General features: G+C 56.2%; 48 protein-coding genes (1 of these 48 running past the window's edge). 8 read left to right on the top strand and 40 right to left on the bottom strand.

From position 1 onward, the window contains the following. From ACESLM_RS04995 to ACESLM_RS04940, 12 genes are all read right to left on the bottom strand, one after another. Positions 1-1390, bottom strand: partial view of a cache domain-containing sensor histidine kinase gene (locus ACESLM_RS04995; RefSeq protein WP_372630277.1) — the 5' portion only. Its footprint begins 407 nt before the window's first position; 1390 of the gene's 1797 nt are visible here — the first part of the coding sequence; its start codon is at positions 1388-1390; the stop codon falls past the left edge of the window. An 88-nt stretch (positions 1391-1478) separates the two neighbouring features. Further along, a complete protein-coding gene (locus ACESLM_RS04990) occupies positions 1479-2327 on the bottom strand; it encodes a carbohydrate ABC transporter permease (protein WP_372630276.1) in 849 nt (282 codons plus the stop codon). After that, a complete protein-coding gene (locus ACESLM_RS04985) occupies positions 2324-3289 on the bottom strand; it encodes a carbohydrate ABC transporter permease (protein ID WP_372630275.1) in 966 nt (321 codons plus the stop codon). The genes ACESLM_RS04990 and ACESLM_RS04985 overlap by 4 nt, the downstream gene beginning before the upstream one ends. 478 nt (positions 3290-3767) lie before the next feature. Then, positions 3768-4649, bottom strand: a complete 882-nt coding sequence (locus ACESLM_RS04980; protein WP_372630274.1) for a fumarylacetoacetate hydrolase family protein — start codon at positions 4647-4649, stop codon at positions 3768-3770. Positions 4650-4710: 61 nt separating this feature from the next. Next, positions 4711-7425 carry an alpha-L-rhamnosidase gene (locus ACESLM_RS04975; protein WP_372630273.1) on the bottom strand — a complete coding sequence of 905 codons (2715 nt, stop codon included), beginning with the start codon at positions 7423-7425 and terminating at the stop codon, positions 4711-4713. Positions 7426-7461: 36 nt separating this feature from the next. Next, positions 7462-8289, bottom strand: coding sequence for a carbohydrate ABC transporter permease (locus tag ACESLM_RS04970; protein WP_372630272.1), 828 nt, complete (start codon positions 8287-8289; stop codon positions 7462-7464). Continuing rightward, positions 8289-9158, bottom strand: a complete 870-nt coding sequence (locus tag ACESLM_RS04965; RefSeq protein ID WP_116065014.1) for a carbohydrate ABC transporter permease — start codon at positions 9156-9158, stop codon at positions 8289-8291. The genes ACESLM_RS04970 and ACESLM_RS04965 overlap by 1 nt, the downstream gene beginning before the upstream one ends. A 63-nt stretch (positions 9159-9221) precedes the next feature. Further along, complete coding sequence (locus tag ACESLM_RS04960; RefSeq protein ID WP_372630271.1) at positions 9222-10568, bottom strand: ABC transporter substrate-binding protein; 1347 nt, start codon at positions 10566-10568, stop codon at positions 9222-9224. A 39-nt stretch (positions 10569-10607) separates the two neighbouring features. Beyond that, the gene (locus ACESLM_RS04955; protein WP_372630270.1) at positions 10608-11363 is read right to left on the bottom strand and encodes an SDR family NAD(P)-dependent oxidoreductase; all 756 of its coding nucleotides are present in this window, start codon (positions 11361-11363) and stop codon (positions 10608-10610) included. Position 11364: 1 nt separating this feature from the next. Beyond that, positions 11365-12384, bottom strand: a complete 1020-nt coding sequence (locus tag ACESLM_RS04950) for a zinc-dependent alcohol dehydrogenase (protein ID WP_372630269.1) — start codon at positions 12382-12384, stop codon at positions 11365-11367. Between the two features lie 44 nt (positions 12385-12428). Further along, a complete protein-coding gene (locus ACESLM_RS04945) occupies positions 12429-13400 on the bottom strand; it encodes a C-terminal binding protein (RefSeq protein WP_372630268.1) in 972 nt (323 codons plus the stop codon). 16 nt (positions 13401-13416) lie between these two features. Then, positions 13417-14058, bottom strand: coding sequence for a cyclase family protein (locus ACESLM_RS04940; RefSeq protein ID WP_372630267.1), 642 nt, complete (start codon positions 14056-14058; stop codon positions 13417-13419). 345 nt (positions 14059-14403) lie between these two features. Here ACESLM_RS04940 and ACESLM_RS04935 point away from each other — a divergent pair, with 345 nt between their 5' ends. After that, positions 14404-15510, top strand: a complete 1107-nt coding sequence (locus tag ACESLM_RS04935; RefSeq protein WP_372630266.1) for a GntR family transcriptional regulator — start codon at positions 14404-14406, stop codon at positions 15508-15510. A 156-nt stretch (positions 15511-15666) separates the two neighbouring features. Here ACESLM_RS04935 and ACESLM_RS04930 read toward each other — a convergent pair whose 3' ends face one another. The 5 genes from ACESLM_RS04930 to ACESLM_RS04910 form a co-directional block, all read right to left on the bottom strand. Continuing rightward, positions 15667-16794: a response regulator gene (locus ACESLM_RS04930; protein ID WP_372630265.1), complete on the bottom strand. Its 1128-nt coding sequence runs from the start codon at positions 16792-16794 to the stop codon at positions 15667-15669. Further along, a complete protein-coding gene (locus ACESLM_RS04925; protein ID WP_372630264.1) occupies positions 16769-18601 on the bottom strand; it encodes a sensor histidine kinase in 1833 nt (610 codons plus the stop codon). The genes ACESLM_RS04930 and ACESLM_RS04925 overlap by 26 nt, the downstream gene beginning before the upstream one ends. A 177-nt stretch (positions 18602-18778) precedes the next feature. Next, positions 18779-21052, bottom strand: a complete 2274-nt coding sequence (locus ACESLM_RS04920; protein WP_372630263.1) for an ATP-binding protein — start codon at positions 21050-21052, stop codon at positions 18779-18781. 42 nt (positions 21053-21094) lie between these two features. Continuing rightward, entirely contained in the window at positions 21095-22390 is a 1296-nt protein-coding gene (locus ACESLM_RS04915; protein WP_372630262.1) for a hypothetical protein, read from the bottom strand. A gap of 234 nt (positions 22391-22624) precedes the next feature. After that, a complete protein-coding gene (locus ACESLM_RS04910; RefSeq protein WP_372630261.1) occupies positions 22625-23506 on the bottom strand; it encodes a helix-turn-helix domain-containing protein in 882 nt (293 codons plus the stop codon). Positions 23507-23618: 112 nt separating this feature from the next. Between ACESLM_RS04910 and ACESLM_RS04905 the strand changes: the two genes are divergently transcribed. Continuing rightward, a complete protein-coding gene (locus tag ACESLM_RS04905) occupies positions 23619-25169 on the top strand; it encodes a glycoside hydrolase family 31 protein (RefSeq protein WP_372630260.1) in 1551 nt (516 codons plus the stop codon). 479 nt (positions 25170-25648) lie between these two features. Here ACESLM_RS04905 and ACESLM_RS04900 read toward each other — a convergent pair whose 3' ends face one another. From ACESLM_RS04900 to ACESLM_RS04890, 3 genes are all read right to left on the bottom strand, one after another. Then, positions 25649-26194: a glutathione peroxidase gene (locus ACESLM_RS04900; protein WP_372630259.1), complete on the bottom strand. Its 546-nt coding sequence runs from the start codon at positions 26192-26194 to the stop codon at positions 25649-25651. Positions 26195-26284: 90 nt separating this feature from the next. Further along, positions 26285-27022 (bottom strand): type II toxin-antitoxin system prevent-host-death family antitoxin, encoded by a 738-nt coding sequence (locus ACESLM_RS04895; RefSeq protein ID WP_372630258.1) that lies wholly within the window; start codon positions 27020-27022, stop codon positions 26285-26287. Between the two features lie 100 nt (positions 27023-27122). Continuing rightward, positions 27123-28013 (bottom strand): DMT family transporter, encoded by an 891-nt coding sequence (locus ACESLM_RS04890; RefSeq protein WP_372630257.1) that lies wholly within the window; start codon positions 28011-28013, stop codon positions 27123-27125. A 75-nt stretch (positions 28014-28088) separates the two neighbouring features. On the opposite strand from ACESLM_RS04890, the gene ACESLM_RS04885 reads away from it, so the two are divergent. Both ACESLM_RS04885 and ACESLM_RS04880 read left to right on the top strand, forming a co-directional pair. Then, positions 28089-28589, top strand: coding sequence for an RNA polymerase sigma factor (locus ACESLM_RS04885; protein WP_372630256.1), 501 nt, complete (start codon positions 28089-28091; stop codon positions 28587-28589). Beyond that, positions 28582-29640 (top strand): hypothetical protein, encoded by a 1059-nt coding sequence (locus tag ACESLM_RS04880; RefSeq protein ID WP_372630255.1) that lies wholly within the window; start codon positions 28582-28584, stop codon positions 29638-29640. Before ACESLM_RS04885 ends, ACESLM_RS04880 begins: the two co-directional genes overlap by 8 nt. A 72-nt stretch (positions 29641-29712) precedes the next feature. Here ACESLM_RS04880 and ACESLM_RS04875 read toward each other — a convergent pair whose 3' ends face one another. The 5 genes from ACESLM_RS04875 to ACESLM_RS04855 all read right to left on the bottom strand — a co-directional run bounded on the left by ACESLM_RS04875 (position 29713) and on the right by ACESLM_RS04855 (position 36790). Next, complete coding sequence (locus tag ACESLM_RS04875) at positions 29713-31563, bottom strand: cache domain-containing sensor histidine kinase (RefSeq protein WP_372630254.1); 1851 nt, start codon at positions 31561-31563, stop codon at positions 29713-29715. After that, on the bottom strand, positions 31556-33193 hold the full coding sequence (locus ACESLM_RS04870) for a response regulator (RefSeq protein ID WP_372630253.1): 1638 nt from the start codon (positions 33191-33193) through the stop codon (positions 31556-31558). Before ACESLM_RS04870 ends, ACESLM_RS04875 begins: the two co-directional genes overlap by 8 nt. A gap of 111 nt (positions 33194-33304) precedes the next feature. After that, positions 33305-34846 carry an extracellular solute-binding protein gene (locus ACESLM_RS04865; RefSeq protein WP_372630252.1) on the bottom strand — a complete coding sequence of 514 codons (1542 nt, stop codon included), beginning with the start codon at positions 34844-34846 and terminating at the stop codon, positions 33305-33307. A gap of 125 nt (positions 34847-34971) precedes the next feature. Continuing rightward, positions 34972-35847: a carbohydrate ABC transporter permease gene (locus ACESLM_RS04860; RefSeq protein WP_372630251.1), complete on the bottom strand. Its 876-nt coding sequence runs from the start codon at positions 35845-35847 to the stop codon at positions 34972-34974. Positions 35848-35860: 13 nt separating this feature from the next. Next, positions 35861-36790 (bottom strand): ABC transporter permease, encoded by a 930-nt coding sequence (locus tag ACESLM_RS04855; RefSeq protein ID WP_372630250.1) that lies wholly within the window; start codon positions 36788-36790, stop codon positions 35861-35863. Positions 36791-36993: 203 nt separating this feature from the next. Here ACESLM_RS04855 and ACESLM_RS04850 point away from each other — a divergent pair, with 203 nt between their 5' ends. Both ACESLM_RS04850 and ACESLM_RS04845 read left to right on the top strand, forming a co-directional pair. Further along, entirely contained in the window at positions 36994-37887 is an 894-nt protein-coding gene (locus ACESLM_RS04850; protein WP_372630249.1) for an AraC family transcriptional regulator, read from the top strand. 104 nt (positions 37888-37991) lie between these two features. Continuing rightward, positions 37992-38825 (top strand): phytanoyl-CoA dioxygenase family protein, encoded by an 834-nt coding sequence (locus ACESLM_RS04845; RefSeq protein WP_372630248.1) that lies wholly within the window; start codon positions 37992-37994, stop codon positions 38823-38825. An 82-nt stretch (positions 38826-38907) separates the two neighbouring features. Here ACESLM_RS04845 and ACESLM_RS04840 read toward each other — a convergent pair whose 3' ends face one another. From ACESLM_RS04840 to ACESLM_RS04820, 5 genes are all read right to left on the bottom strand, one after another. Continuing rightward, positions 38908-39204 carry a hypothetical protein gene (locus tag ACESLM_RS04840; protein ID WP_372630313.1) on the bottom strand — a complete coding sequence of 99 codons (297 nt, stop codon included), beginning with the start codon at positions 39202-39204 and terminating at the stop codon, positions 38908-38910. A gap of 219 nt (positions 39205-39423) precedes the next feature. Next, positions 39424-40746, bottom strand: coding sequence for a YheC/YheD family endospore coat-associated protein (locus ACESLM_RS04835; protein ID WP_372630247.1), 1323 nt, complete (start codon positions 40744-40746; stop codon positions 39424-39426). A 137-nt stretch (positions 40747-40883) separates the two neighbouring features. After that, a complete protein-coding gene (locus ACESLM_RS04830; RefSeq protein ID WP_372630246.1) occupies positions 40884-41519 on the bottom strand; it encodes a glycosyltransferase family 2 protein in 636 nt (211 codons plus the stop codon). After that, positions 41494-42543, bottom strand: coding sequence for an LVIVD repeat-containing protein (locus ACESLM_RS04825; protein WP_372630245.1), 1050 nt, complete (start codon positions 42541-42543; stop codon positions 41494-41496). Before ACESLM_RS04825 ends, ACESLM_RS04830 begins: the two co-directional genes overlap by 26 nt. Positions 42544-42830: 287 nt before the next feature. Beyond that, complete coding sequence (locus ACESLM_RS04820) at positions 42831-43424, bottom strand: PadR family transcriptional regulator (protein WP_372630244.1); 594 nt, start codon at positions 43422-43424, stop codon at positions 42831-42833. 146 nt (positions 43425-43570) lie between these two features. Here ACESLM_RS04820 and ACESLM_RS04815 point away from each other — a divergent pair, with 146 nt between their 5' ends. Continuing rightward, entirely contained in the window at positions 43571-44776 is a 1206-nt protein-coding gene (locus ACESLM_RS04815; protein ID WP_372630243.1) for an FAD-dependent oxidoreductase, read from the top strand. A gap of 150 nt (positions 44777-44926) precedes the next feature. Here ACESLM_RS04815 and ACESLM_RS04810 read toward each other — a convergent pair whose 3' ends face one another. The 10 genes from ACESLM_RS04810 to ACESLM_RS04765 all read right to left on the bottom strand — a co-directional run bounded on the left by ACESLM_RS04810 (position 44927) and on the right by ACESLM_RS04765 (position 56820). Continuing rightward, positions 44927-47023 carry a heparinase II/III domain-containing protein gene (locus ACESLM_RS04810; protein WP_372630242.1) on the bottom strand — a complete coding sequence of 699 codons (2097 nt, stop codon included), beginning with the start codon at positions 47021-47023 and terminating at the stop codon, positions 44927-44929. Continuing rightward, positions 47020-47787, bottom strand: coding sequence for an SDR family NAD(P)-dependent oxidoreductase (locus ACESLM_RS04805; RefSeq protein WP_372630241.1), 768 nt, complete (start codon positions 47785-47787; stop codon positions 47020-47022). Before ACESLM_RS04805 ends, ACESLM_RS04810 begins: the two co-directional genes overlap by 4 nt. Then, complete coding sequence (locus ACESLM_RS04800; protein WP_372630240.1) at positions 47784-47975, bottom strand: tautomerase family protein; 192 nt, start codon at positions 47973-47975, stop codon at positions 47784-47786. Before ACESLM_RS04800 ends, ACESLM_RS04805 begins: the two co-directional genes overlap by 4 nt. Positions 47976-47999: 24 nt before the next feature. Continuing rightward, entirely contained in the window at positions 48000-49031 is a 1032-nt protein-coding gene (locus tag ACESLM_RS04795) for an SGNH/GDSL hydrolase family protein (RefSeq protein WP_372630239.1), read from the bottom strand. A 185-nt stretch (positions 49032-49216) separates the two neighbouring features. Then, positions 49217-51025 (bottom strand): cache domain-containing sensor histidine kinase, encoded by a 1809-nt coding sequence (locus ACESLM_RS04790; RefSeq protein WP_372630238.1) that lies wholly within the window; start codon positions 51023-51025, stop codon positions 49217-49219. After that, positions 51022-52032, bottom strand: a complete 1011-nt coding sequence (locus ACESLM_RS04785; protein ID WP_372630237.1) for a response regulator transcription factor — start codon at positions 52030-52032, stop codon at positions 51022-51024. The genes ACESLM_RS04790 and ACESLM_RS04785 overlap by 4 nt, the downstream gene beginning before the upstream one ends. Before the next feature lie 79 nt (positions 52033-52111). After that, positions 52112-53713 carry a type 2 periplasmic-binding domain-containing protein gene (locus tag ACESLM_RS04780; protein WP_372630236.1) on the bottom strand — a complete coding sequence of 534 codons (1602 nt, stop codon included), beginning with the start codon at positions 53711-53713 and terminating at the stop codon, positions 52112-52114. A gap of 127 nt (positions 53714-53840) precedes the next feature. Continuing rightward, complete coding sequence (locus tag ACESLM_RS04775; protein WP_372630311.1) at positions 53841-54662, bottom strand: carbohydrate ABC transporter permease; 822 nt, start codon at positions 54660-54662, stop codon at positions 53841-53843. 60 nt (positions 54663-54722) lie between these two features. Continuing rightward, entirely contained in the window at positions 54723-55682 is a 960-nt protein-coding gene (locus tag ACESLM_RS04770) for an ABC transporter permease (protein WP_372630235.1), read from the bottom strand. Positions 55683-55773: 91 nt separating this feature from the next. Continuing rightward, positions 55774-56820 carry a LacI family DNA-binding transcriptional regulator gene (locus ACESLM_RS04765; protein ID WP_372630234.1) on the bottom strand — a complete coding sequence of 349 codons (1047 nt, stop codon included), beginning with the start codon at positions 56818-56820 and terminating at the stop codon, positions 55774-55776. Between the two features lie 120 nt (positions 56821-56940). Here ACESLM_RS04765 and ACESLM_RS04760 point away from each other — a divergent pair. After that, positions 56941-57671, top strand: a 731-nt coding sequence (locus tag ACESLM_RS04760) for an FAD-dependent oxidoreductase (RefSeq protein ID WP_372630233.1), incomplete at its 3' end; no start/stop codon positions are given.

Here is a 57671-nt window from a genome sequence, read left to right as displayed (position 1 = left end):
GGCCTTCTCCCCAACGAATCTGCTGGATTTCCAGATAGCAGGACAGAAGCTCCAGCTCGTCCTCGATACGGATCCACCGGTCCCCGTTGGACAAGCCGATGCGAAACATTCGGCCCATCAGCTCCAGCACTCTGCTCATCTGATCCTGGCCCGCATCGATCGCCATCCAACTAAGCTGATGCAGCGTATTGTAGAGGAAATGGGGATTGATGTTCGCCTGCAGGGCGCTGATCTCCGCATCCCGCTTGCGGCGGTGCTGCTCGTTGAGCGAATCGTACAGCTGGATAATTTTGTCGGACATGCTGAGGAACCCGTTGAACATCGCGCCGTACTCGTTGTTATAATCGCCCGGCAGCTCAACCGGCTTGCGGTCTACGGAGAACTTCCCCATGGCGGGCAGCAGTTGGCCGATCGGCCTGGTAAACTGCCTCGCGATGTAGTGGGTAACGAACAGTACGGCAACGAGCGCGTACAGGCCGATCCATGTCAGGGTAAGCGCAAGCTTCAAGCTTCCTCGCGTTATTTCTGGATAGGGGGTTAGCTCGCTCATCTTCCAATCGGTGGAGTAATCTTGATTCCACACCAGCAGATATTCGCGTCCTTCCTCCCACCCCCCGTCCGTCTGACGGACAACCCGAAATCCGGATGCCGACTTCGTCTCGGAGACGAAGCGGGACAGCGCTTCCAACATGTCGCCCGGGTCGCCCTGCAGCATCGGGCGTCCACCCGAATCGTACAAATATCTGATCGTAGACTCGCTGTCGCCGCTGCCGGCTATCCGCTCATGAATGGCGGCAGCCTTCACGTGGAAGACGATCGCCCCGGCATATTCACCCTGGTTGGAATACACCTTGCGCGCATAACTCAGTACATTGCGGCCGCCTCGGGAAGTCCTGTGCGTCCTCTCCCCGATCCAGGCGTCATCGCTTAAGGCGATATCCTCGTGCCAAGGCTCCGCCACCAGCTCGTCATATCCCAGAAGACGTACGCCGAACTCTTGCGTATTGCTGGACAGACCCGCTTCATAGAAAATGTACAAATCAATCGAATCGATGATGGTAGAACTGTATGCGATTTGCGCCAGCTGCCATTCGAGGCCCTTCCTCTTCTGGTACGTCTGGTAGTTGGTTCGATCGCTCTCCGCGAACTCCTCCAACCGCAAATTTTGCGAAGTCGCCAGCGCCGTCTGCTCGATTCCGACCAGTTGAATGGAAAGCTGCTTGTTCAGCTCGCCGAGGAGCTGCTGCTGGTAGTGGAACGTATTTCGAACGAATTCCTTCGACGAAGTCGTATAGCCGAACCAGATGACGACGCAGAGCAGCAGCACCATAAAGCCGGCAATCGATCCGAACAGCAGATGATAAATTTTAAAGGACTTAAACGGATTCAACGGATCACCAGCCTCTCCATGTTCCCATTATACTCGAGATACTCGGGAGTTAGATCGGTGATTGACGAAAAATGTCGAATGACACTCGCTATCCTTTGATCCCTGTTGTCGCGATCCCTTCCACGAAATGCCGCTGCGCGAGCAAGAAGATGATCACCGCGGGAACGATAGAGAGCAACGACATCGCCAGCATCTGCCCCCATTCCATCGCGCTCTGCGTATCCATGAACAACCGAAGCGCCAGCTGGATCGTATATTTGTCAACGGAATTGATATAGATCAGATGCCCGAAGAAGTCGTCCCAATTCCATAGAAAGGCGTAGATTCCGACCGTCACGAGCGCGGGCTTCGTCAACGGCAGCACGATTCGCCAGTAGATGCCGAAATAGGTGCAGCCGTCGATCTTCGCCGATTCGTCCAGCTCTCTGGGAATGCCCCGAATGAACTGCACGAGAAGGAAAATGAAGAAGGAGCCGCCCACTCCCACTCCAAGCGCGCTGGGAGCCCAAAATGGAAGATACGTATTCACCCAGCCGAACGCGTTAAACATGACGTATTGCGGGACGAGCGTAACCTGACTTGGAAGCATCAAGGTGACCAGCACCAGACCGAACCAGATTTTCTTCAGAGGAAAATCCAGCCGCGCGAAGCCGAACGCGACCAAGCTGCAGGATACGAGCGATACCAGCACGACTCCGAACACAAGCTCGAACGTGCTTATATAGAAGTGCGTGAAGCTGTAATTCGGAATGGCGGTCCATCCGTCGATGAAGTTGCGCCATTGCGGCGCGCCGGGAAACAAGGACGGGGAGCCCATCTCCGAGTTTGTCTTGAGAGAAGCGCCGATCCACCAGAAAACCGGATACATCATCGCGAAGCTGGACCCCATTAGCAGCAGATGGCGCTTCCACGTCCGTTTGCTGAGCGAAATGTTCATGCCTTCCCCTTCCTTTCATGCTCGTAGAATACCCAGTATCGGGAGGATAGAAAAATCAGCGCGGTAGCCGCCCCGATAATCAGGAGCAGAATCCAGGCCAACGATGAAGCGTAACCCATCTGCAGCCGACCGAAAGCGCGATCGTACAAATAGAGAGCGTACATATAGGTCGAGTTGACCGGCCCTCCTTGCGTAATGACGAAGGCCTGCGTGAACATCTGGAAGGAATTGATCGTCTGCAATACCACGTTAAACAGAAGGATCGGCGAGAGCATCGGCAGCGTTATGGCAAAAAATTGCTTCAGCTTGCTTGCCCCGTCGACGGACGACGCTTCGTACAAATCTCTGGATATTTGCTTAAGACCGGCCAGGAAAATGACCATGGAGGAGCCGAATTGCCACACGACCAGGATGACCAGCGTGCTTAGCGCCGTGTCCGGATCGTTGATCCAATTCACTCCCTTGATGCCGAAGAAACCGATAATCCGATTGACGATTCCGTCCGCGCCGAACATGTTTCTCCAAAGAATCGCGACCGCAATGCTGGTACCGATCAAGGAAGGGAAGTAAATAAACAGCCGGTAAGTGCCCATTCCCTTTATTTCCTTGTTGAGCAGCATGGCTACGAGCAGCGCGGAGGCGAGCTTCAGCGGCACGGATAGGACGACGAACAGCAGCGTAATCTTCAACGATTGCGCGAAGACGGAATCGTTCCCGAAGATGAGCGAGTAGTTTTTCATGCCGACCCAATTGGGCGCTTCCAGCAGTGAATAGTCCGTAAAGGAATAGTAGACGGACAGGAACATCGGCCACAATGTCAATACGAGAAACCCGATCAACCAGGGAGAAATGAACAAATATCCCGCGACCGGAGACTCCCAGCGCTCCTTGAGCTTGGAGCGAAAGCTCCGTCTCGCCTGCTTGTTTCCCGCCGACAAGGGCGGATTGTGCTGCGCATTCATGTGAACACCTCGATTGTGTGAAGAATGATGGATACGGCCCGATCGTTTTTTAAGTATAGGCAATCCGGCGCCGGGGAAAAATAAGAAAAAGTCACAATCTCTTATAAGATTTTACGAATCGCATTGCTGGGGATATATTGGATGAAGCAGGCGGCGGAGATTTCGTCTTCGCAAGCGGAGGAGGACGACTCGCGTTCATCCGGCGTGTTCAACGGATTCGTTCTGCTGAACAGCCGCGAGTGAGATCTGCAGCTGATCAAGGCTAATCTGCTGAACGATTGGAACATTTCCGGTTCACCAGAGAGATTGAGGAATAAACGGAAGGCACGCTCATGTTCGAAGCGGGAGGCTGCATGCTGGCGGTCTGCTTCGTCGACGCTCCGGTTCCAGACGGGGAAGCCGAGAAGATGGAGGCTTAGACCCTTCAAGCGCAAAAAGCGGCCCGCCTTCGAAGCTCGAGGGCGGGCCGCTTTCGTTGTCAGGATGGGCGTTCGGCGACAAAACGGTTCGTCAGCGAGCCCAGCTTCTCGATCTCAATCGTCACTTCGTCGCCCGGCTGCAAGTACACTTGCCGCTCCGGAGGCAGTCCGAGCACAACGCCTTCCGGCGTACCCGTCAAAATCACATCCCCAGGAACCAGCGTCATATGCCGGGAAATGTAGCTGACGATCTCGTCGACATAGAAAATCATGTCGGATGTATTGGAGCTTTGGCGGACTTCCCCGTTCACGATCGCACGGATCGCCAACGCGTTCGGATTCCCGACTTCGTCCGCCGTCACCAGGTACGGCCCGAGCGGACTGAAGTCGTCGCACGTCTTGCCAAGCAACCACTGATGGGTGCGAAGCTGCAGATCGCGCGCGGACAAATCGTTCACGCAAGCATAGCCGAATACGTGTTCAAGAGCGCTTTCCTTGGCGACATTCTTCGCTCTCTTGCCGATCACGACGGCCAGTTCCGCTTCGTAGTCCAGCTTACGGGTGACTTCGGGCACGGCGATCGGCTTCAAGTGTCCGGTCAGCGTGTTGTTGAACTTGTTGAACAGAATCGGATACTCCGGAATCGCCGCGTTCGTCTCTTCCGCGTGCTTGCGGTAGTTCAGACCGACGCAGATGATTTTGTTCGGCCGCGTGACGCAGGGCCCCCACTCCAGAGCCGATTCGTCCAGCACGTATTCGGACGAAGCCGACAAGTCCAATCCCCCGATCGCCCTCTCCAGCTCCGCCGCTTTTTCCGCGCCGCCTTCAATGACTTCCATAACGTCGCAAGTCAACCCGGCCCCAGCCAGGTCTACGACGCCGGCGTCCGTTTTCACGCCGAGCCGCTGTCTTCCGTTTCTGACGAACGTTAACAGTTTCATAGTTCCCAGTCCTCCATATTCTATTCTGATCTTATTTACCGCTCTACTTGGACCCCTGCCGTCAGGCCGTGACCGTAAAGCGGTAAGCGCCCGGCTGGCAAAGATAGGCCGCGGTTTCTCCGTCCCGCCTCAGGAGAGCAACGCCTTCCGCCTGTTCGGCGGGCAAGCCGCTTTCCGTGACCGTCGCTCCGAACTTCAGCGGAATGACAACCTCTCCGGAAGCGTTGGACGGGATCGTCACGCGCATTTCCAATTCGCCCCGATCGGTTACTTCCCAAGCGGACTCGATCAACCCTTTGATGCAGCGATAGCGGACGTCGGCCTTGCGCAGCCGCTCGTTGATTCTCGGCTGGATGACGATTTTCTTGTATCCCGGCTCCGCAGGATGGATGCCTCCCATATAGCGGTACATCCATTCGCCGACCGATCCTAACGCATAGTGGTTAAAGGAATTCATCAGCGTATTCTGGAATCCCTTCTCCTCCGTCCATCCGTCCCACCGTTCCCAGATTGTCGTGGCGCCTTCATGGATCGTGTACATCCAGGACGGATAAGTATCCTGTTGCAGCAGACGATAAGCAACGTCGTCGTATCCGAATTCGGACAGCACAGGGAGCAGGAAGCGGATGCCATGAATGCCGGTAGTAATGTGCCAATCCTCGATCTCGATACGGCCGACGAGATGCCGGGCCGCTTGCTCGCGCTTGTCCTCCGGAAGCAGCTCCATAAACAGCGCCATAGCGTAAGCCGTCTGCGTATTCCCGCTGATGCGGGCGTCTTCGTCCACGAACTCCCGGTTAAACGTCTCTTTGATTTCTTCGTGCAGCTCAGCATATTGACGCTCGTCCTCCGACTTGCCGAGAACGCCCGCAATATCCCGCATCATGCCGGCGACATAAGCGTAATAAGCGGTTCCGAACACTTCGAATGGCGTCGTCGAGAACGCGCTGTAACGAGTGCTGCCGTGCTGCTCGTCGGTCAGATCGGCCGCGGGAATGGACAGCCAGTCCCCGTACTGCGGCCTGTTCCACCGCACATGACCCGGATACAACATTCGGTTATAGCGAATCCAACGGCTCATCGCCTCGTAATGCCGCTCGAGAATGCGCTTGTCGCCGTAGATTCGGTACATATTCCACGGAATCACGACGCCGGCGTCCGCCCATCCCGAAGAACCGACGAGCGGATAGGCCGAGATCGTGGAATACGGCAAATGCGGCGAGACGTCGGCAAACGCCCCTGTCGGTTTCTGCGCATCCTCGACGTCGATCATCCACTTCTTGAAAAAAGAGGCGACTTCCATATTAAAGCTGGCTGTAAACGAGTAGATTTGCGCATCTCCCATCCAGCCCGCTCTCTCGTCGCGCTGCGGGCAATCCGTAGGCACGCTGAGGAAATTGCCGCGCTGCGTCCATAAAATGTTGCTGAACAGGCGATTCACCATCTCGTCCGAAGTCTCGATCTGGCCGGTGACGTCCATCGCGGAGTGAATCACTTCGCCGACCAGGCATTCTTCCGTCAGCTCCCCGGGATATCCGTCGAACTCGACGAACCGGAAGCCATGAAAGGTGAAGGTCGGCTCGTATGTCTCGTTCCCCGAACCGTTCGCGATATAGACGTCGAGCTGTTTCGTGTTGCGAAGATTGTCCGTATACAGCTCGCCTTCGCGAGTGAGCACCTCGCCGTGACGAATCGTTATCCGGTCGCCCCATTCGGCGTTTGTCGGAAGCTTCGCGATCACTCGGCCAACCATGTTTTGCCCCATATCGACGATATATTTGCGAGGCGCGACCCGCGTTATTTTTTGCGGCTTAAGCCTCATCGTCACTTTGATATCAGGACCGCACTGCGCGTTCAAATACCCTTTGTAGTCGAAGTTGACGCTCGGGTCCAGCCAACCGGGCGCCTCGTAACCGAATTCGTTCCATCCCGGCATCTCGAGTCTTGCGTCGCATATTTCGCCCATGATCAAGTCGGAGGAAACAATCGGCCCGAAGGAAGCTTTCCAGCTTTCGTCCGTCGCCACGTACGACGAGCTGCCGTCCTCGTACTCGATGTTCAACTGCATCAAGCCAAAAGGATCTGTGCCGTATTTTTGAAAATCGTACAACCCGACGTAACCGGCATACCAGCCCTGGCCCAGGGTCAGACCTATGCCGTTGCCGCCTTGCCGGAGCATTCCGGTCACGTCGAAGGTCTGATAATACACCCGGGTATTATAATCGGTAAATTCCGGAGAGAAGACGTACTCGCCGACTTTGCATCCATTGATATGACAAACGTACAAGCCGAGCGCCGTGGCATACATCGTCGCGCGCTTGACCGGCTTGACGATCTCGAACGTCTTGCGCAGATAGACCGAAGGCTTCTGAATTTCTGTGTTCGGCAAGACGTCGGATTTCAGGCCGATCCACTTGCCCTTCCATTCGTCACGGCGCAGCAGTCCCATCGACCAGCTTCCGTAGGACCAGGCGGAAGGCTCGTCATTTTGATTCCATATTTTCACTTTCCAATAATACCGCTGCCCCGATTGCAGCTCAGCGCCCGCATACTCCACGTGCTCCGACTGCTCCGACGCAACCTTGCCGGTATCCCATGCACGGCCGTCTTCGGCATCGAGAAGCGACAGTTCGGTCGCCGCGAGAATGCGATAGGCCGTTTGACGAGCCCCTCTGCCCGAAGCTTCCATAGACCAGCCGAGCCGGGGACGCGGTTCGTCAATGCCTTGCGGATTTTCCAAATATTCGACTCTTAACCGTTCTGGGCGGAATGTCATATGAGCACCTCGTTCGTTGGGGTTTGTCCATAAGCGTCAGCCTTTGATGGCGCCGGCCGTCATGCCGGCAATAATGAAGCGCTGCGCGAAAAAGTAAATGATCAGAAGCGGAGCCGAGATGATCAGAATGTTGGCGAAAACAAGATTCCACATCGATCCGAATTGTCCGATAAATAAGTACATGGTCAGAGGCAGAGTCATCTGTTTGCCGCTGGACAAGAAATAGAGTACGTACATAAAGTCGTTCCAGACGAAGGTCGAGTTAAAGACAAACAGCGTGACCATGATCGGTCCCATTAGCGGAAGAACGATCCGAAAAAACAATTTATATTTGCCGCAGCCGTCAATGATGGCGGCTTCGTCGATCTCTTTGCTGATGCTCTTCAGGAACTGGTTCGCCAAAAATACGCTGAGCGGCGAACGGGTCGCCACGTTGATCAGGACGACGCCAAGAATCGTTCCGTTCAGATGGAAAAAGCTAAGCACCTTGTAAAGCGGAACGATGGCGGGAGGAACGACGAGACCCAGCATAACCAATACGTTTAATGCCGCACTCCAACCGTCTTTTCTTCGCTGAATCGCGAATGCGGCCATCGCGGCCGAGATCAGAATGATCGCTACGCTCGAGAAGGTGAGCACGATGCTGTTCGTAAAGGCGAGCGGCAGATCTGCGACTTCGAACACTTTCGAATAATTGCTCCATTCCAGCTTCGAAGGGAAGGCAAGGCCCAATTCGCTCGCTTCAGCGGGCGACTTCAACGAATTGATGAAGATGAGGTAAAAAGGAACGAGGATAAGCAAGCTCAAAGCGGATAACACGGCAATGAGAACGATTTGTCCAACCGGAAGGGAACGCGTTTTCATCACACTTCAACCTCCCGTTTGTCCAGGAATTTCCTCATCGTAACGGTAAGCGTAATTACGATCACGAATATAATCAGCTCTCCGGCGGTAGCCAGTCCGTATCGGCCCATGGCGAATTGCTTGTAGACCAATGTTTTCAATACTTCCGAATAATAACCGGGTCCGCCGCCCGTCGTGACGAATACGAGATCGAATTTCGTCAATCCGACGATAAGCGCGAAAATGACGTTGGCGTTAAACGCCGACGCAAGCATCGGAAACGTAATATAGCGGAACTTCTTCCAGGGTCCCGCACCGTCTATGGAGGCCGACTCCATCATGTCGGAGGGGATAGTCTGCAGCGCCGCGATAAAAATCGCCAAGTGGAAACCGGCCGATTTCCAGACGTCGATGAAGACTAAGGAGTAGATGACCTGACCTTTCTCGATGAGCCAATTCAGCGCCAAAAAATCCAATCCTATCGCTCGCAGCGCTTTGTTCAACACGCCGATCTCCGGATGCATGATCGCAGTAAACAGGACGCCGATCGCGATATAGCTCAGAACGTAAGGGGAGAAGAAGATCGTACGAAAAAAGTTGCTGGCAATGCAATGATACAGCGCCATGGCAAGCGCAAGGGACACTCCGACTTTAAGGACGATCGACAGAATCGTAAAAATAGCGGTATTGGCCAGCGCCGTGGAAAACACCGGGTTGTTGAACATCTCGACAAAGTTGCTGAACCCGGAAAACTTCGCGGATGTCAGATCCCAGTCGGTAAACGCATAGTAGAAGCTGAACAAAGTAGGCAAAACGAAAAAAATGCCGTAGATGAGCAGCCAAGGAATAGCGAAGCTAATCGAGTAGGTTTTGCGTTCCAATTTATGCAATCTGATCTCCCCTATCCGATATTGAAGCCCCGTACGGGGCTCCAATATCCGTTATGCCGTCTATCAGAATCCCGGGGCGCCTTTGGCTTTCGCGTTCTTCGCAAGAATGTCGGACAACTCTGCGGCAAGATCCGCACCCGATTTCTGGCCCATCAGAATTTCTTGTACCGTTTGACCGAACGCGCCCATGTTGGCGACGACGCTGAAGTCGACTGTAGCGAACTGCTTCGCCGTTTTGGTGACTTCGATCATTTCTTTTACCGGATCAAGCAGTTTCGATTCGTCAAGCTCGACGCCTTTGTAAGCCGGTACGCCGGCTGCCGGCAACGTGTCGAAGTAAATCTTCTGTCCTTCGGAAGAGGCGAAGAACTCGATGTACTTCTTGACGGCGTCGGCGTTTTTGCTCGATTGCGGAATACCGTAGATCATTGGAGGCCATACGGTAACCGTCTTATCGCCTTCGACCGGCCATGGGAAGAAACCCACGTCGTTGATCAGGTCAGGCATCGTGTCCAGAATGGTGCTGAAGGCGCTCGTCAGCACCGGATACATGCCCGCCTTGCCCTCGGAAATGGCTTGCAAGCCGTTCGTGTACGTAGCGGACAAGTAGTCGCTGTTCACGTAGCCTTGATCGACCATCTTCTTCATCGTATCGAACGCTTCGATGAAATGAGCAGCGTCCTTGAACGTAGCTTGATTCGTATTGATTTTGTCCAGTATGCCCGGGCTCTGCAGTTGGTCGTACGAGAAGGCGGCAAGTCCAGGAATTTGCAGCGTCCAGGAATCCTTCGCCGACAGGTAGAGCGGAACCTTGCCGGCCGCTTTCAGCTTCTCGCTGACGGCGAACAGTTCGTCGAGCGATTGCGGAATGCTGACGCCCGCCTCCGTAAACGCTTTCTTGTTATACGCGATTCCGCCAAATTTCAGCGCCTGTCCCGGCACGCCGTATACTTTGCCGTCCTGTTCTACGTAATAGGGCTTGATGTCGTCCAATATATTTTGAACGATCGGCATGTCCGACAGGTCGATCAGTTTGTCCTTCGCCTGCAGGTCGTCTCGCGTCCTCGCGCCCGGGTGATAGCTGATCAAATCCGGAAGATCGTTCGTACCGGCTTTTACTTTGTAGATTTGTTCCATTTGCTCCAGAGGCAGCACTTGAATGTCGAGCTCGACGCCGACCGCTTCGCCGATCGCTTTCATCCACACGTCGCGGCTCGGGCTGTCTCCGCCCACCGCATGAGATATCGTAACCTTTTTGCCCGTGTTCGCCGATCCGGCCGGTTCGGAGGAGCCTGCGGGCGACGTTGCGGTCGAACCGGAGGGACTCGCGTTATTGCCGCCGCATGCGGTTGCGGCGACTAAAGCGGCGGCGGATAATGAGAATAGCGCTGTACGAATGACTTTTGACATCTTGAAAAACCCTCCCTGATTTCTTTTTATTTTTTGGCGTTACATCGCAAGCAAACCACCGTCGACGTACACCGTAGTTCCGGTGACGTAATCCGAATCCTCGTGCGCCAGGAACACCGCGGTACCAGCCAGATCGTCCGGCTCTCCCATGCGGCCCCAAGGAATTCTCTTGACGGTCTCTTCTCTCATGCCCGGCTTGGAGAACTCCTCCATGCTGATATCCGTATCGATGACGCCGGCGCCGATCGCGTTGACGTTGATCCCGTATTGGGCCAACTCAAGCGCCATGCACTTGGTCATGATTTTAATGCCGCCTTTGGTCATGGCATACTGGGTCAAATCGGCAGTGCCGACTTCTTCGGAAATAGAGGACATATTGATAATTTTCCCGCCTTTGCCCTGCCGAATCATCTCCTTCGCCGCCCGCTGGCCGCTGAAGAACGTTCCGAACAAATTGACGTTCCAAATTTTCCTCACCGTCTCCGGTTCGACTTCGATAAAGGGCTGGAATACGGCAATTCCCGCATTGTTCACGACGATATTGATTTCGCCGAATTTCTCCAGCGTCTTATCGTACAGCCGATTGATCTGATCGAGATCGGAAACGTCGCACACGATGCCGATCGCGGATCCGCCTTCCCGGCGGATCGATTCCGCCACCTCCTCGCACAGCTCCGCGTTCGTGCCCGATACAACCACGTTCGCTCCTTCTCTGCCGTAGCGGACGGCGATTCCTCTGCCGATCCCTCTGGTGCTGCCCGTTACGATAGCCGTTTTGCCCGCTAACCTGCTCATTTTACCTCGCTCCTTCTGAAAGATTGATGATATATTTGCTGAACTTGGCCTTGCCGTCGGCAAGATCCGCAAACACTCCGACCGCATCCTCCAATCCGCATGTCGACGACCAGCCCTCCCCGGTTACCTTGCCTTGAGACAACAACTTGACCGCCTGCTCGAAATCTTCGTCCGAATACGTGTACGATCCGACGATCGCGATTTCCTGACGCACGACGTGGTTCATGGAGAGCAAGGATTGATCTTGTCCCAGTCCTACCGCTACGATCGTGCCGCCGGGATTAATGCTACGGACCGCATCCTCTCGAGTGGATTGAACGCCTACGCAATCGATGATCGTATCCACTCCGCGCGCGCCGAACAACTTCTTGCGCGCCTCCTCCGCCTGCTCCGGCGTTGCGGTCTCGGCGCCGAGCTGCTTGGCGAAAGCAAGCCTGTCGGGTTGTCTGTCTATCACCAGCGCGCGATCGGCGCCCATCGTCAACGCCGCTTGCAGCGTTAACAGCCCGATCGGCCCGGCTCCGTAGATCATCAAATTTTCATACGGCTTCAACCCCAGCTTGACCGCATGGATGCACACCGCGAGCGGCTCCGCCAAGGAGGCCAGGCTGGAGTCCATTGCCGCGGGTACGGAATATAGATTCGCTGCGGGTACGGCGACGAATTCCGCGAACGCTCCCGGACGGTGTATTCCGACGATCTGCCGGTTGCGGCAGATGTTCCCCTTGCCGATCCGGCAGCGGTCGCACGTCCCGCAAGAGACGAGCGGGTTCGCGATGACCTTGCTTCCGATCGCGAACCGGTTTACATCGCTCCCCAAACGAACGATCGATCCGCAAAATTCGTGCCCCATCACGAGGGGTGGTTTTCTAATACTGCTGTGTCCCAAATACCCTTCCAATTCACTGCCGCAAATCCCGACGGCTTCAACGCGAAGAATCGCCTCGTCCGGTTTCGGTTCCGGAACGTCTCTCTCCTCGACCGCCAACTGTCTGGCTCCCAGATATACAAGTGATTTCATTGCCGCTTTCAACCTCCGCCGCTTCGGTTACGTTCCGTTACAAACTAATCTTTGCCGACTCCGTTCACCACGTGCAGCAGACGCTCCCCGGAAAACAATCTTTTGATTTCGAGCGCCGCATACTCCTGTAGACGAAGAAGAGAGCTTTCCGAATACCAGGCGCAATGACTCGTGACGAGGCAATTGTCCAGCTTCAGCAGCGGGCTGTCGGAAGCAATCGGCTCCTGCTCCAGCACGTCGACCGCGGCTCCCGCGATCTTGCCGTCGCGAAGGGCGTCAATCAAGGCGTCGGTGTCGACCGTCCCTCCGCGGGAGGTATTGACCAGGAAGCTTGTCGGCTTCATCTTGTCGAAGGCCTCCGCGTTCAACATCCGTTTTGTCGCCGGCGTAAGCGGCATGTGGACCGACAAAATGTCGCTGCGGGCGAGCAGCGTCTCCCACTCCGCCTTCTCCACGCCCATTTCGGCCATAGCCGACTCGTTGACGTACGGATCATAGGCAATCGTTTTAAGACCGAACGCCGCCGCCCGCTTCAGCACCGCTTTCGCGATATTGCCGAATCCGGCCAAGCCGATCGTTTTGTCCTGCAGACCGATAATCGGCCGGCAGGGGGAAATGTCCCATATGCCGTCTCTCACCCGTTGCACGACTTGAGGAATTTTGCGAACGATGGCCAGCATCAAGGAAAGCGTATGATCGGCCACTTCCTGAACCGCGTAATCGGGAACGTTCACGACGGGGATATTTTTGCGTTTGGCCGCTTCGAGATCGACGTTGTCGACTCCGATGCCGTATCTCACGATCACCCGGCATTTCTCGAACGATTCGATCGCTTCCGCCGTCACCGGCGCCCACTGGGTCAACACGGCGTCCGCGTCGCGGCACAGAGCGGCGACCTCGCTCTCCGTCCGGCATTGCCCTTCGGCGAAAGCGAAGCCCAGCGGCTGTAAAATGCTCTTCTCTTGCTCCAAGTCGGGAAATCCGGAATCCGTAACCGCTACCAAGTACTTGCTCATCTTTTCCCTCCGCCGTTTATTTCCGCATCGCCAGCGCTCTTACCGGCGAACCGTCGCGCCCCTTGATTCGCAAAGGCGCCGCCATGAAAAAGAATTCGTCCGCTCCAATGTCGCCCAGATTCGCCAATCCTTCCACGATGACGATCTCCGCTTGCAGCAAAATTTTATGAACCGGGTCGAAATCGGTCGGATTCGGCGTCGGGACGTCCATGCCGATCATCGCGATTTTACGTTCCGCCAGCCATTGCGCCAGTTCGATTGTCATGTAGGGAAAATCGGAAAAATAGCGCTTCTGCGGATATTGCTTAAACCAGTCCGTGCGGTAGATAAGCCGGGTTCCTTCGCCGATCCGGTGAGCCTCGGAAGCGAAATCTTCAATCGTGATCGCTTCCTTGGGCTTCTTATGGGACAAATCGACGAGCAGCGCGTCTCCGATGCACTTGTTCAAATCGAGCTGCTCCACTGTCTTCCCGTCGTCGAGGAAATGGAATGGAGCGTCCAGATGAGTGCCTTGATGAGTGCTCATGACGAGCTGCGAAATGTTGTACCCCATACTGTCGACCGTGTGATGGACGATGACCGCGCATTTCGGATCCAGAGGAAACGTCGGTGCGGCATGGTAAATATCCAACGACAAATCCACGATGTTTCCGTTCATTGTTCTCCAACCCCCCAAAAAGTTATATCCAATTCCTCAGAAACAAAGAGCGATAAATCCCTGCCACTCTAAGGGTAAGCGTTTGCAAATCAAGATTAACATCGGTAAATTGGTTATGTCAATACGTTATTTTAATTTTAAAGTTATATTAGTATTATCATATTGGAAAGATTAGGGTTAACATCAGCATCTGGATCAATCCATTATTGGTACTTCCCGAAAGTTTTCATTGGATTACTCCACAATACCCTCTATTGATATATCAATATTAATGTTATATACTTTCATCAAAATCCCGAAAACGGGGATTCGACTTTATCAACGATTCCGGAGTGGATCCAGAACATGAACGCGAAGAAGCCTTTATACTCGCAAATTCAGGATTATATTATCGCGCAGATAGAGAGAGGCCTTTGGCCGCCGCACTATCAAATCCCTCCCGAACGGGAAATCGCCGATCAGTTTCAGGTCAGCAGAATCACGGCGAAACATGCCATGCTCGGTTTGGTGAACGACGGTTTTCTCTACCGGCACCGAGGCAAAGGAACCTTCGTCGCCGATCGAAACCAAAGCTCCCTCCCAACGGAGACCCATCAGACGCCCTTCCTTCCTCTGCAGCACCGCACGAAGATGATCGGTTTCATCATGCCGTGGATGGAGTCCCACTACTCGTCCATGCTGATTTCCGGAGTCGAGTCCGCATTGACTCAGCTTTCCTATCACTTCGTATTCAAGAGAATCTCAAATCGCGAGGAGGAATCCGAGACGATCCACGACTTTCTGAACATCCCAGTGGACGGCATGATTATCGTGGCCAGCCAAGGAGAGCAGCATTTCAACGATGATATTGTCCGCCTTGTACTGAACAAGCATCCCGTCGTTCTCGTCGAGAGAACGATGCGCGACATTCGTACCAACGGCGTATTTTGCAACACGAAAGAAATCGGCACGCTTATGGTAGATTACCTGATCGAGCGGAATGCCCAATCAATCGGGCTCGTGACCTACCCTCCCTTATACACGATCGGCGTAAGCGATCGGGTAAACGGGTTTCAAAACGCGCTTGCCCAGAAAGGGAAAGAACCTTTGTCTCCGGAGAGAATCCTCTCGGTATCTACTTCTATACTCGAGCAATCGAGGACGGACGACATCCCTCAGGAAATCATCGAATTTCTGGAGAACAACCGGGATCTTGACGCCATCGCCGCCGTCGACGCGCTGCTGGCCCGTTACGTCGGGAAAGCTTGCGCCGAGCTCGGCCTGCAGCATGTCCGCATCATTTGTTGCGATCAACCGCTTCTGTACCCGGATTGCGTCTCTCCGCACGCTTATATCGACCAATCTCCGTTTGAAATGGGCACGATCGCGGCGCGAATGATCGTGGATTCCATCGCAAAAGGAACCGAGCCGCGTAAACATATGCTGACGCCGCGCCTCGTCGAGCTTTCGTAATCGGACAACGAGACTTACCATGCTTGAATCTTCCATAACGAATAATCGCAAAAAGCCGGCGATGCCAGGAGTGGAACCTGACATCGCCGACTTTGAATTCCGAACCTATTCGCGAGTGTCTCTCACCTGTTGTTATCCCCTCCAACGCCTCCCGGATTAAAGGGTCAACTTCTCGTAATAGCCGGCCAAATCGTCGGGCGGGCCGATGCCCAGCTCGCGGTCGAGCAGCCGAACGTAATCGGCGTACAGCGCGTTGATTCCGTTCCTGTCCCCGATTTGCGCGCGCGCCAGCATCAGCAAGCGGACGACCGATTCGTCCAGCGGATTGCGCTGATTCAGCTTCGAAAGCAAGCTTATCGCGGCTGTCGCGTTGCCCATGGAGAGATAGGCTTCGACAAGCCTTACGGCGAGCGACGCGTACAGCTCCGCGTAACGCTCCGTTTCATGAACGGCCCAGACGTACGCCCGGTCTCCGAACAGATCGCCGGTATAGGAGCGCTCGATCCGCTGCGCCAGCTCCGCGTTGTCGGGCGTAATCGTCCGCAGCCGGCTCGCCTGCGCCTCGAACTCCGCGCAATCGATCGCGGAATCGGCCGCCAGCTCGAGCGCGTAGCCGTCGTTCTCGGAGCGCACCGCATCGCGCAAGCCGAGAGGCTCCAACGATTTGCGCAGCTGGTAGATCGACGTATTCAAGTATTTCAGCGCCTGCTCGTGCTCCATGCCCCCGAAAATATCGACGATCAGCCGGGAACGCGGAATTCTGCGGCCCCGGTGGAGCAGCAAATAAGCGAACAGCTCGGCGCATTTGCGAGAGATCCATTTGACGCGGCCCGCCGCGTTGCTTACGACGACGTCCCCCAGCAGCGTGACGGCGGTCTTGTCCGCTTCAAGCGTTGCCGGAGCCGTCTGCGGCAACGTCCAATTCGTCGTCTTCAGCGCGCGCTGAACGGTACGTTGAAGGCGCTCCTGGGTGACGGGCTTCACCAGATAATCCAGCACGGACAGTTCATAAGCATCCAGCGCGTATTCCTTGTGCGACGTGACGAAGACGATCTGCACCGGAGAACCGGCCGCGTTCATGCCGGCCGCAAAGCTCAGTCCGCTCTCGCCCGGCATGGAGATGTCCACGAAAGCGAGGCCGACGTCCCCGTTCTGCCGCAAATAGGCCTCCGCCGCTCCCGTATCCGTAAATGCGCCCGCTACCTGAATCTCCGGCAGCTTGGCCAGCATTTTACGCAAAATCAGATGCATCGTCGGTTCATCGTCCACCAAAATCGCTTTCAACGGCCTCCCGCCTCCCTTTCGCGTCGACGTGCTCTTCCCGGCCGCCCGCGGAACCGGACAACGAGAAATAGAAGGTCGTCCCCTCGTCCGGAACGCTGTCGAACCAAAGCCTTCCGCCGTGTATCCGCACGAACTCCCGTGCCAGGACGAGACCGAATCTGGCGCTGGCCGAATCGTCTCCGGGAACCGTCGGCTTGAAGAACGGCTCCTCCAGTCGAAGCAGCTCCGAAATTCGCGGATCGATCCCCGCTCCGTTATCGCGCACGGAGACGACGACCGACTCGCCTTCCAAGGCGGCGCCGACCTCGACCTCGCCTCCGACCCCCGTATACTTGATCGCGTTCGAGAGCAGATTGCGCAAGATCAAGTCCAGCATCTCCTTGTCGGCGCGCACCGCAAGCCGATCGTCGATTCGCTCCGTCAGCGCGATCCGCTTAATGCCCGCCTTCGCTCCCGCGAGCGACAGCGCCTGGCGGACGACCTGCTGCAAATTCCAGCTCATCGGACGGAACTGGACTTGGCCCTTCTGGCTGCGGTACCAGTCCAGCAATTGCTCGACCAGATGGAAGGTGCCGTGCACCTGGTCCTTCAGCTCGCGGAACAGCTCGGCATGCTCCTCCCGATCGGCGGCGGTCAGCTCCTCGCCGAGCAGCTCGGTCAGGCTGACGAGAAGCGCGATCGGGTCCCGGATATCGTGCGCGACGACGGTAAACAGCTTATCCTTGAAGGCATTCAGCTCGGCGAGCTGACGGGCGTTCTCGCGCAGCCGCGCCTCATTTTCCTTCAGCTCCGTAATGTCGTTGAGCATGAGAATTTTGCCGATCGGCTGCGCGTCCGCTTCCACAATCGGAGTTAAGCTGCAGGCGTAATGCCGGGTCCGTTCCCCGTCCGTTCGGCGAAACGGAAATTGGGCCTCTCCCGTACCGGAACCGAGAATGCTTGCCAGCAGTTCCGGGTGAGCGGACAAAGCCTTGGCAGCCTCCGCCGGATAGCGGGCAATGTCGGACAACTCGCTTAGTACGGACGCCGCAGCCCGATTAAAGCTCACGATCCGGTCGTCTCCGTCAATCAGCACAACCCCGTCCCGGATCGTATCGAACAGCTTCGCCTGCGCGAGCGGCATGAGCCGCAGCAGGTTAAAGCGATAGATTCCCCATACGTACACGATTCCCGACACGACGAATCCGAACGGCGTCAAGTCGACTTGAACGCCGAACCAGAACATCGCATTCAACAGCATCGGAGCGGCCCCGCCCAAGGCGAGAATGACGATCTGCTTGCGCATGATGGGAGGAGAACGCCAAAACATCGGAAAAAACAGCAACATTCCGCACACCATCACGCCATAATTGTAGAGGCCGTGAACCTTGTACCAGAAGCCTTTGATCGTCGTGTACAGCGGAACCGCGGAATCCGTATTCAAGATGTAACGCTCATATACGAGATGGTGCCAATCGTTGGTCAAGTGAAATCCGAACACCAGCGCCGGAACGACCATTAGCGCTGCCGACAGCTGTTTCCTTCGCTTTGCGGCGGTCCCCGTAAACTGGAGGACGAGAATCAGCCACAGCGTGGAAACGAAAGGAATGCCCAAATATTCGATCTGCAGCGACAGCTTAAACTCGTCCAGAGTTCGGCTGAGCACCTCAAGCCCATAGCCCAGCGCATAGAAGGCCGCCGTCAGCATCATGAATAGAACCGTTCTGGCTGCGGGCAGATGGCGCTTCCGGTAGGAAAGCCATGAGATGAACAGCATGATCGCCGCGGCGGCGAACAGGAGGATCGACATCCACTGCTTAATATCCACGAAGACGGCTCCCTTGCTTGCGATGATTGGCGGCCGGGTCGGAACTCCTCGGTCCGGCTCGGGAATAAAACCCCTTCGCTATCATCATAACATCCGAAGACCGCAGTCCGAATCGTTTTTTCGACATAAGGCGAGCTAGGGCGTGTATGCAACCTCCGAGGATAGCAGATACACGCCCTAGCCGTTGCGAATCTCCTCGAAGAAGTAGCCGTATTCCCCCAGCTCGTCCCGCGTAATCGTGCGATTCGTCTTGTCCAGCTCGTATTGGTACGCCTGAAAAACGCGCTTCATGCCGACCGCCTCTCCGGCTCCGCTCGCCAGGAAAGCCGCGGTGAGGGCGACGTTCTTGATGCTGCCGCCCGACATCTGCAGCTTGCGGCCCAGGAAGCCGCAGTCGAGATCGGAAGCGAGCGGCGTCTCCCGCGGGAAGATGCTTCTCCAGATCGTCTCCCGCTGCTTCTCGTCCGGGAACGGGAAGCGAATCACGTAATTGATGCGCCGCAAAAAGGCTTCGTCCATGTTCTGCAAATAGTTGGTCGCCAGGATGGAAATGCCCCGGTACTCCTCCATCTTCTGCAGCAGAAACGCGACTTCCGTGTTGGCGTTCTTGTCGTGGGAATCCTTGACCTCGGAACGCTTGCCGAACAGCGCGTCGGCTTCGTCGAAAAATAAAATCGCATAGCTCGACTGGGCTTCGTCGAAAATGTCGCGCAAGTTTTTCTCGGTTTCCCCGATGTATTTGCTAATAATCTGAGACAGGTCGATCTTATAAATCTCCATATCCAGTTCGTTGGCCGCGATCTCCGCCGCCATCGTCTTTCCCGTGCCCGGAGGTCCGGAGAACAGCAGGCTGACCCCCGTGCCGTAGGAGAGCTTGCGCTGAAATCCCCATGAGCCGTACACCGTGTGCTTGTAGCGGATATGGTTGCACGCATGCTGCAGCTTGCGGGTCTGGGGTTCGGGAAGCACGAGGTCGTCCCAGCGGTGCTTCGGCGACAGCCGCTTCGACTTCGCGCCCAGGTTGTGGCTCAGCTGCTTGTAGCACGCTTGAATCAGATCGCTCCAGCCGACGAGCTCCTGCCCCCCGCCGGCCGCTCTCCACTGGGCCGAAGCGCGGGCCGCTGCCAGCACGCTCTCGATCTGTCCGGGATGGAAGACGAAGCGCGACGACAGCGCTCCCCAATCGATGCCGTCCTCCAGCTCGTAAGCGATCGCAAGGGTTCGCCACGCCTCGATCCTCTCCTCCTCCGACAGTCCCGGAACTTCCAGCTCCAGCCCGATGACGCCGCGGCGGTCGAGCGGGCGGCAAGGCTCCTCCGACAGCAGGAAAACGGTGCCTGGAAGTCGGGCCAGCCGTTCCAGCAGCGCGGTCTTGCGGCGTCTGTCCGCTGCTTCTCCGTCGCCAGCGGCCCGAAAGCCGTAAAACACGGGAATCGCCTGCTGGATGGCCGCCTCGCGAAACACTCCATCCAAGGCGTCCGGACCGCTCTCGTCTGCCTCCGGAAGCTTGGCCATATCCACGTACAGCAGCGCTTCCTTAAAGTGAACTCCGACATGGGCCACCTGCGTCCTGCCCCCCGCGCCTTCGGCTCCCCATAGAGAGACGACCAGCGAAGCTCCGTCCTCGGCGATTCGATGGGTCAGCCAGCTGCGCAGCTTCGTTTGAATGTCGAAATGGCCCAGCAGCGGCGGCGGCTCCTCGGAGGGGGATACAATCTCCATGTAACGCCCCAGCTCTTCCGGCATGGAGATGGAATCGAGCGCAAATCTGACAATTCGTTCGTCCAGGCGACAGGATCTGTTGATGGTCGTACCGCCCTTGCGCGCGCCGGCCGCTTCCCGCAGGAAATAGCGGTTCAACACGCCGTCGTCCCGCATGATCCGGATCGCCAGCCTGCGTTCGTCCGCATCGCTCGCGGCGAGCGACGCGGCCAGATCCCGGCTCGGATACGTCGCGCCGCGCTCGCCTTGCAGCAGCGCGAACGCCGATTCGTACTTCCGATCCACCTCCGCCGCCAGACAGACGACGACGATTCTCTGCTCCAGCGCAGTCAGCCCGAACAGACGAGCCAAATACGGAAGCGGTAGAAACGCGCCGTCGCCCTCGCCAAGACTTGCGGCAAGCTCCGCTCTGCCGCGCGCGCGTTCCCATTGCAGCGACAGCTCCCGCTCAGTCTCGTCCTCTGTCTCCCCGAACGTTCGCCCGCTATCCGGACCACGCAAACTTCCCTCCCGAGCCCCCGGCCCTTTGCCGAACGACTCCGTGGCGGAAGTGAATTCCTTATCTATCCGCTCTCTCCGATGCAGTATGAGAGCGATGCCCGCGTCCAGCCAATCCAGCCATCCCCGGACGTAATCCGTCCCGTCCCGAAAAGGCGTCACGATCTTAGCCCCGACGTCTTCCGAATCCTGTCCCGTCTCCATTCCCGTTCCCGCGACAACCTGCTCCATTTTGCCCCTCCAGCCGAACGATAGAATGGTAGAAACCGAGCGTTACGACCGACCGAAAATCCGCTTCATGCGGGACATCAGCCCGCCTTCCTCCGATTTCGGCTTCGCCGCCTCCGCGCGCTCCTTCTCCACTTCCTTGGCTCGTTGCTTGTAGTATTTGTGATGCGCCGTTTCTCCGCGCGCATGGGCGGTCAGCCGCTTGACCTGCTCGTCGCTGTCGACGACCGGCGCTCCTACATCCGCCTTGCCCTTGCCCGCCGCGACGAGCGCATGCCGTTGCTTCTCCAAGCCGATGAATTCGTCGATATTCTCGTACGCCGAGAACTCCTTCTTGCCCATATCTCTGCGGGCTTCCTGGCGCGCCCGCGCCTTGTTCACCTGCTTGCGCGAGCCGGAAGTGGCGAGATTGCCCGCGAGTCCGGCCGCAGCGTTTACCGCGCCCGTTGCCACTCCCGCTCCGGGTACAAGATCGCCTACGATTCCCGTCACCGTGCCGATTCCCGCCTTCACCCGATCAGCCGTAATTTTCGTGCCGACCGCTTGCGCCTGGGTAGCCGCGCTCGTCTTGATCGCCTCGTTGCCCGTCGTCGCCGCTATGCCCTTGAGCAAATCGCGTTCCTTTACGTCGTATTTCTCGGCCATCTTCTGCTTAAGTCCCTTGCCCAACAGAGGAATCATGCCGACTGCGGTCTGCCCCGGGTTATCCACGATATCGTTTATCGCGTTTTTGGCTTTCTGTTTCACGTCGAACTTGCCCGGCATCAGCCTATTCTCGATCTTGTTCGTCCGCACGTCCTCTTCGAGATTTTCGTCCCGGGCGCGATTGCCGCTCCGCTCGCGGCTCTCGGACAAGTCCCACTTGCCGTGGCGCTCGTTCCGGATACGCTGGGGAAGATCGTACCATTTCGGATTGTTGGCCGCGTCCGTCATCTTCTGCACGCGTTCGTGAAAAGCCGGGTCGACTCCTCCGGCTCCCTCCGACTCGCTCTCGGACGACTCCGGCTCTCCGCCGGCCTTCGGCGCTTCGGCTTCGTGCGCGACCGGCGCTTCCGACGGAGCTTCCACGGCCGGAACGGGCGCTTGCACCGGCGCTTCTTCGACTTCCTCTTCCGCCTCGGGCGCTTCTTCGGGGCTCGGGGTCTTGGCTCGCGCTCCCGCTCCCATATCCGGGAACACCTGAACCGCCCCCTGGGCTTTCAGCCGCTCCAGGATGGCGGACTTGTCCGACTCCTGGCTCTCCTCCTCCGCCTGCTCCTGCAAATCCTCGTCGACCCGGGACGACGATCTGCTCCGGACGGAGCTTTCTTCCCCTTTGCGTGCTTCGACTGTTTTCGGCATTGGCGTCCGTTCCTCTCGACATGATTTACGTGGATTATACCAGACGCCAATAAAAGAATAATGAAAGAATGCAAACAAAACCGCCTTCGGCGTCCTCAGGACGATGAATGCGGTTTGTCGGAGAAGATTCAGATAAGGATAGCGGATTTTATACTTTCTGAAACGTCGAGAAATCCCCCCGCTGCTCTCATCGGCAGCGGCGGAACTCCTCGCATATCAGCGTTAATATTCGGTTCATGGCCATGGTTGCTTGCGCAATTGCGTCGGCGTGCATCCCTTGTACCGCTTGAACAGCTCGTCCAAGTATTGAACGGTGCCGAACCCGGTCCGCTCGGCGATAAGGGAGATCGGCAGAGCGGTCGTGCGGATCAGCGTCTCCGCTTGGCCGATTCGGTACAGATGAATGAACTCCGTGAACGTTCGGCCGACCGCATGCTTGAACATGCGGCAGAAATAATAGGGGCTCATTCCGGCAACCCGCGCCGTTTCGCCGACGGTTAACCGCTCTCTGTAATTCGACTCAATGTAAGTGATCGCTTCCTTAAGCCGTTCCATATTACGCTCCGCCGTCTCGCTTCTTCGCTCGGTTCGCGCGGAGAATTCTCCGTAGCTCCGGGCCAGCTCCAGCAGCAAAATATGCAAATACGACTTCATGGCGATCTCGTACCCTTCCGCTTTCCGCGTGAATTCGTGGATAATGGCGCGAATCGCAAGCGCGCAGGCTTCGTAAGGAGCATCCTCTCCGCTGCGAAGCCGCGCAGGCAAGCGAAGTTTGCCAGTCAGCAAGGTACGGGACGCGACATTCATGAAATCCGAGCTGGCCAATCTGTCGCGATCCAGCAAGATCGTGTAATAACCCGGAGGTTCATCGACCACGTATCCGCTGTGGATGACCCCCTCCTCGATCAGGAAAATATCTCCCGGCACACCGATGAACGGCTTGCCGCCGATATGCAGTTCGACTTCCCCTCGCGTGACCAAAATGATTTCAAGGCAAATTTCGTGCCAGTGTGAGGAGAATATCGTATGCCCATTGTTGAATTCAGGCTCGAATACATTATACGGATAAGCGTCGCCAAGCATCATCAAGTATACGTTCGACCCTTTGTCGGACATGGCCCAGCCCTCCTATTTTCGCAAGATCGTGTAAAAAGAACGCAAGGTCGCCCCTATTCCGAACTTCGCGATTCGGATATGCTCATAAGCAATAAGGGAAAGGATGGGAGCCATGAGCCAGCGACGACTGCAAGTTCGATTATTGGAAGGAGAAGTATGGTGGGGAGGCGATATTACGGACGGAGGCGCGATGCCTTACGGGCCGAAGCCGTTCGCCAAAGACTTGATCGCCGGCATCGGCGGCAATCAGGCGGTTCCTCTGCTCGTCTCGAGCAAAGGCCGGTTCGTCTGGTCCGAGTATCCGATCCGGTTTCAGTTCAAGGATAACACCTTGACGGCGGAATGCGAAGAGGGGGAGCTGGTGCTGGAGGAGCGCGGGAGCGATCTCCGCAGTGCGTTCCGGGCCGCTTCCGGCGCTTATTTCCCGCCCGCGGACTCGCTGCCCGACGCCCGGTTCTTCACGGTACCGCAATACAATCTATGGATCGAGATGCAATACGAACCGACCCAGGCGCGAACGCTCCAATACGCGAAGGACGTGTTGGCGAACGGCCTGCCCCCGGGCATTCTGATGATCGACGACAATTGGATGGAGGATTACGGAGTATGGAAATTCCGCAGCGACCGGTTTCCCGATCCGAAGGCGATGACGGACGAGCTGCATCGGCTCGGCTTTCAGGTCATGCTGTGGACATGTCCGTTCGTCAGTCCGGATAACGCCGCGAATTTCCGCTGGTTGGAAAGCCGTGATTATCTCCTCCGCGACGAGAACGGCGAGATCGCGATCCGCAGATGGTGGAACGGGTACAGCGCCGTTCTGGATATGACGAACGCGGCGGCTGCGGATTGGTACCACGCGCAGTTGCAGGGGCTTATGGAGGAGTACGGAATCGACGGCTTCAAGTTCGACGCCGGAGATCCCGAATATTACCGCGCTTCCGATCGCAGCGCGGTGCCGCAGCATCCGAACGGACATTGCGAGGCTTGGGCGGATGTCGGACTTCGGTACGCGTTCAACGAATACAGAGCCTGCTGGAAGAAAGCCGGACAGCCGCTCGTACAGCGGCTCCGGGACAGACAGCACAGCTGGGACGACAACGGGCTCGCCTCGCTCATTCCCAACGGGCTGGCGCAAGGGTTGGCCGGCTATGCTTACATTTGCCCCGACATGATCGGGGGCGGGCTGATCGGGGACGTGGAGAACAATCCCGATTTTCGCATCGATCAGGAGCTGTTCGTCCGGTACGCCCAATGCTCCGCCTTGTTCCCGATGATGCAGTTCTCCACGGCGCCTTGGCGCGTCCTGGATCGCGAGCATCTGGATTGCTGCATCGCCGCGGCCAAGCTCCATGCGGAGTTGGGCGACACCATCCTTGAGCTCGCGCGGCATGCGGCGAACACCGGCGAACCGATCATGCGCCATATGGCCTACGTATTCCCGGAAGAAAGCTTGGAGGATGCGAACGATCAATTCATGCTGGGCGATCGCCTGCTCGTTGCCCCGGTCGTCAAGCAAGGGGAACGACGTCGCTTGATCCGTTTCCCGCGGGGCCAGTGGCTGGGCGACGACGGCTCGACGATCGTCGGGCCTTGCCTGACGGAAGTGGACGCCCCTCTATCCCGATTGCCTCGGTATGAGTTGGTGAGTCCTTTATTGGCTTAGTTTTTCGATTCGGAGCAACATCCACGCTGGCAGCGAGGTGAGTGCCTCGGCGCTTCCCAAGCCGCGGGGCCAAGGCCAAAAAAGTGCCTCGGCGCTTCCCAAGCCGCGCGGCCAAGGCCAAAAAAGTGCCTCGGCGCTTCCCAAGCCGCGCGGCTAAGGCCAAAAAAGTGCCTCGGCGCTTCCCAAGCCGCGTGGCTAAGGCCAAAAAAGTGCCTCGGCGCTTCCCAAGCCGCGTGGCTAAGGCCAATAAAGTGCCTCCGCGCTTCCCAAGCCGCGCGGCTAAGGCCAAAAAAGTGCCTCGGCGCTGCCCAAGCCGCGCGGCTAAGGCCAAAAAAGTGCCTCCGCGCTTCCCAAGCCGCGCGGCTAAGGCCAAAAAAGGCCATTTTGGGGCCTTGGGCACCTCCGCCGACCTCTGGCACTCCCCTGGGCACGCCTGCCAAAAATCGGCCCCCGCCATGGCAGGGGCCGCTTTACATACCTTACAGCAGCTTCTCGATCTCCGGGGCGAGCTCGTCCGGAAGAACGGGAGGCTCAAACCGAGCGATGACCTGACCGTCGCGATCGACAAGAAACTTGGCGAAGTTCCATTTGATGTCGTTGTCCAGCAGCTTGTCCGGCATGTTATTGGCAAACATCGCGTGGAATTTCTGTCCGGACGGTTGCGTCTGGTCGAAGCCTTCAAACGGCTTCTCCTCGGTCAGATAGGCGTACAGCGGATGTCTGGCGTCTCCGTTGACGTCGATCTTTTCGAAAAGGGGGAAGGATACGCCGTAGTTCACTTGGCAGAACTGTTCGACCTCGGAGTTGGAGCCGGGCTCCTGGGCGCCGAACTGATTGCAAGGGAAGCCCAGAATGACGAGGCCGCGATCCTTGTACTGCTGATACAGCTTCTCGAGCCCTTCGTACTGAGGCGTCAATCCGCACTTGCTGGCCGTGTTGACGATGAGGACGACTTGGCCCCGGTATGTATCGAGCCCGACTTCTTCTCCCTTGATCGTGTTCGCTTTAAAATCGTAAATTCCCATGATCGAACCTCCTCGAAATGTCGTAATACCTTCAGTGTACACTAGATCGACGGAGGATTAAAATGCGACCGCAGCCGTCCCTTCGAGGCATTACCGAAACAGGCGATTCAGCTCCGCGCTCAACCCCTCGAAGATATAGGACTTAGCCGTCTCTCCGAGCCGGAACGTCACGTTCTCCGCGATCTCCCCATCCGCAAACCGGTATACCGTAATTTCCTTCGAGAACGGGTTCACGATCCAGTACTCCTTCACGCCGCTCCTCATATACAAATCGGCTTTGCGAAGCAGATCCTTGCGCCGGGTGCTCTCCGACAAGATCTCCGCAAGCAAGGCCGGTACGCCCTTGTAATACCCGTCTGCGTCAAGATGCTCCTCCAGATCGCAAATGATCATGAGGTCAGGCTGCACGACGTTGAGCTGGTCCTGTCTTTCGATTCGACGCAATTGAATATCGTAAGGCGCGACGAACGGCCGGCACGACTTTCCTTGAGACCAATCGTGGAACATGACCGCCAGTTCCATCAGCGCGATCTGATGATCCGTCTTGGGCGAGGCCATCGCGTAGATCTCGCCGTCGATATATTCGTACCGTTCCTCTTCATTGTCCTTCGACAGCGCCTGAAACTCTTCGAACGCTGCCTTCCGGCCGCCATCGTTTCCGAATTCGTACGAAGCTCGGCGCTCCGCGACGACTCCGGCGCTGATCTCGTCCACCTTCGTCAGCTTGGCGATCTCCCTGCCGTTGCGCGTTACAACAACGTCTTCGTGCGCTGCGATAGCCAAATACTTCCCGAAGTTATTTTGCACCTCGGTAGAGCTGACTTTCATGCGCTCTCCCCCAATGCGAGATTTTTTTAGCTAATATAGCTAATTAAATTCTCACATATAGCTATTGTCTTGTCAACGCGATTGATCGCTTCAGTCAAACCTACCCCCATATCCCCAAAACAACGACTCCGGCCGTAATGCACAGGGAGGTCAGGATTCGTCTTTTCCCTTGCTTTTCCCGAAGGATAAAAATCCCCATCAACGTGCCGAACACGGTGCCTATCTCCCTCATAGGCGAAAGCTGGGCTACCGGCGCGAGAGAAAGCGCATATAAGAACAGCAGATATCCGCCCGGAGCGATGATTCCGCCCAGCAGCATTATCTTCCAATTAACTTGAAGTTCTTGTCTAATCGCGCCGGAGCGAAAAGTCACCCAGGAAAGAATCAACAGATTGCCGATATTCGTCGCTTCGTTCAGCACGACCGGGGATACGTAGTCGAGAGCGATTTTATCCACTATGATGTAGCCGGCTATGCACACTCCCACGGCTAGTGCCAGTAGAGGCGCTTTGGACGACGACAAGCCGTCTCGCTTGAACTTTACGTCGCTCAACAGGACAATGCCTAGTACAATCGAGACAACGCCTAACCACCCGATTAAAGATAATTGTTCCTGAAGAAAGATCACCGCAAGGAGCGGAACCAACAATGGGCTTGTCCCTCTCATGATCGGGTACACTTGCGACAAGTCCCCTGCGGAATAAGCGGCTGCGAGTAAAATGACATAGAGTCCGTGTAAAAGCATGGAGGCAAGGACGATCAGGATGCCCGTTCCGTTCCATTGGCCGCCGTCCCATTCCAGAATCGTCCACGGCAAAAACGCAATCACGGCGACAAGCTGGCAAAACCAAAGAAACACGTTCTTGTTCAGACTCTTCTTCGTATACAGGTTCCATGCCGAATGAAGAAAACCCGAACCGAGCACCAGCAATATCGCTATCCCGAACATCCCGTCACCCGCTCCGCCCATGAACTCGAATAAAATCAACATTTTACCACCGGTTTCCTGATATTGGAATGGGATATTTCGGAGCCTTCGATCGTGTTGTATGCAGGAGGAGAATAAATGAACAACGATTGTCTACATCCGGAGGAAAAATGGGCCGAGCTCTATCGACGGCATGTCGATCAGGTGTACAGGCTGTGCTATCTCTACCTGCGCAACGCCGCCGACGCGGAGGACGCCGTTCAATCCGTATTCCTGAAGCTGATCCGCTCCCGGACGGCATTCGGAGACTTCGAGCATGAGAAAGCGTGGCTGATCGTTGCCGCCCGCAACCACTGCAAGGATCATCTGAAGCATTGGTGGAGAACCCGCCGAACGGATATCGACTCTTTGCCGGAACCGGCTTTCCGCGAAGACGGAGACGCATCGGGGGAAGTGCTGGCGAGACTGCTCTCGCTTCCGGAGAAATACAAAACCGCACTCTATCTCTACTACTACGAGGGATACAAGGCCAAAGAGATCGGAGAGCTGCTGGGGAGATCGGAAAGCGCGATTCTCACTCGGCTGTCCAGAGGCCGGGAACGCTTGAAAATCGACTTGGGGAGGAACTCGCATGAGTGATGACAAAATGAAGCGGCTGTTCGAAGCCCTTGCTCCGGCGCCGACGGACGAGCAAAAAGAAAAGATGTATCGGAACCTGCTGGCGCACAGCCGCAGCGGAAGCACGAAGCTCGGGAGAAGGGGCGTTCCGACGAGACGAACCCGGTTTGCGGTTATGGCGGCGCTGCTGACCGTCTTGTTAACGACGACGGCTCTGGCCGCGGCTTATCGCGGACTGGATGAAACCTTTCTGAAATTTCTCAGTCCCTCCACTCCCGAACAGGCCGCTTATTTATCCAACGGCGCCTATACGATCGACAAGCAAGTCGCGAACGAGGAGGGAACGCTCGTCCTGAAGCAGGCGATCGGGGACGGCAATCTCGCTTACATCTTAATGGACTTCATCGCCCCGAAGGGCATGGCGTTGAACGCGGCCCGCTATCGTTTCGAGAATCCTAATACGACGACGAACGAAAGCTTTCACGGCACGGGCTTTAAGCTGCTGGACGACGGCAATCCCAACGACAATAAAATCAGCATGGTCATGAGCGTGATGACGGAAAATTCGTTGGAGGGACAGACGGCCCGCTTCCGGTTTACGAATTTGCAAGGGGCGGATCCGTTCCCGGGCATATTCAAGACGGTGATCGCCGGAGCTTGGGAAGCGGAGTTTAAGCTGGATTTCAAGGCTTACTCCTCGCTCTACCAGCCGAACCGCAAAATCGATCTGTACGGCTACGAAGCCGTATTGAAATCCGTATCCGTATCGCCCATCTCGATCGCGCTAAAAATCGAAAGCGAATTCGCGAAAGAAATCGGCGAAGCCGCCAGAGAGCGAAGAGAAAGCGGCCAAGACGAAGAGGCCGACGAATATCCGATTACGATCCGCTATGCGGACGGCACGTCGGAGACGACAGGCGTCTTCTCCGGATTGCACCTGAGCGATCTTCTGTCCCGCCAGATCCTGACGATCAAAACCTTCGATAAAGTGATTAACGACAAGGAAATCTCGTCCGTCGTCTTCTTCGGGGCGGAGGTTCCGATCGACAACCGGTCTTCGGCGGCAGAGTAGGGATGAGACGCTAGTCTCACAATGCGAAAAAGAGGCGTCCCGTCCCGGACGCCAAGCCGAAGCGTACCGCGCTTAGGACGGCCCCTCCTTCTCCGCCTTAAGCCGGACGGTAACGACGGTGCCCGCGCCGGGCTCGGAGGAAATGCCCAGCCCGTATTCCTCGCCGGCGTACAGCTTGATGCGCTCGTTGACGTTAAACAAACCGTAAGAGCTGCCGCCGGAATGCTCGCTCGGCTCCGAGCGCGCCTCGGTCAGCAGCTTGCGGGCCAGCTCTTCCTCCATGCCGATGCCGTTATCGGAAATCGCAAACCGCAGATCGCCGTTGTCCTCCCGCGCCGAAATGCGGATCAGGCCGCGGCGGTTCTTCGCTTTGCGAATGCCGTGCAGCAGCGCGTTCTCGACGATCGGCTGCAAAATCAGCTTCGGCATCCGGTACGCGGCGAGCGCCGGCTGCGCGTCCAGCTCGAAATCAAACGAACCCGTAAAGCGGCTTTGCTGAATTTCGAGGTACACCTCCGCCAGCTGCAGCTCGTCCTGCACGCTGACGATGCTTTTGCCTTTGTTCAGGCTGAGGCGGAAATATTTCGCCAGGCTGTCGATCATTTGGCTGATGTCGGTTGCGCCTTTGCCGATGGCGATCCAGTTGATCGTATCCAGCGTGTTGTACAGGAAATGCGGGTTGATCTGCGCTTGAAGCGCTTGAAGCTGCGCTTCGCGCTCCCTGATTTCCACCGTGTATTTTTCCTCGACCAGCGTCTGCACCCGCAAAATAAGATGATCGACGCTCCGTTCGAGCATATGGAAATCGCCGTTTACGGCGGGCAGATCATGCAAGCCGTCGATGCCGTCGCGGCCGCCCTCCTTGCTTTCCTTACGGATCGCGGTAATGACCCGGTTCACCCGGCGGTTCATGCCTCTCACGATAATCGCAAGCAGGACAAACGGCAAAATAAGAAACAGCGCGACGTATTCGATCAGCGACCGCCATTCGGAACGTTTGGTCAGCTTGACCGTCATCGGCGACAGCTGCGATTCCGTGCCTTGCGCCACAAGCTTCCAGCCGTTCGGGCCAATCGCCGTAAACATAACGTCGTTTATTTCGTTGTTCAGCCTCAGCGACGCCGTGCCCTCCGTCTGCCCGCGCATCGGCTCCCAGATCGAAGCGTCAAGCGCCGTGCCGATCAACGCCGGGTCGGGATGATACGCGATTCGCCCGTCCTCCGCAACCAGGTATACGGCCGTGCCCGGAGCGAATTCAAGCTCGGAGAGAATATCCGACACTACGTTTTGCCGCATGTCGATCATAAGCACGCCCGACACCTTGTCGTAATTGTCGGGGTCCCGGAGCATCCGGGCGGCGGAGATGACCGTCTCCTCCCCGCCTTCCAGAAACGTTTCGTTGTACACGCCCGTCCATACGATGCCGCCGTTTCCCGCAATAATCGCATCGAACCACGGACGCGCCATCAAGCTGTCGAGCGAAAAAAAGTTGACCCGTTCCCCGGCATACAGCTTTGATTTGTCGACAAACAACCGAACCCGGAACACGTCGGAATTGGATTGCACCGTTTCCACCAAAAAACGCAAATCCTCGATCACTTTAATTTGAATGCCGATCGACTGGTCGTCCGCTCCGACAGACAAATACGAATGCAGGTTGGCGTTCATAAACGCGGCGTTGCTAATATCTTCGATGCGCTCAAGCCGGTAGGACAAGTTGCTGCCCGCCTGCTTCAGCGTCTGATGCATCGTGCGGACAACCTCGTTTTTCAAAATGACGGCGGAACGCTCATAATAGCCGTACAAAAACACGCCTGCGGGCAGCACGATCAACAGCAAATAAGCGATCAGCCACGGACGCGGGATCGAAAGCCGGCGCAGCGGCGCAACGAAGCGGGTTACGGCGGCGACGGCTTTACGCATGCGAATCCCTGTAGGCGCTTGGCGTCACGCCCGTCACTTTTTTGAACAGCTTGGTGAAATAACTCGGATCGGTGTAGCCGATGGCGTAACAGATGTCATAAAACTTGTATTGCGGGTCGCGCAGCAGCTGCTTCGCCTTGTCCACGCGTACTTGCGTCAAATATTCGCCGACCGTCTGCCCCGTCTCCTGTTTGAACAGCAGGCTCACGTACGTCGGCGACAAATAGACCGCCTTTCCGATGTCGGCAACGGTCAAATGGCCGTCCGAATAGCGCTGCTCAATAAAGCCGCGGATTCGTTCGACGACGTTGGCCACCTTGCCCGTCCGCTTCTCGCGAATGCGGCTCATCGCCGAAGCCAAATACGACTCCAGCAGCTGCTTCATTTCGCCGAGCGTTTCTTTATCGAACAGCGCTTCCCACAGCTCCGCTTCCATCGCTTCGAGCTCCGGGGACTGCGCTCCCAGCTCCATCAGCAGCTGCCCGGCCGCCAGCACAAGCTGCAGGCACATGTTGCGCCCGTACTTCAGCCCGCCGGGCCGGTTATAGGCGAGATTCGCGAAAATCCGGTCCACGGCTTCGCCAAGCTTATCGGCATCGTCGGCCTTCAGCGCGGACAGCAGCTGCGCGTTCAGCTCGTGATCGTATTTCGGAGCGCCGTCGGCTTCCGATGCGGCGGTTTCCAGGCTGTTCATCGTAATGATCCGGTTTTTGCCGAGATACCATTTGTAGTCGGCCGCTTCGCGAGCCTGCCTGTAGGCATGGGCCAAGTCGGCAAGGCCTTCTGCCCGGTCGCTGATGCCGATCGTCACGCTCAGCTTCAGCCAGCGCTCCAAATTCGAACGAACGTCTCCGGCCAGCGCCAACAAAGCTTCGGCCATGTCCGGCGCGGCGGCATCCGCATCCGCAGCGCGCAGTACGCCGACGAATTCGCCGTTCCGGTGCTCGAAGGCGTACCCTCGGAAATACGTATCGATCAGTTCCTGATAAATGTTCAGCACTGAATACCAAAGCAGCTGGCGATCCCGCTCGGAGCGGCTGCCAAGCACGTCGGCCATATCGTCGACGGAGAGGACAAGCACCCAATACGCGGCGTCGACGGTCAGATCCAGCTCAAGGAAAGCGACGCGTTCGCCGATATTCGTGTTTGGCGCGCCATCCCCGATCAGCGACAGCAAAAACTTCTCGCGAAGAAGGGGCATCCCCTCCTTCAGCTTGACGAGAAGCTCCTGCCGCAGCTGCCGCTCCGACCGTTCCGCGTCCATCTCGGCCGCGACGCGTTGGATCACCGCGCCAAGCTCCTGCAGATTGACCGGCTTGAAGATATAGTCGACCGCGCTCACCTTCATCGCGGACTTCAAATAATCGACGTCGTCATGCCCGCTGACGAAAATGAATTTGATAGGCGGATACGCTTCCGCCACCCGCTGCGACATCGCGATGCCGTCCATATTCGGCATCCGGACATCCGTCAAAATGAGATCCGGCCGCTCCCGCGCGATCATCTCCAGCGCAACGTCGCCGTCGTCGGCTTCGCCCGCCACTTCAATGCCGTAGGAAGCCCAGTCGAAATAGGAGCGCAGCCCCGCTCTCACCGCCGGTTCATCGTCAACGATCAGCAATCTGTACATCGCCATGTCCTCCTTGTCAGCCGGCCGATCCGTCCGCTCTGGTTCGATTCCCGGCTTCGACGTCGCCGACGGGCACCGCGTCTTCGAACGACAGCGCCGCCGCTTATCCCGTTATTTATTGACCGATTGATACCATTCGTTAACTTCTTGGGAGCTGACTTCGGCTCCCGCAGCCAAATATTTCGCCTGGAAATCCGCCAGCCCGTCGAGCGATTCCGCTCCCGCAATGAGCTTGACCGTATAGTCGTTGGACATCGTATGAAGCTGCTGATTGTTCTTGGCGTATTGCTGCATGTACGGCGCCAGTCCAAGCACGTTCAAATGTTTGACCTCGGCCGGCTGCTGATTGTTCAGGAAATCGAACGCTTCGAACATGACCGGATTTTTACGGACGCGCGCTTGCCAATATTGCGGGTACATTTCTTCGTCCGTGCCGACCATAAAGTTGTTCGCCAAATTGCGCTCGTCGTTGAAGATCGGCAAAATCGGGGTATAGCCGCCGTTTTCCACCTTGTAGTGCGTGCCTTCCACGCCGATCGCCATCGTTTTGAACGTCTCCGGCTCGAGGCTTGCGTTAATCCATTTGATCGCGTCCTCCGGATATTTGGCCGATTTCGGAATAAACGTCAGCCGGTCGAAGCCGGCGTTGGCGGTAAAGCCCGCTTCGCCGTTTGGACCTTTCAGCGCCGGCACGTAAGCGAATTTCGCGTCCGGCAAGTTTTTGGACAAAGCTTCGTGAATCCCCGGAATATCCGCCCAGTGAACGACAATGGCTCCGGCCACGCCGCTTGCGAATTTTTCTTTGGCGGTGGCGTCTTTGTTGGCGACAAATTCGCGGTCGATCAGTCTTTGTTTGTAAAGGTCGGCGACATAAGCTGCGTAATCCCTGAAGGACGGGTCGAGCACTCTTGGAACCATCCGGCCGTCCACCTCGTTCCAGCCGTTCGGAATGCCGAACGCGCCTACAATGTTGTCGATCATCGCTTGATCGCCTTTGATCGTCAGCGGCACGTTGCGTTCGCCGTTGCCTCCCGGGTCTTGTTCCTTGAATTGCTGCAGCACGTGCGTCAACTCGTCGGTTGTCGTCGGCATGGGCAGCCCCAGCTTCTCTAGCCAATCCGTGCGGATCAAAATGGAGCTGTTAACCTCGTACGTAATCGATACGGGAATCGCATACAAGTTGCCGTTTACCTTCAACGCTTCGATCGATTCCGGCTTCAGCGCCGCTTTGATGTTCGGCCCGAACTCCTCGATCAGCGACGTCAGGTCGACGAGCGCGCCCTTCTGCGCGTAGTCCGAATACAGCGCCATGTCGCTGTAGGACGTCACCATATCGTACGCCTCGCCGGACGACATGATCAGGTTCAGCTTTTCCGCCCATTTGTCCTGGGGCAGCATATCGTATTCCATCTTATAACCCGTCGCTTCCTCCAGCAGCTTGGCGACCGGGTACGCGTTGTAATCCTCGTTGGTCCAGACGTTCAGCCGCTTCAGCGTCGGCTTCGGCGCATCGGGTTTGGCGGTTGCCTCGCTGCCCGCGCTTGCGGGCGCGGAGCCGCTGTTGTTGCCGTTATTGCCCGAGCATGCGGCCGCCGTTGTCACCATAAGCGCAGCCATAACGATAACCGAGATCCGCTTAAATGCTTTTTTCATCGTGAGACCCTCCTGCATGTATTGTAATCTATATCATTAATTTTTCGGAAATGCGTCGCGCGTCCCGCCTCCGCCGACCGGTACAGGGAGCCGATAAGCGCGCCGCTTCCGAAAAAGTTAATGCGTTACCCTTTGACGGAGCCGATAAGCACGCCTTTGATAAAATACTTTTGCAAAAACGGATAGACCAGCAAAATCGGCAGCGTAGACGCGATAACGGTCGCCGCCCGGACGCCCTCCGCAGGCACGTTCATCAGATCGTCCGCGCTTTTGTCGAGCGCCGAGGACGTATCCGCGTTCATTACGATGTCCTGCAAGTACAATTGCAGCGGCTTCAGCGACGTGCTGTTGATGTACAGCATCGGATTAAAGTAGTCGTTCCAGAAATACACCGCGTAAAACAGCCCGATCGTCGCCAGCACGGGACCGCTGAGCGGCAAAATGATCCGGAACAAAATCGTCAGATTGCGCGCCCCTTCGATTTTGGCCGACTCCTCCAGACTCGAAGGCAAGTTTTCGAAGTAGCTTTTAATGACAAGAAGATTAAACACGCTGACCAATGCGGGCAAAACCAATGAACCCAGATGGTTGATCAAGCCCAGCTCGCGAATCAGCAAATAGTTCGGAATAATGCCGCCGTTAAACATCATCGTAAAAATAAACAGGACGATCAGGGCGCCGATGCCGGGCAGCTCGCGCTTCGACAGCGGGTAAGCGGTCAGCGCTGTAACAAGCAGCGACGCCAGCGTGCCGATGACGGTGACTAGCACCGAAATCCCAAGCGAGCGGAGAAACTGGCTGCTCGTGACGACAAACGCCATCGTATCGAACTGGAAACCGATCGGTAAAATGCCGACCTTGCCCGACACGATCGCCCATTCCTCGCTGAACGACTTGGACAGCACGTTGGCGAACGGGAGCAGCGTCATCAGTCCCATGAGGATCAGCAGCGTATAAATCGTGCCGTCCAGCGCATAGTCTTTGATTGTTTTTCTGTACATGGCTTCTCCCTCCCTACCAGATGCTGCGATTCAGAAATTTGCGGCTGAGCATGTTGCCGATCACGATCAGCAGAAACCCGACCGCCGAGTTGAACAGGCCAACCGCGGTGCTGAAGCTGTAGTCCTGCTGGCCGAGGCCCATCCGATATACGTAGGTGCCAATGACGTCGCCGGTCTCGTACACAAGCGGATTGTACATCGTCAAGATTTGCTCCGTGCCGGCCTCCAGCAAGCTGCCGATCCGCAAAATAAACATCAGCACGATCGTCGGCAGCATGCCCGGCAGCGAAATCGACCACATCTGGCGCAGCCGTCCCGCCCCGTCGATGGCGGCGGCTTCGTATTGCTCCTGCTCGATGCCCGCGATGGCGGCGATAAACACGATCGCATTCCAGCCGATCTCCTTCCATCCCGCGGTAAACACGACCAGGCTGCGGAACAAATCGTTATCGGTAAAAAACGAAATCGGCTCGCCGCCGAGCGCCCGGATCATCACGTTGACCATGCCGCCCGTCGGCGACAGGATGTTGACGAACAGCCCCGAAATAATGACCCAGGAAAGGAAATGGGGCAAATAAATGATCGTCTGGATCGTCCGTTTGAAAAACATTCGCCGCACTTCGTTCAGCATCAGCGCAATGACGATCGGAATCGGGAACAGTATCGTAATTTTGTACAAGCTGATCAGCAGCGTATTGACCAGCACCTGCAAAAATTCGTCCGAACGGATCAGACGCTCGAACTGCGCCGTCCCGACCCATTCGCTGCCGGCAACGCCGGCAAAAATGTTAAAATCCTGAAACGCGATCACGATGCCGTACATGGGGGCGTATTTGAACAGCAGCATAAACGCAACGCCCGGAACGAGCAGCAAATACATATCCAGATTGCCCCGAATCAGCTTCCAGCGCCGGCCCGCCGTTCCCCCGTCTCGTCTGCTCATGTGCTCCACCTGCTTTTCTCTGTCTTGACTCCATTGTAGGGAGGAGCGCGCCGGGCGAGTAGAAGGCAATCCTTTCATTTCTGGTCCTATTCCACAAAGTTTTTTATAATTAAAACGACTTGAAGCGAGAGCGGCCTGAGGCGTCTCGGAATCGCCCGGCGCACAAAGCCGCCGCACCTCACGGTATAAGGAGACGATCTTGGATGACCGCGCATAAAACTCCGCCCCCCGCCTCGCGCAACCGCTACAAGGGTTCTTCCGAGCTGCGGGAGGAGCTTCCTTTTCAACACGACTTCGACAACCTCTCGTATATCGGCATCCAGATGCTAAGCACCTGGCAGGTGGACAGGCATATGCACGAACATTTCGAGCTGTGCTACGTAGACGAAGGACAAGGCTGGTTCTCGATCGACGGGGATATGTATCGCGTGCGCCAGGGGGATCTGTTCTTGACGAAGCCGGGAGAGGGCCATCAAGGCGCGTCCTTGGGAGAAACTTACCGTCTGTACTACACGGGCTTCCGGCTGACGAATCGGCAGAAGCTTGAAGCTGATTTTTACCGGCTTGGGCGGGCCCGCACAGTACGGGATACGAGCGGAGACGTGAAACAGTTGTTCGATGCCGTCTTCGCCGAGATCGAGAACCCCGGCCCGCATTCGGCTCTGATGGCGGAAAGCCTGTTCCAGCAATTGCTCGTTCGCGTCATCCGCCTTTATCGCGAGGCGGCCCTGCCGGACGGAGCTCCGGAAGACGGTCCGCTCGCTCCGGCGATGAAGGAGCTGCTCCAATATCTCCACGAGCATGCAAGCATCGGCATCGCCGCCTTGGATTTGGCGAAGAGGCAGCATCTCAGCCGGACTCATCTGGAACGAGAGTTCAAGCGCTCGTTCGGCATTCCGCTCGGTAAGTACATCCGCATGCTGTGCACCGATCGGGCCAAATATTGGCTGGCGGAAACCGGCGAGACGATCACGTCGATCGCCGAGCGATTAGGATTCTCGTCGCTCCATGCGTTCAGCGTGTTCTTCAAGCGGCAGACGGGAATTTCGCCTTACGCCTATCGGCGACGTTTCTCGTCAAATGACGAAAAACGTTAACTTCCGGTTGAAGCCGAACAAAGCCGACCGCCGACTGCTCGCGCTATGATGGAAGCAACGCATGAGGAAATCTTGCGGCAATCATCGAAGCGGGAGGAACGGAAATGTCGGATCGGAACAACTTGCTGCCAACGGAGGCAGACGTCGCTTTCTTCAAACAGAATGGGTACTGGGTAGCGCCGCAGCTCATTGACGAGGCTCGGTTGAAACGACTGCGCGAGCATATGGAACGAGTATACGAGGGGCAATTCGAGACGGGGCGAGCGCCGTTCGACGGGTATTGGACGCCCGAGAACGGCAATGGGCTGCGCAAAACCGACAATTCCCACTGGGCCGATGCCGAGCTTCGCTCGCTGGCCACCGATCCCGTCATCGGCGAGATCGCTTGCCGTCTGATGGGAGCCGGTTCTATTCGCCTGTGGCACGACCAGCTGCTGTTTAAGCCGGGCAATCCCGATCGAAGATCAGGCGGCAACGTCGGCTGGCACCAGGATTACGCTTACTGGCAGTGCGCGGCCGAGCCGACGCTCGTCACCGCCTGGGTCGCCTTTGACGACGTCAACTTGGACAACGGCTGCATGCAGGTCGTCCCCCGAAGCCACCAATGGGGGCTGCTCAACGTGAACGACTTCTTCGAGCAGGATATGGAGAAGCAGCGGCAGGGCATGGATCTCCCCGAGAACGCTTCGTTCGAGCCCGTGCCGCTCGTCATGAAGGCCGGCCAGGTGAGCTTCCATCACGCCCTCGCCATCCACGGCAGCGGTCCGAATACGACCTCGCGGCCGCGCCGCTCGCTGGCCGTCCATCTGATGACGGGAGATACCCGCTATAAGGCCGGTACGCGCGGCGACGGCCACATGAACGCGGGCCTGCTGGGCGGCCGCGACGGCGATCTGTTCGCGGGGGCGGCTTTTCCGGAGCTATTCCGGGCGAAATGAGCGGTTTTACGCCAAAACACCTTATTCCGGCGGCTTGGCGGCGGAATAAGGTGTTCGTGTGGTTGCTGCGGCAAGCCGAAGCCTATTTTCCAGCTTTATCGTTGTATTCCCTGGTCGCCGTGTCCAGCATGGACTTCCAATTCGCGAAATCCGTCTCCCTGGCGATATGGCGGTCCAACAACTCTTCAAGAATATTGTCTATATCCTCCCAAGTCTTAGCTTGGAAATTGCCTTTCTCCAGAAGCTCGTCAAAGCTTGCAGAGTTGGAATGCCTGCTTACGAACGCCTCATTGAACAGCTTGCCCAACGAGACATGGTTCGGATCTTCCTGAATGGTCTTCTGGCCTTGCAAATCCTTCAACAGTTCATCGAACGACATTGGCTTTTGCTTTCTCAAATCCCCACTCCTTGAATGTAGTATCACTCCTTAATTCTGCACGAAGATATTTATTTTACAAGCTTTTTATTATGGATTGCTCAAAATAGGGCCATATCTGACACTATGGTACGTCCGTAGCGCCTCTCCGTCTTGCGGCTCAATCTGCCGTGCCGCTTCCGCGCAATTGCCCTCAAACGGCTCATTCTCCCTCATCACTGACTAAAACCCTGCTAGTGACTTCGCATATTCCAGAGGTCTGCTAAGTACGTTGCCATACATGTGCGGATCTTCTTTGGCATACGAGGCTACAGAATGATTATGGAGACTATTGATTTCTAAAATCCATACGTTTAATTGCCGATCAACGGCGACATCGAAGCCAACATCGCCAAATAGGCCGTAAGTTTGATCAATCACGCGGCAAGCATCGGTACATACCGAAACGATCTCCTGTTCTTTGCGGGAGGCTTCTTCTTGCTGCAGACCATATACTTTTTGCAGCGCTGTACGGCCGATCGAAACGGAACTGACATCGTTAGTATAGATTTTGCCGGTTTGTCCGTAACGTGCGATGATGCCCGTACATATCCACTGCATCAGCCGATCTTTCTGCATAACGACCCTGAAATCCACCTGCTTCTTATTGTGGGTGTAATCGACGGACTGCTGGATCAAGTATTTTTTTCCTCGTTTGATTTTTCGAAGAAATGCCGAAACGCGGCTCCGGTTTTTGATCCGGATTTTCCTCTTGTCACGAAGCGTAAATAAGTATCCCTTCCCGGCCTTCTGCGCTTTATGAATCCCTCTTCCCATCGAACCGATCACCGGCTTTAGATAAACGGATCCGTACTGGTTCAGCATTTTTTTGAAAGTCGGGAATTTATCCATAAGTTTGGTACCGGGGATATGCTTCCCAACCCGCAGATCTCGGGAAAAGGACTGCTTAAGCTCCAACTTGTTGAAAAAATAGGTGTTGAATATTTTTCCTTCCAAATGATCCGCCAAGTGATCGTAAAGAAGGTTTTTGTTCACTCTTGTTCTTCGATATGCTGCGTCGGGATAGGGAAAGACCGACTCGATCCATTGTTGGGCTCCGGAACCGCCCGGATTGTAACCATAACCAACGATCGTCTTATTATGCGGTTGGATTCCGCTAATCGAGCAAATATAGGCAAGACCCCTGATCGCCTCGTAATTGATAAAATAGTATCGATAGCTGTCCAGCATTTTTGAGGTCACCATGCCGGAAGTAATGAGGATAGCGATGACAGGCCCCATACGAATTCGGGTTCCGTCCGTATAGATTTCATAGGGAAGCTGATCGGGGATCGAGAAAGTCGGTTCAAAATTTCCGGGTATTCCGATTGAATGCCGAGGCAGATCGCTGCTAAATCGTACAGTCACTTCTTTTTTCCATGCGCCGAACTGAAAATAGCAAGATCCCTTAGTCGATCCAAATCTTTCCCGGTGAATTTCTGGAAAAAGGATATGATGAGAGTCTAATCCCCGAATACGTTGAACGGACCATCTGCCCCCGGTCATCCTATCCCCTCCCGCAATTATGCTGCCCGCAACCTAAAACGGGATGCCAAACTTCTCCATCAACCAATCATCGCAATGCGCTCGACGTTTCAAATAGTCGTGCCTTTGTTCCTCCACGCCGCTTTCAAGAAGAGAGCTTAGAATACGATCGGCATTTTGAAGCCGTCATCGAATCCTCCGATATCGAAAAAGACATTTCGGGATACGGCGAAACAACCTCCGGATAAAACGGCGCACGGAAACGGGGCCGGCTGCCATCCGTTCCATTTCACACTTAGTCGTTGATCCAATGTCTGGCCATAACCGACAATGTCCGGAGCATCGGTGGAAGCAATCCCGGGAGTCGTGCCGTCCGCCTGCCTTTGTCGAATCGGCTCAAGCAGGCGGTCCATCCAGAAGTCCTCGAAAATCAAATGAGCGTCGCAAAAAATCAAATCGCTGCCGATCGAATGCATGGCCCCGAGATTTCTGGCATTGGCCGCACCTATTCCTTCCGTTCGGACCCGCTTCAGCCTGTCGTCGCTCGGATTAGTTGCGATGAATTGGCAGCATCCGTCTGACGAACCGTCGTCCACGAGGATGATTTCAAATGGATACACGGTTTGGGCTTGAAGGGCTGATTCGATCGTGGCCCGAACATGATTTCCTTCGTTCTTCGCCGGAATAATCAACGATACCATCGGCCTAGTTCGTTCAGTATTCAAACCATCCCCCCTGTTGTATGCAAAATACCGTTCAGCGACGTCTCTAGACTGTAAAAATGGCCATTCCAAAAGGATTACTTAGATTTCCTGCATTGAACTCTCCGACGTGCACAGGATTTGTAGGAGTAGAAATATTATAAATATCTACATTGTTGCCGTTAGCATTGGATACATAAAGAGTCGTACCCGTAATCGCCAATCCGACGGGAGTGTTTAAATTCCCTGCGTTAGCCGCCCCTGCAAGCACAGGATTTGTAGGAATGGAAATATCATAAATCTCTATCGTGTTATTGTCGGCATTCGCTATATAAAGCGTAGCGCCTGCAATCGCCAATCCGACAGGACTAATTAAGTTGTCCGGACCAAACTGCCCTATTCGTACAGGAAGGGTAGGATTCGAAATATTATAAATTTCTACCGTGTTATCGACAATATTTGACACATACAGAATGGTGCCCGTAATCGCCATTCCAACAGGACCGCTTAAATTCCCGGCGTTAAACTCCCCTACGCGTACAGGAACAGCCGGAATGGAAATATCATAAATCTCAACCGAGTCATCGCCAAAATTGGCTACATAAAGAGTCGTACCCGTAATAACCAATCCGACAGGAGCATTTAAATTTCCTCCATTAAACTCCCCTACACGTATTGGAGCTGTAGGATTGGAAATATTAAAAATTTCTACTGTGCTATCGCCCTCGTTTGCAACATAAAGAGTCGTACCCGTAATGGCCAATCCGGTAGGATCACTTAAATTCCCTCCGTTAAATTCTCCTACGCGCACTGGCGCTGTGGGATTGGAAATATTATATATCTCTACTGTGTTATCGATAAAATTAGCTACATAAAGAAAAACCATAGGGGTCGGGGGCGGGGGCGGTGCTGGCGTTGGTGTCGGTGTCGGCGTTGGCGTTGGTGTCGGCGTTGGTGTCGGCGTTGGCGTTGGTGTCGGCGTTGGTGTCGGCGCTGGTACCAGTGTTGGGGTCGGAGTCGGTGACCGCGTCGGTATTAATGTCGGTATCGGTATCGGTGGTGTCGGTGTCGGTTCAGGTATTATCGGTTGTTCTCCCTTTGGAGGACGAATTCCCATTTGAAAACCTCCATTATCCAGTTGTCAGACCTTAACCAACTATATGTCTGTCTCGGCCAAACGGTATGGGTATACTCCCCAAACAAGCAAAAACGCCTTTGGCGTCCTTTAGACGCAAAATCGAGTTTTTGTCGGAGGTGAATCAGAAAAGGAAAAAGACGCTGATTGCTCAACGTCCTTGCCCAACCTTATGTGCAACTCATTTTGGTCTCATGCGGCTATACCTGATTAATGGACTCCAATGCTCAAGCTCTGCTTCTGTCATCGCTTTGACAGGCTCGTTTTCGCTATAACTTCCACACAAACTGTTCGCCAGAGCGTTCAGTCAAAGTGCCGTCCTCGATTTCCATGATAAGCCGGTCGAGCCAGCTCTTCTCTCCCTCCAGCAGGACCAGCTCGTACTCCGTCTCGATAACGAACAGTCGCTTGATCCCCATCTTCAGAGTGGCCTCCATGGAAAGCCGTGCTTGTTCGATTCGATCGGTCAAAGCAATTGAGCGTTCCCGCAGCAAATCGCATGCTTCCTTAGGCGATAGATGTCCTAGGAAAGCGAGACCGGCTGCGAATTGCGGATATTCCTTCGTCGGGGTTCTCAGCAAACATTTAAGCCAGTCGATGAGTTCATCCTTCCCCTTCTCCGTCGGACGATAGATGGTTCGTTCGGGATGCTTGCCCTCCTTCACGGTTTCTACCGACTCGATAAGGCCGTTCTTGATTAGATGGTCGATAACGGCATAGAGGGAACCGGTATTTAACTTAATGGTATCCGACATTCCGCGCTGCTTCATGGTGACGCCGATCTCATAAGGATGCATCGTCTTTTCGTTAAGCAGCGATAGAACGGCTAATGCCAGCAGATTGCTGCGCTTTGTTTTGGGCATAAGATCGACTCCTTCTCCTCTTATTATAGAGGGGACAAGCCTGTTTTTAAAATATCAGTTGACTACATATAGTTTAAAACATATAGTTTATTTAGATTATATGATTGAAAAAGGAAGCAACCCCCGTTCTCAAAGGAGGAGATCGAATGTCGGTTGGAAAAGCAGTCATCGCAGGCTGCGGCATCGCCGGCCCGGCGGCAGCCTTGGCTCTGCAAAAGATCGGCATGGAGGCGACGATTTACGAAGCCTACGAAACGGCGGCTCATGACGTCGGTTCTTTCATGACCCTCGCGACCAACGGTCTCGACGGACTTCGTACCCTGGGCGTACATGAAGCCGTGACGGCAATCGGCACGCCAACGCAGAAAATGGCGCTATTCAGCGGATCCGGCAAACGGCTTGGCGAAATCGGAAACGGAGTCGAGCTTCCCGACGGAACGGTCAACCACACGATTAAACGCGCCGAGCTTTACAGCGTGCTGGCCGACGAAGCGCAGCGCAGAGGCATCCGGATCGAATACGGAAAACGGCTTATCGACGTGGAGCAGCGTCCCAATGGAGTCGTCGCGAAGTTTGCGGACGGAAGCGAAGCGGAGGGAAGCTTGATCATTGGCGCCGACGGCGTGCACTCCCGCGTGCGGCAGCTTGTCGATCGTAATGCTCCTAAGCCCCGTTATGTCGGGCTCGTTGGAACAGGGGGGCAGGCATCCGGTTTAGAGCTTGCTCCTATGCCCAACGAATTCTACATGGCGTTCGGGAAGCGCGCGTTCTGGGGACATTTCGTTAGAGGGGACGGCACCGTTCTGTGGTTTGCCAACTTGCCATGGGCCAATGAACCTTCAAGGGAGGAATTGAGAGCCCTATCGCCCGGCGAATGGAAACGGCGGCTGTTGGATCTTTTCCGCGAGGACCGAACTCCCGCGCATCGAATCCTTGCCGCGACCGAGGATTTCGATGCTCCTATGCCGATCTACGACATGGATCCGCCGGAGAACTGGCACCGGGGCCGGATCGTGCTGATTGGCGATGCGGCGCATGTCACTTCACCCAGCTCGGGACAAGGCGCGTCGCTGGCCATCGAGGATGCGCTTATTCTTGCGCAATGCCTTCGCGACCGCGCCGAACTCTCTCAAGCCTTCGCGGCCTATCAACAGTTGCGGCACGAGCGTGTTCGGAAAACGTTAAAGTCGGCTCGCCGAATCAATAACAGTAAGGCAGCCGGCCCCATCGGCAGAGCCGTTCGCGACGCGCTTTTCCCGATTGTCTTGCGGCTCGCTTCGAAATCAATGGAAAACCCCTGGCTTCATCATTACCACATCGATTTCGAACGGCCTATCGACGAAACGGTGTAAGGGGCAGTTAACCGGAAGGAGATACATGCCCGCAAAATCTAAATCGAGAACGTAAAAACAGGGGTTATCCCTAGTCATCTTTTATGACTTATGGGACACCCCTTTAGCCTCATTTTTATAGAAGTCGGAATTAAGCACGCATTCAAACCTCTAAATCCCGACGACAAGACCGGAGTCGCTCAACCGGACGAGCTCGGCCTCATCCCCTTCGCCGATTTCGACGCCGGCAAGACCGGACTCCGACGGCGAGCTCCATTTTAATGCCAATGGAGCCGGAGTTGTTCCGTACACGCAGACGAAATGCGCCAGCCTTCCGTTTTGCCGGTGCATGATCCCCCTCATGGTTTTGGAGGGATCGTGAGCCGTCCCCGGCGCTTCCAGCTCGTACAGCTCCGAGTTCGGGAACAGAAGCAGACTCGCCGACACGATGGCGCCCTCCTTCCGCTCCCCGCCGTTCGCGATCAACCGCAGCGGCAGCGCTTCGGCGTTGTGCTTATGGCCGATAATTTTGGATTTATATTCGACGCACGGGTAGTCGGATGGGATAAGGACATTGCCGGTTACATCGTCGGATAACGGATGGGCCGCGGGAAACGGATGGACCGCAGGAACCGCGTTATGCAGCCACCAATCGACAGTGTCTTCCCGATCCAGCTTGACCGTAAACCAATCCAGCAGCCAGCGCGAGGTCAGGTACAGATGACGGTCGAGCACCGCGCCTTCGTAAGCGCCCTCCGACCTCGTCCACACATAGGCGCTCCCGTCGGAGAACGTCCTGAACGCGACGCAGGCTCCTTCATCCTCCTCTTGGGAACGGCGGCCCACCGTTACGGTGTTGTGGCTCGCCGTCTGCGAGAACCATTCCTGCCTGAGCTTGGAGCCGTAAGGAACCATTCCCCGATCCGGAGCCAGAAAGCCTTCGGCGTGCATAAGCACCAGATTCAGCTTGTCGTAATGGCCATGGCTGCCTCCGTGCGGACCGTAGTCGATCAGGAAGGACAGCGGATTTCCTTCCTGCCTGCCGACGGCAAACCCGCTGTCCGGGAACAGCCGGGAGCTTGCCGGAGGCGCCGCCGGATTCTCCAGAAGGCCGGAGTCCGTGAAATCCCAATCCCCCTTCCCGAACAGTACGGCTTCAAGCCCTTCCCGCCGGGGCTCCCCGTCCTGAATATCCCGGTAAGCTTCCTTGAGGATCGGCAGGAACTTCGGCTCGACGTACTTGCTCCATCCGATCTCGAATATTTCCGCCGTCTCCCTGGCGAACGGGACGCGCCGATACGGTCCGTCATGCAAGGCGGGAAGCGCCCCGTTCGGAGCGGCCAAATCAACGAGCGCCATAAGCATGCCGCGATACGTTTGTCCGGCTTCCCCTCGCAGCCCGTACAAATCCATTCCGACATGCTCGGCCATCTCGGCCGCGATCAAATACGCGCGGAGCACGAAGATATGATAGTAGGTGCTGCCCTCGAACTCCAACTGGTCGGGACGGACGCCGATGGACAGATGGTGCCGCAAGCCGCCGGGGCATTCGAGCAGGCCGTTCATGCCTTCCGCATCGCCGCGAACGGCGTAAATGCCGGCCAGACAGGCGTTGAGCCAGGCCGTGTAATTGTTTTGCGGCTCCTGCCGTTCATGAATCAGCACCTGCCGGTAGTCGTCCATGCTCTTCGCCAGTCGCTCCAGAAAATTCGAGACGGCGGACGACAGCGGAGGTTCGGCCTGATCCGGATCGACGCGCCGGGATGCTTCCCTGAGCAGCAGCATCGTTCTCAGAAGCGATGTGGCCCAGATCGCCTCCGTCAGCGCTTGGTGGAAAATTCTGCCCCTCAGCATCCACGGCTGCGCGTCCGGGTTTACCGGGTACCGGTCATACGCCGAAGCGTACCGCTCCACGATACCGGACGCGAGCTCGCCATACTCCGTCTCTCCCGTATTCGAATAAATCGCCGCCGCCGACAAAGCGATGCGCGCATTCTCCTGATGGCGGAATACGAGCCAAGCTCCGCGGTACCGTTCTTCCGCCAGCTCGCATCCGTACGGACAACGGAAGGCGCGGGCGTCCCGTTCTTCCGGATCGAACAGCAGCTCGGTATGGTGATCGGGGCAGACGTATTCATGCCACCACCCTCCGGGGGAGTCCGGTATAGCCACTCCGTTTTTTAGAACGCCCCGCAGTTCTTCTTTGAGCTTAGCGACGGCTGACGTGAACCAAGTTCCGAGGCCCGAATCCGTTCTCCCCTTGTTCATCGCATGAACATCCCGCCGTTGACTTCGATCGTCTCGCCGGTAAGGTAAGAAGCTCCATCCGATACGAGATACGCCACCGCATGCCCGACGTCTTCCGGCGTGCCCTCTCGCCCAAGCGGAATGCCTTTCAACGCCGCCTTCCGCGCCTCCTCTGGAGTGAACGTATCGTGAAACGACGTCTGGCCGATTACGCCGGGAGACACGGCATTGGCCCGGATGCCGTGCGCCGCCAATTCCTTGGCCAAGCCTTTGGTATAGGCCATAACCGCCGCCTTGGAAGCGGCGTAGATGGAAGCGCCGGGACCGCCGCCGTTATAGGCTGCGACGGACGAAAGATTGACGATGCTCCCCCGGCCGATTCGGATCATGCCGGGAATGGCTGCCCGGCTGGCGAATACGCAGCTTTTGAAGTTCACGTTCATGACCTGCTCGTAATGCTCCTCCGTGAGGTCCGAGTTGGGCACGCGCTTGACCAAATGTCCGGCGTTGTTGACCAGGATGTCGATCGGCCGGCCGAATAACTCGGCCGCCTCGGACAGGAGCCGATCGGCTTCGGATGCGATTCTCAGATCGGCCCGGAATGCCGCCGAGCGGACGCCCGCGGCTTGAGCCTCCCGGACGACGGTCTCCGCCTGTTCCTTGCTGCTATGGTAATGTACGGCCACATCGGCGCCTTGTCCGGCGAGCGCGAGCGCGATTCCCCTGCCGATGCCGCTTCCGGAGCCGGTGACGAGCGCTATTCTGCCTTTGAGGTTCGTATTCAACGGTCGTTCCTCGCTTTCTTCAAATGTTCCGGCGCATTGTCGTCCACCGGGATTTCGTCGAAATCAACGTGAATGTGCTTCGATTCGCGTTCGATAATGCGGGACATCTCCCGCGTAAACACCTCGACTAGTTCATCTTTCTGACTTTGCGTTCTTCCCTCGTACATTCGGATCGTAATTTTAGGCAATGGGATCCTCCTCGCTCATTACGTTTAATCGAAATATCCGCTCAGCAGCGGACTCATCAAGTTCTCCAGATTCTCGCCCATTCGAATGTGCCCGTATTCCGAAGGATGGATGAGATCGCTGGTCAGGAACGAAAAATCGCTCATGATCCGGTCTCCTTCGAACAGATGCAGGCGGCTGCCCGCTCTGGACGCGGCATAGGCTCTCAAAATCTCGTTGTATTCCTGTTCGGCGTCCTGATGGGGGTGCCCCGATTGACGGGAATAAGTCGCCCTGTTAGGGTAAATCGTCGTCGCAAAAATCGGCTTGTCCGGATGACGCTCCATGATCCGGTCGAACAAATAGGACGTCCGCCTGGCGAACTCTTCGGCGGGCACGGCTCCCCTCATATTGACGCCGAGTTCCAGGAACGCCGCGTCCCAGTCTTCGCGGCCCGCGATGTGATCGGCCACCTCCCGCTCGCAGAAGCAGGAACCGCTCAGCCCCAGATTGAGAACGTCCAGTCCCAACCGCCGCGCGGCCTGCTGCGCATATCCGTTATAATGGCTCATGGCGCCAGCGCCCTGTGTGATCGAGGATCCGTACGCGAGCAGCTTCCGCCGCGGCATCTCCTCCCGCGAGGGCGGCCGAACCGGGTAACCGTATGCATTCAATTCGTGGAACACGCCGCCGAACCGGTCGAAAAAAATGCGCCAAACGTTAGGGGCGAACAACGGTCCATTCAGCTTCGCCTGCTCGACATCGGCGAATCTATCCGGAATTTCCAGCGAGATCGTCTCCGCGACCCCCGCCCTGAGTTGGTGGAAGGAATGAAAAAAGTCGCCCCTGAACACCAGAATCGTGCCGTCCGTCTCCCGCGATCCCGCGGTGATTTGCACCTGCACCGATTCGGTAACGAACCGCAGCTCGCAGCCGTTGGACTGCTCCGCTTTCGTCCTTCCTTTCGCGGTCAAGGAATGCCGCACCTCTTGCGGGAAGCGCTGCAGAATCAGGCCGGACAGTCCGGGTCTGGCTTCCAGTTCCGCGACGTTATGAAAACAGATGCCGAATCGCTGCATAGAAAATAGGTTCACCTCCCGTCGATTTCGAATGCTTCTGACTCTCTCGATCTATCTATCATTATAGATTCAATCGGGAAATGTTCAGATGATTCCTTTTATGCAGGCTTGTGTTTTTTTAAGAAGCCCCGGCCATAGCATCCGCAGGAACAGCAAAAAGACCTGCCGACGAATTTTCGGGCAGGTCAAGTCTCGACGTTCGGGAGCCGGATTCGCACGCGCGTGCCGATTCCAGGCGTACTTTCAATCCCGAGTCCGTACCGCTCTCCGAAGACAAGCTGAATGCGGCGGTGCACATTCATCATGCCGATGCCGCCGTTTCCGGCGCCCGACCGAAGCTTCCGATCGGCAAGCTGGTTGCTTTCGAGCTGGCTTTGCAGGTCCGCCAGCCGGGCCGGGGCCATGCCGACCCCGTTGTCTTCAAGAGCGAGCAGCAAATCCTCCCCCGACGACCAGGCGTCCAGACGGATATAGTGATAATCCTCGATGCCGTCGGCAAAGGCGTGCTGAAACACGTTTTCGATCAACGGCTGAAGCGTCAGGCGGGCCATTTTCTTCAAGAAATAGTCCGGAGGAATTCTCACGTCCAGTTCGAATTCCCGACCTACGCGGTGTTTCATGATCGTCATGTAATGTAGAACGTGCTTCAGCTCGTTGACAATGGCCGTTTCTTCAATATGCGTCTCGATGGAATAACGGAACATGGATGCAATCGAGTCGGCGATTTCCGTAATCTCCCCGGAATTCTGGATGACGGCGTAACAAATAATGTTCTCCAGCGTATTGTACAGGAAGTGGGGATTAATCTGGAGCTGCAGCGACTGCAGCTCCGCCTTCTGCCGTTCCAGTTCCGCGTCCTTCTGCCTAAGCTCTGTCCGGTACAGGGTATCCATCAATTCGGACAAGCTCTTCACCATCAAGTTGTACCGCGCGATCAATTCCCCCAGCTCGTTCTTCAAGCCCGGGTTCGAAATCCGGATCCAGTTCCCCTGCTCCGTCTGTCTCATCCCGTTCTTCAGAATCTGGATCGGTTTCGCGATGTTGCGGCCGAACCGGTAAGCGAGCAGCAGCGCGGCAAACAGGGTGATCAGCCCGACCAACAAGGAAGAATATCGAATGCTGGCGATCGGTTTCCGGATGTTCTCCGCCGGGATCGACACCAGCAGATGCCATCCGGAGTAGGCCGATTTCATGCTGACGAACATGCGCTCTCCGCCCATCGAGGAGTCCAGAAACGACCGCAACGGGTTCCTATCCATCTTCTCCCGCAGCTCGCCGCTTATTTTTCGACCGATCCACTGGTTGTCCGGATTGTAGACGATCCGCCCCTGATTGTCGACGATGGAGAAGAAGCCTTCCGGCCCCAAATCGAGCCCTTTCCACAATTGGGAAAATTCGTCGGCTTTGATCTCGATCGCCAGAATGCCTTTAAACTGGTCGTATACTTCGCCGTGAATTTTCCGCGCCAACGTAATCATCTGATTGTCGCTGTCCGAGAACACGCTGTTGTTGATGATCGTCAGACCGCCGTTGGCCTCCGTCTCCGCATCGAGTTCGTTCAGCGTGACGCGGGGAAACGGATCCGTGATAAGCCGCAGGGCGGGATTCACGAAATACACCCATTTGCCGTGATAGCCGATCAGGTAGACCGTCATGATCTGGGGCGACTGAATAAAGAGCGGCTGAATCGTTTCTTCTTTTAAAGCTTTCGTATACGCGTAGTAGTCGTAATCGTCCTCGGGCGGACGGTCGAGAAACCGCTTGACGTCGACATTCGTCACAAGGGACAGATGCGCTCGCTCGTAGGTTTTCAAGTACAGATCGGTATGATTCACGGCGTTGGAGACGATCTCGCTCAAGTGCCTCTCATTCTGCTTCCGAAGCTCGACGGAGGAGTAACGGTAGGAGAAAAATCCGACCGCGGCCACCGACAAAAGGACGACCGACGCGATATAGAAGAAGATGCTTCTCGCCAAGGACGGTTTCATCGTCATTTGATTCCCATCGCATGACGGTATTCGAGCGGCGACAATCCGGTAACCTTCTTAAACGTCCTGGAAAAATGGGGATAATTCTCGTAGCCAACCTCATAGGCGATATCGTGGGTCCGATAATGGGGAATTTCGAGCAGCCGCTTGGCAAGCAGCATCCGCTTCCCGATCCGGTATTGCACGAAAGTTTCCTTGTACACCTTCTTGAAAAGCAGGCTCAAGTAGGGCGGCGTGATGCCCAGAAAATCCGCGACATCCTCGAGCGAAAGCTCTTGGGTAATACGCTCGTCGATATACGCTTTCGCTTTCTGCATCAGGTCCTGTCCGCCGCGCTGCAGGGCGAGGTCCTCGATCAGCCTCGAGATTTGCATGCAGACGTGTCCGAAATACTTCCCGGCTTCCCTCGGCTCCGCGGCTTCGTCCGGCTTCGGGCGAAATCCCCGAACGGTCAAACGTTTATGGACCATCGGAAGCCCGTCGCTCAGCATGCGAACGTAATCGGCATCCGATGCCGACGCGGTCTTGCAATAGGATTCCCACCGTTCGAGACTTTCCTGGGCGGCCAGGTCGTCCAGCGCCCAGATTCCGTCGACGATCTGCTCCACGAATTCTTCGTACCGCGAGATCGAGAACGCCACTTCGCCCCGGGACAACATTTTTTGGAGCAGCGCGTGAATCTTGGAAGGCGTGAAGGGCTTCAGAAGATACTCCTTTACTCCGTACGAAATACAGGCTTGCGCGTATTCGAAATCCCCGTAACCGGAAATGATCACTTTCTCGACGGTCGGATATTTCTCGTGAACGGCCCTGCACAGCTCCAGACCGTCCATCCTCGGCATCCGGATATCGGTAAACAACAAATGCGGGATCGATTCGCCGATCATCTGGAGCGCCTTCTCGCCGTTGGTCGCCGTACGGATAGAGCCGAAAGGATAAGGATGCTGCTTCAGTATCGCAACAAGACCCTTCAAGATCAACGGCTCGTCATCCGCAATCAGTATATGCTTCATATGCCGTCCCCCTCTGATGACAAAGAACATTTATCCGCATAGGGACAAATGCTCTTCGCGACGAATCGCCGGACCGCGATTAATTGGCGATTTTGACGCCGTCCTTCGCATTGTAACGGTCGGTTGCTTCTTTGATGATATCATTTCCGCCCTTGGCCTTCCATTCTTCTATCACTTTAGGCCAATCGGAAATCGGCTCCTTGCCGTAAATCATTTTCAGCATGTGGTCGAGAATGAGAGGCGGCATGTCGGAAAATTTCATGCCCACATCGGGATGCTTGGCGCTCGCCTCAAGCTCCGGAAGGAACGAGATGCCTTCGCGGCCTTCCTTGGTTACGATGGAATCGAACTGCTCGATGACCGTTCTGCCCGTTTCGCTCGTGCTCAGCAATGTGCGGTTAAGCGCCTGGTCTTCGACGAACCGGAAGATCGAGGAGCGGAACGACTCTTCGTAGGTCTCCTCCGGCGTTTCCGGATGCTTGTAGCTCACCTTGCCGTCCTGCACCGTGTACGTGTCGCCTTCGATTCCGAAATTGAAGAACCGGTCGCCCGCCTCGGTGATCTGGAAGTTGAGGAATTTCATGATGGCCGCCGCCTTTTCCGCTCCGACCTCGCTGTTGATATAGGTCAATCCGCCGGTGTAGGTGAACTTGGTCATGCCGCCTTGGCCGTCGTCGCCGACGGGAGAAGGGATGATCGATACGACCGCGTCCGGGCTGGCCGCCTTCGTCGAGTTCACCCAGTTCGCCATCAGGTTGCCGTTATGGTTCCACACGGCCGACTTGCCGGTATTGATGTCGTTCGTCCAGCGGTTTCCGTCCACGTTGGCGAAATCCTTGGCGATCAGGCCTTCGTCGTACATCGTTTTGTAGACCTGCAGCGCTTTTTGCATCGCTTCGACCTTGAAAAACTTCGGCACGATCTGATCGTCGATTTTCTCGTACATCGTGCTGTAAGGCAGAACGTCGTACGCGCCGAAAATCACGTCGGAAAAGGCGAATTTTTCACGGAACGCGTACGGCTGCTGCACGCCGTTCTTCTTGAGCGCCCTCAGAACGTTCAGGAAATCGTCGACCGTCTGCGGAACCGGCAGCCCCGTTGCGTCCAGAAGGTCTTTGCGGATGAACGTCGCGCGCCGGGATTGAACCGACAAGTATTCCGGAATGGCGTAAATTTTGCCATTGTAGCGAACCTCGTCCCACGCCTCCTCGGGAACCGCTTTCAAAATGTCCTGGCCATGTTCCGCGAGCAGGTCGTCCAGTGCCAGGAATTTGCCTCCCTTGACGGCTCCGATCATGTCCGTGCCGACCGGATACATGCCTTGAATGGTATGGACGACGTCGGGAATATCTTTGCTGGCGAACATCAGCGCGATTTTGGATTTGATATCGGCATGCGGAAGCAAGCGAATATCAAGCTCGGTGTTCGTCAGCTCGCCCAGCTTCTTAACCCATTTGCTTGCGCTGATGTTGCTGCTGGCAAGCGCGTACTTGTTCAGCGCGTCACTCATGGCGACGGTGATTTTCACCGGTTTGCCGCCGGCCGAGGGCTCGCTCGCCGCCGGTGACGTCTGCGTTCCTTCCGCGGGCTTAGAAGCCTCCGGCGTGCCCCCGCCGGAGCAGCCAGCCAATACCGTGACCGCCATCATGCCGATTATGCCCGTCTTCTTCCAACCTTTCATAGATTCATCCCCTGTTCATGTCAAGTCTATCGTTCGATCTGATCTTAACCCCTCGCATGAAGCTGCGACATTGTTTTTTTTAAGCTGAGTTGATCTTTATTATACAAGCGTTCCGGATGGCAAGTCGTCACGATTTGATCGAGCCGATCAGCATGCCCTTGACGAAATGCTTCTGCAAAAAAGGATACACGATCATGATCGGAACCGTAGCTATGACGATTACGGCCATCTTCAGTCCTTCCGGAGACAGGTTCGCGATATCCCCCGCGCTCGTGGCCAGGTCCGACGAATCCGTGATGACGAACTCCCGGAGCTTCACCTGCAAGGGATACAAGGCGCGGTCGCTCAAATAGTAAAGGGCGTTCGAATAGTTGTTCCACAAAGCTACCGAATAGATGATCGTCATCGTCGCCATGGCCGGCTTCGAGAGCGGGATGATGATGCTCCGCAAAGTGCGCAGTTCGCCGGCTCCGTCGATTCTCGAAGATTCGATCAGCTCGTTGGGGATGGCGAGAAAGAAGGAGCGCATGACGAACAGATTAAACGCGCTGATCGCGCCGGGAAGCATTAAAGCCCACAAGGTGTCCAGCAGCCCAAGGGACCGGATCAGCATGTAGTTCGGAATGAGCGGCGCATGGAAAATCATCGTGACCAGCACCAGCACGAGCACGCCTTTTCTCTCCCGGTATTCCGTTCTCGACAGCGGGTAAGCGAGACTGGCGGTCATGAAGATGGCGATCGCCGTGCCGAGCGCCGTAATCCATACGCTAATGCCGAACGCTTTCCAGATGGACGCCTGCTTCAGCACCGCCTCGTAATTGTCCAACGTGAAATCCGCCGGCCATAGATAGACTTTGTGATCCGCTATCGCAGCGGAACTGCTGAACGACTGGGCTACGATATTAAAGATCGGCAGGAGCATTGCAAGACTAATGCCGAACAGAATCATCGGGATCAGCCCGGCTAAGCGGCTTTGGCGTTTGATTCGGGACAACTCCCCATCTCCTTCCTAATAGAGCCCCGATCCGGTAGCTCTCTTGCTGAAATAGTTGGCCGTCACGATCAGGATCAGGCCGATGACGGACTTGAACATGCCGATGGCGGTCGTGTAGCTGTATTCCAGCTGCTCCAAGCCGACCCGGTAAATATACGTGTCGAGAATGTCTCCCCGTCCGCTGTTCAGCGGATTGAGGAAAACGAACACCCGCTCGAAGCCGAGGTCGAGGAAATTGCCGATCTGAAGCAGGAACAGGATCATGATCGTAGGCAATATCGAAGGGATCGTAATCGAGAGCGTCTGTCTCCATCGGCTGGCGCCGTCCATCTCCGCGGCTTCGTACAGATCGGGATTGATTCCCGCCATCGCCGCCAAATAGATGATCGTGCTCCAGCCCGCGTCCCGCCAAATGCCGGAACTGACGATAATGGTCCGCACGAACGATTCTTCGCCCATAAAATAGACGGAATCGTAGCCGAGCTTCTCGAGGACGACATTGACGATTCCGTTCGTCGGCGAGAGAAGGCCGATGACGATTCCCGCCACGACCACCCAGGACAGAAAGTGCGGCAAGTAGATCGCGGTCTGCACGATCCGCTTGTACATTTCGTGGCGCAGCTCGTTCATCATCAGGGCGAGAACGATCGGGATCGGAAAAGCAAAGACGATGCTGTAGAAGCCGATCGCGACCGTGTTGTTCAGTATCCGCGCGAAATCGGCGTACGCGAACATTCTCCGGAACTGGTCGAAGCCTACCCATTCGCTGTTCCAGACGCCGGCGAAGACGTCGTAATCCTGAAAAGCGATCATCGAGCCCCCGAGCGGGATGTAGCGGAAAATCAGAAAATAAGAGATGCCCGGAATGGAAAGCAAATACAACACTCTATACTTGGCGTAATGCGACAGCAGCCCTCTTCTATTAACGGCGGGCCGGCCGACGTTAAGCCGGTGTTCCAACGTGCTGGATTTCAATCGTAATCACCTCCGACTTCGTGGTATGCCTGAAGTATACAGGATGAACGAAGGCGGATAGAGCGCTTGATTTAAGCGGGCTTGCCTTTTTTTAAGATCGGCGGCATTCGCGAATCGTTTCCCCGTGATGAAACGAGCCCCTCAGTCTCACTTGCTCGAACGGCAGCAGCGGGTTGGCGATCCTTCTCAGCATCAGCTCCGCGGCACGTTCCCCCGCCTCCCGGACGAGCAGAAGAGGACGCGACATGTCGGCATACCGGGGATGCCCCTCGTTCTCCATGCCGACGAGGGAGATATCTCCCGGAATGTCCAGCTTCAGAAATCCCGCCGCGACATACGTCCATTCGGCCACGCCCGGAATGGCGGCGATCGCGGCGGTCCACGCCCCCGAGCCAAGCTTGTCGCACAACTTCTCCATCCACGCGGCGCGGTCGGCGAAACCGTCCGTCAGGTGTTCGCCGGGATCGGCCAGCCCTTCCAAACCGAGCCGGCCCGCCGCGGCGACGAACGCCTGCCACCTCAAACGGAAGCCTCTTAACGGTCCCGCTTCCCCTATATACAAAATCCGCCGATGGCCGGCGCGATACAGCTCCTCCATCGACCTGTGAATCGCATATTCCACGTCCCAAATCACGCTGTCCACCTCGGCCACGTCCGGCGGATAATTGACGAGCACCCTGGGCATCCGCAGCCGCAGCAGCATCGTCTCCATCCATTCCGGAATCGCCGCGGTGAGGAACAACCCGTCCGCGAAGCTCAGCCCGTTCTTGTCCAGCCAATCCTCGAGCTCGGCCGGCCTCGTCATCGCCGACGGCACGAGCAAAGGGTACAGCGAATGCCCGAGCTCGTTCAAGCGGATGCGCACACCCTCCAGCTGCATCCGATGGAAGGCGGAGTCGCCGACGATCAGCATTGCGAATCGCCGGGGCTTCGCGTTCGCCCACGGAATGCGTTCGGCCGCGATGCCGGCCTCCTGCTCCTTCGTTCGGTAGCCCAGCTCGCGGGCGAGATCGGCCACCGCCTTCCGCGTAGGCTCGGACATGCCGGGCAAGCCTCGCAGAGCCTTGGATACCGTATGGACCGTCAAGCCCAGCTTGTCGGCGATCGTTTGCAGGGTCACTGTTTTTTTCCTCGGCATGTCCGCTCCTCCTCATGCGTGCACCTATAAGTGTAACAAAAATGAAACTATATAACAGGTTTCACTTTCCCTACAATTGAAGCATGAAGGATCTATTCGACTGGATGGGAGAGATCGCAAATGAGCAATCGTGAAATCAGACTCGACCGCACAATCCCCGTATATGACAATGCCGATGTGATTGTGGTCGGAGGCGGGCCCGCGGGAACGGCGGCGGCGATCTGCGCGGCCCGGTGCGGGCGGAAGACGATTCTGCTCGAGCACTCCGGACAATTGGGCGGAATGGGCACTCTGGGCAACGTAAGCGTCTTTATGGGCGTGGGCAACGTAACGGGCATTTATCGGGAAATCATTGCGGAATTTCTGCCGGCGGCGCTGCCGGACTCGCATCACGAGTCGATCTGGCCGCAATATTCACCCTTCGAGCTGCGACATTATTTGAATCAAAAGCTGGAGAAGGAAGGCGTCGAAGTGTATTACCATACCAGCTTCGTGGCAGCGATCATGCGGGATAACCGGGTCGCCGGCGTCATCGCCAATACGAGGGAGGGGCTGTGGGCTTTCGAAGGACGCGTCGTGATCGACTGCACGGGCGATGCCAGAGTCGCCTCCGACGCCGGCGTGCCGACCCGTTCGGGACGCGACGAAGACGGATTGACCCAGCCGATGACGCTGATGTTCATGATGCAGGATACCGGCAAGCCCGTGCGCCAATATTTGCCGGAGGACGGATACCGGTACGAATCGATCGAAGACCTGCCGCAAGGCCGTCACCTGTATTGGGGAGGCATGGGCAACGGCACGCTGCTGGTCAACATGACGCGAGTCAAGGGCAACGGCGCCAAGATCAA

Source organism: Cohnella sp. (genome assembly GCF_041641335.1).
In the GTDB taxonomy this organism is placed as follows: domain Bacteria; phylum Bacillota; class Bacilli; order Paenibacillales; family Paenibacillaceae; genus Cohnella.
The sequence above is the reverse complement of the archived record's forward strand: the minus strand, read 5'-3'. Positions and strand labels throughout refer to the sequence as shown.

Coding starts and splice junctions, on each gene's coding strand:
- ACESLM_RS04990 (WP_372630276.1), bottom strand. CDS start 2,327: ATGAACATTTCGCTCAGCAAACGGACGTGGAAGCGCCATCTGCTGCTA.
- ACESLM_RS04985 (WP_372630275.1), bottom strand. CDS start 3,289: ATGAATGCGCAGCACAATCCGCCCTTGTCGGCGGGAAACAAGCAGGCG.
- ACESLM_RS04980 (WP_372630274.1), bottom strand. CDS start 4,649: ATGAAACTGTTAACGTTCGTCAGAAACGGAAGACAGCGGCTCGGCGTG.
- ACESLM_RS04975 (WP_372630273.1), bottom strand. CDS start 7,425: ATGACATTCCGCCCAGAACGGTTAAGAGTCGAATATTTGGAAAATCCG.
- ACESLM_RS04970 (WP_372630272.1), bottom strand. CDS start 8,289: ATGAAAACGCGTTCCCTTCCGGTTGGACAAATCGTTCTCATTGCCGTG.
- ACESLM_RS04960 (WP_372630271.1), bottom strand. CDS start 10,568: ATGTCAAAAGTCATTCGTACAGCGCTATTCTCATTATCCGCCGCCGCT.
- ACESLM_RS04955 (WP_372630270.1), bottom strand. CDS start 11,363: ATGAGCAGGTTAGCGGGCAAAACGGCTATCGTAACGGGCAGCACCAGA.
- ACESLM_RS04950 (WP_372630269.1), bottom strand. CDS start 12,384: ATGAAATCACTTGTATATCTGGGAGCCAGACAGTTGGCGGTCGAGGAG.
- ACESLM_RS04945 (WP_372630268.1), bottom strand. CDS start 13,400: ATGAGCAAGTACTTGGTAGCGGTTACGGATTCCGGATTTCCCGACTTG.
- ACESLM_RS04940 (WP_372630267.1), bottom strand. CDS start 14,058: ATGAACGGAAACATCGTGGATTTGTCGTTGGATATTTACCATGCCGCA.
- ACESLM_RS04935 (WP_372630266.1), top strand. CDS start 14,404: ATGAACGCGAAGAAGCCTTTATACTCGCAAATTCAGGATTATATTATC.
- ACESLM_RS04920 (WP_372630263.1), bottom strand. CDS start 21,052: ATGGAGCAGGTTGTCGCGGGAACGGGAATGGAGACGGGACAGGATTCG.
- ACESLM_RS04915 (WP_372630262.1), bottom strand. CDS start 22,390: ATGCCGAAAACAGTCGAAGCACGCAAAGGGGAAGAAAGCTCCGTCCGG.
- ACESLM_RS04910 (WP_372630261.1), bottom strand. CDS start 23,506: ATGTCCGACAAAGGGTCGAACGTATACTTGATGATGCTTGGCGACGCT.
- ACESLM_RS04905 (WP_372630260.1), top strand. CDS start 23,619: ATGAGCCAGCGACGACTGCAAGTTCGATTATTGGAAGGAGAAGTATGG.
- ACESLM_RS04900 (WP_372630259.1), bottom strand. CDS start 26,194: ATGGGAATTTACGATTTTAAAGCGAACACGATCAAGGGAGAAGAAGTC.
- ACESLM_RS04895 (WP_372630258.1), bottom strand. CDS start 27,022: ATGAAAGTCAGCTCTACCGAGGTGCAAAATAACTTCGGGAAGTATTTG.
- ACESLM_RS04890 (WP_372630257.1), bottom strand. CDS start 28,013: ATGTTGATTTTATTCGAGTTCATGGGCGGAGCGGGTGACGGGATGTTC.
- ACESLM_RS04885 (WP_372630256.1), top strand. CDS start 28,089: ATGAACAACGATTGTCTACATCCGGAGGAAAAATGGGCCGAGCTCTAT.
- ACESLM_RS04880 (WP_372630255.1), top strand. CDS start 28,582: ATGAGTGATGACAAAATGAAGCGGCTGTTCGAAGCCCTTGCTCCGGCG.
- ACESLM_RS04875 (WP_372630254.1), bottom strand. CDS start 31,563: ATGCGTAAAGCCGTCGCCGCCGTAACCCGCTTCGTTGCGCCGCTGCGC.
- ACESLM_RS04870 (WP_372630253.1), bottom strand. CDS start 33,193: ATGTACAGATTGCTGATCGTTGACGATGAACCGGCGGTGAGAGCGGGG.
- ACESLM_RS04865 (WP_372630252.1), bottom strand. CDS start 34,846: ATGAAAAAAGCATTTAAGCGGATCTCGGTTATCGTTATGGCTGCGCTT.
- ACESLM_RS04860 (WP_372630251.1), bottom strand. CDS start 35,847: ATGTACAGAAAAACAATCAAAGACTATGCGCTGGACGGCACGATTTAT.
- ACESLM_RS04855 (WP_372630250.1), bottom strand. CDS start 36,790: ATGAGCAGACGAGACGGGGGAACGGCGGGCCGGCGCTGGAAGCTGATT.
- ACESLM_RS04850 (WP_372630249.1), top strand. CDS start 36,994: ATGACCGCGCATAAAACTCCGCCCCCCGCCTCGCGCAACCGCTACAAG.
- ACESLM_RS04845 (WP_372630248.1), top strand. CDS start 37,992: ATGTCGGATCGGAACAACTTGCTGCCAACGGAGGCAGACGTCGCTTTC.
- ACESLM_RS04840 (WP_372630313.1), bottom strand. CDS start 39,204: ATGTCGTTCGATGAACTGTTGAAGGATTTGCAAGGCCAGAAGACCATT.
- ACESLM_RS04835 (WP_372630247.1), bottom strand. CDS start 40,746: ATGACCGGGGGCAGATGGTCCGTTCAACGTATTCGGGGATTAGACTCT.
- ACESLM_RS04825 (WP_372630245.1), bottom strand. CDS start 42,543: ATGGGAATTCGTCCTCCAAAGGGAGAACAACCGATAATACCTGAACCG.
- ACESLM_RS04820 (WP_372630244.1), bottom strand. CDS start 43,424: ATGCCCAAAACAAAGCGCAGCAATCTGCTGGCATTAGCCGTTCTATCG.
- ACESLM_RS04815 (WP_372630243.1), top strand. CDS start 43,571: ATGTCGGTTGGAAAAGCAGTCATCGCAGGCTGCGGCATCGCCGGCCCG.
- ACESLM_RS04810 (WP_372630242.1), bottom strand. CDS start 47,023: ATGAACAAGGGGAGAACGGATTCGGGCCTCGGAACTTGGTTCACGTCA.
- ACESLM_RS04795 (WP_372630239.1), bottom strand. CDS start 49,031: ATGCAGCGATTCGGCATCTGTTTTCATAACGTCGCGGAACTGGAAGCC.
- ACESLM_RS04790 (WP_372630238.1), bottom strand. CDS start 51,025: ATGACGATGAAACCGTCCTTGGCGAGAAGCATCTTCTTCTATATCGCG.
- ACESLM_RS04785 (WP_372630237.1), bottom strand. CDS start 52,032: ATGAAGCATATACTGATTGCGGATGACGAGCCGTTGATCTTGAAGGGT.
- ACESLM_RS04780 (WP_372630236.1), bottom strand. CDS start 53,713: ATGAAAGGTTGGAAGAAGACGGGCATAATCGGCATGATGGCGGTCACG.
- ACESLM_RS04775 (WP_372630311.1), bottom strand. CDS start 54,662: ATGATTCTGTTCGGCATTAGTCTTGCAATGCTCCTGCCGATCTTTAAT.
- ACESLM_RS04765 (WP_372630234.1), bottom strand. CDS start 56,820: ATGCCGAGGAAAAAAACAGTGACCCTGCAAACGATCGCCGACAAGCTG.